The sequence below is a fragment of the Acinetobacter sp. SwsAc2 genome (assembly GCF_013391465.1).
Classification (GTDB): Bacteria; Pseudomonadota; Gammaproteobacteria; order Pseudomonadales; family Moraxellaceae; genus Acinetobacter; species Acinetobacter johnsonii.
Genome location: NZ_JACBEZ010000015.1, coordinates 1 through 57,671 on the forward strand (window position 1 = coordinate 1; position 57,671 = coordinate 57,671).

Sequence of the window (57,671 nt, forward strand, 5' to 3'; positions counted from 1 at the left end):
TTGACTCAAGCATTAATGCAGTACGATCTTCAAAGTTAAGATGATGGTATGACAATTTTATATACTCCATAAACCCTTTAAATTAATTAGGTGGTTTATGTCGCACTTCAAGTTTTACTCTGCCCAGTATTCTACATAACCCGTAATTCTCGAAGCTGTTGCTTATCAGGATAATATAGGCCACTCCCCCATAGATACATAGCCTACTGCCAATAGCTTATACATAGTAGCAATTGATCTGCTAACGACAGACAGTTTAGATCATCACCTTATGCAGGATAAATGCAAGTTAAGTACATCAATTATTATTTGAAAAAAGACCCAGTTATTCACGTCAGATGTTTGAATTGAGATCCAGCCAACTTAGGTATATCACTCTATGTCATGAAGTTAAATACACAGAAAAGATTAAAAAAGATAAATGCAAAATTATAAAAAATAAGAGTTTTTATTATAAGTTATACGCGTTATTTATTGATTATCTCTGCACATTTCAACAGTTGTATTGGTCACGAATTAAATGAAGCTGCAACTTTCCAGATTTGGTATAGCTCAAATACATTAAGTTATACATAAAAATTAAAAACTGAGTGTGTATATTTTCTTTGAATCATCCTATTTTATAATATGTTTTAACCTCAATTCTTTTGGCTTTAATTCACATAAAAAACGAATATGATTTAAACCCTACTTTTAAATAGTTTAACGTCAAACTACCCAAGGCTTGATCATAAAAAGCACCATTAGCTCCCCTATGCGCTTGTTTTGGTGCAACTCTAAAAACACTTAGAATCACTCAATTAATCCAAAGATTTACTCTTAACCAATTGATTTATAAAAATTATAATCAAAGATAAATCAAATTGATTAGATTGGCATAGATTCTGCATTTTTGTATTCCATCATGTATACAAGTTGGAATGCAAAAAATGAGTCAGAACAAATGCATTGGCTGGACACTTCAAGAATGGCAAACCGCTTATCTCAACCAAGATATTCATCTTGAAGATTTAATCGACTATGTAGCGCAATTACCACAACCTGATCATGCATGGATTTCAATTGCTACGACAGAAATACTTTCCCAACAAATTGAAGCCTTAAAACAAAAAGCAGATCAAGCCACAGACCTCAGCAAAGAATTGCCTTTATATGGTATTCCATTTGCAGTGAAAGATAACATCGACGTTACTGGTTTTGTTACCACGGCCGCATGCAAAGCCCTGACAACTGTTGCTACACAAGATGCTGAAACCATTCGCCTGCTTAAAAATGCAGGGGCCATTGTTGTAGGAAAAACCAATTTAGACCAATTTGCAACTGGTCTCGTAGGGACACGCTCTCCCTTTGGTGCAGTCAGTAACACGTTTAATGCTGACTATGTCAGTGGTGGCTCTAGCTCTGGTTCAGCCAGTGTTGTTGCTCGTGGCTTGGTGCCCTTTGCACTCGGAACAGATACTGCAGGCTCTGGCCGTGTTCCTGCTGCATTTAACAATATTATTGGACTAAAACCGACTAAAGGTCGTTTTTCAAATCGTGGTCTACTCCCAGCCTGTAAAAGTTTGGACTGTATTTCGATTTTTGCTTTAACGGTAACAGACGCCGACACCATTGCCCAAATGGTAGAACACTACGATGCGTTAGATAGCTATTCACGCCAGCATCCAAAGACTGCACCTGTGAAACTCTCGGCTAAACCGTATTTTGCTATTCCTCAAAAACTGGAATTCTTTGGAGATGACCAAGCTAAGTATGCCTTTCAACTGGCTGTAGAACAATTAAAAGTTCTAGGTGCTGAAATTACTGAAATTGATTTTTCAGCATTTGAACTGTTAGCAGCCCAACTCTATCAAGGCTCATGGGTGGCAGAACGTACGGCGGCAGTTGCCAAGTTGTTGGCACAGCAACCCGATGTTTTCGATCCGACAGTGCGCACAATCATTCAAAAAGGTCATGATTTTAGTGCAGTTGATGCCTATAACGCAGAGTACTTAAAGCAAGACTTAAGCCGAAAAATTCAAGATATTTTATCCCAATTTGATGCATTGATTGTTCCTACCTCCCCAACCATTCATACCCTTGTAGAAATGGAGCAGTCACCGATCAGTCTGAACTCTGAGTTTGGGACTTATACCAATTTTACCAACCTCGCCGATTTAAGTGCCCTCGCTCTGCCCGCGGGTTTCCGCACCGACGGTTTACCTTTCGGTATCAGCCTAATTGCACCTGCATGGTATGACCAAGCCCTGATTGAATTTGGAAAAATTTGGCAGATGCATTTGAACCTAAAGCTGGGTGCCTTAGACCGATATGCATCTATTCCAAAGCTACAGAACACAGTCTCTCCACATCATATCCGTGTTGCGGTGGTTGGCGCACACCTGACAGGAATGCCGCTGAACTTCCAATTGCTCACCCGTGATGCTGTGCTTGTGGAAACCACGCATACCGCTGAACACTATGCCCTATTTGCCCTAAATGGCACGATCCCACCTAAACCCGGTCTAGCCCGAGTCAATGAACACGGTCAGCAGATCATTGTTGAACTGTGGGATGTACCGACCGCTCGCTTTGGAGAATTTGTCGCAGAGATTCCGACACCACTGGGCATGGGCAATGTCGAACTGGCAGACGGTCGATGGGTGAAAGGTTTCATTTGCGAACCTTATGGCTTAAACGATGCCGAAAACATCAGTCACTTTGGTGGTTGGCGCGCCTATATCCAGCACCGTAACAATTCAAAAGTAGAACAAGCTTAGTCAAATTTAGGAATTTTAAAATGTTTAAAACTGTATTGATTGCAAACCGTGGCGAAATTGCCGTACGTGCAATTCGCACTTTAAAAAAACTGGGGATGACTAGTGTAGCGGTATATTCAGACAGTGACCGTTACGCACAACATGTCAAAGACGCGGACATTGCCATTGCTTTAGACGGCTTAAAACCATCTGACACTTATTTAAGCATTGAAAAATTGATTCAAGCTGCACAAAAAACGGGGGCTGAAGCTATTTTCCCAGGCTATGGCTTTTTATCAGAAAGTGCTGAATTTGCAGAGGCTTGTGAGAAAAATAATATTGCTTTTATGGGGCCAACCGCGACACAAATTTTAGAGTTTGGTTTAAAACACCGTGCACGTGAACTGGCGGCGGCTGCACAGGTTCCTATGACACCGGGTACAGGCTTACTTGAAAGCTTAGATGAGGCAATTTCAGCAGCTACAGAGATTGGTTACCCCATCATGCTGAAAAGCACCGCAGGCGGTGGTGGTATAGGTCTTACCCGCTGTGATAATGAACAAGCCTTAGTTGAAGCTTATGAAAGCGTCAAACGTTTAGGCGCACAATTTTTTAAAGATTCGGGCGTATTTTTAGAACGTTTTATTGACCGTGCGCGTCATGTCGAAGTTCAGATTTTTGGTGATGGCCAAGGTCAAGTGGTTGCATTGGGCGAACGCGACTGTTCATTGCAACGTCGTAACCAAAAAGTGGTGGAAGAAACCCCAGCGGCTCATCTGCCCGAAGCCACACGTCAAAAACTACACCAAGCAGCAGTTGAACTCGGCAAATCGGTCAATTATCGCAGCGCAGGTACGGTCGAATTTATTTATGATGCTGCACGTGATGAATTTTACTTCCTTGAGGTTAATACGCGCCTACAAGTGGAACATCCTGTCACTGAGATGGTGACGGGTTTAGACCTGATTGAATGCATGCTTAAAGTCGCTGCGGGCGATACACTGGATTGGACTGCACTTAGCAACATCCAACCGCAAGGTGCGGCAATTGAAGTGCGTATTTATGCAGAAGATCCAGTTAAAAACTTCCAACCCAGCCCAGGTGTACTGACCGAAGTTGTATTTCCAGACAATTGTCGTGTTGATACATGGGTTTCAACAGGAACAGAAATTTCGCAATATTTTGACCCAATGATTGCCAAAATCATCGTACATGCGGACACCCGTGAACAAGCCATTGAGCAACTAAAAAGTGTGCTCTCTCAAACTCGTTTAAATGGCATCAGCACCAATTTAGACTATGCACATAGCGTGATCTCTGATGAACGCTTTGCACAAATGCAAATCTGGACACGCTTGCTAGATGACTTTGACTACGTACCGAATGTGATTGAAGTACTCCAAGCTGGCACGCAAAGCTCAATTCAGGACTTTCCGGGACGTGTTGGCTATTGGGATATCGGTGTACCACCATCGGGTCCTATGGATGACTATGCTTTTCAATTGGCCAATCAAATTGTAGGGAATGATGCTAGCGCTGCAGGTTTCGAGTTCACCCTGCAAGGCCCAAGCCTCAAGTTCCACCAAGACAGTATGATTGCACTGACAGGTGCGCCATGCCCTGCGCAACTGGATGATAAGCCCGTGACCTTTTGGCAGCCGATTCACATTCGCGCAGGTCAAGTACTCCGCTTAGGACAAGTCGAATCTGGTTGCCGTAGCTATTTAGCCGTTCGTCATGGACTCGATGTCCCCCTATATTTGGGCAGTCGTTCGACTTTTGCTTTAGGTAACTTTGGCGGGCATGCAGGACGCGTGCTTCGTGCAGGTGACATGATCAAACTCGTCAACACAACCCATCCAAATAGCGATACACCTTTAGCCACGCAAGAACCACAGGCTCTATCTCCTGCACTCATTCCAAGCTATGGCAAAGAGTGGAAAATTGGGGTGCTGTATGGACCACATGGCGCACCTGACTTTTTTAAACCCGAATATATTGAAGAGTTTTTTGCCTCCGAATGGACCGTACACTTCAACTCCAATCGTTTAGGCATCCGACTGTCAGGGCCAACACCAAGTTGGGCACGTGAAAATGGAGGTGAAGCAGGACTCCACCCATCCAATGTCCATGACTGTGAATATGCCATTGGTGCAATTAACTTCACAGGTGACTTCCCTGTCATTTTAGCCAAAGATGGGCCAAGTCTGGGGGGCTTCGTTTGCCCTGTAACTATTGCCAAAGCTGAACTTTGGAAAGTGGGTCAACTTAAAGCCGATGATAAAATCAGCTTTTATCCTTTAACCGTTGAACAAGCCAATACCTTAGAACAACAACAAATTGAACGGATCGAAAATTTTGCTCATGCAGCCCTTAATTCTGAGCCACCAAGCAGTGACATTCCACCATCCGCAATTCTTGCCAGCTTAGAGGCAACTGATGTGTCTCCACGCACGGTATACCGCCAAGCGGGTGACAGCTATATTCTACTGGAGTACGGTGACAACGTTTTAGACTTGGCGCTACGCTTACGCGTTCATCAGCTCATGCAACTCATTCGCGCAGCCAATATTAAAGGCATATTGGAGCTGTCTCCCGGTGTACGTTCGCTGCAAATCAAATACGATGGACTCACGCTTCCACAGCATCAATTGATCGAATTTCTACTCAAGCTTGAACAGCAAATGGGAGATTTAAGCCAAATCAAGATTCCGTCACGGATCATTCATCTCCCAATGGCATTTGAAGACAGTGCAACTTTAGGTGCTGTTGAACGCTATCAAGAAAGTGTCTGTGCCAAAGCACCTTGGCTACCGAACAATGTCGATTTTATTCAACGTATCAATGGTTTAAACAGCCGAGAGCAAGTCAAAGAAATTATTTTCAATGCCCATTACCTCATTTTAGGCCTTGGTGATGTTTATCTCACTGCGCCCTGTGCAGTACCGATTGACCCACGCCACCGCCTATTAAGCTCGAAATACAACCCTGCACGTACTTTTACCGCTGAAGGTACTGTAGGCATTGGCGGCATGTATATGTGTATCTACGGTATGGACTCTCCGGGAGGTTACCAACTGGTCGGACGCACCCTACCCATCTGGAATAAGTTTAAAAAGAACAAACAGTTTGGCGACAAACAATGGTTTCTAAAATTCTTTGATCAAATCAAATACTTCCCCGTATCTGAGTCAGAGTTAGAGCAATGGCGTGCCGACTTTGAAAATGGTCAAGCACAAATTCAAATTGAAGACACTGAATTTGACTATGCAGCGTATTTACAACTGCTTGAAGATGAAAAAGACAGCATTGCCGAGTTTAAAGCACAGCAACAACACGCTTTTAGTGCTGAAGTGGGCTTATGGAAAGAAAGCGTTGATCATCAAGAACATCTGGTTGCAGAAGCACCTGATGAGACCGACTACAGTGCCTATGCAGCGCTACATGCTTCGATGACCGGTAATATTTGGAAAATATTAGTGGAACAAGGTCAGATTGTGAAAAAAGGGGAAACCATTGCTATTATTGAAGCCATGAAAATGGAATTACCGGTGTACGCTGCGGATGATGGTACTGTCAAAGCCATTATTTGTCGGGCTGGACAAACCGTTCATAGCGGAGAGCCTTTGGTTTATATGGAATAACGCATGCCGAATATGACACGTGCAGGTTCAAGTTCAGACAATTTGTCTGAACTTGTTTACCAGCAAATAAAAAACGATATTTTTGATTTCAAATTGATGCCTGGTGAACGTTTTACCGAATCCGAAATCGCCTTGAGCTATCAGGTCAGCCGCACGCCTGCACGGCAAGCACTATATCGACTGCAACAAGAAGGCTATGTAGAGGTAGCATTTCGTAGTGGCTGGACTGTCCGTCCGTTGAACTTGCAATACTACGATGAGCTGTATGAGCTACGCATCATGATTGAGCAGTATGCAATTCGAAAGTTATGCAGCAGTGCATCTCAGCCCTCGAAGGAAATGAAACACCTACACAAAATTTGGATGGTTGCACCTGAGCAGTATCTGTCAAGTTTAAAAGCCATGGCGAAAATTGATGAAGATTTTCACTGCGCATTGGTTCGCGCCATTGGCAATCAAGAAATGATCAAAATTCACCAAGAAGTCAGTGAAAAAATTCGCATTATTCGTCGCCTCGATTTTTCAAAAACAGATCGGATTGAAGCCACCTATGCGGAGCATCAAGCCATTTTGAATTATATAGCACAGCAACAGACGGAGCTTGCCGTTGAAAAGATCAGCGCTCACATTCAACAAAGTCGAGATGAGGTAAAAAAAATTACCTTAGGTATGCTCAGTCAGCATGCTGTTGTGAAAGCAAGTCGCTAAGCACTCGATCAACATTCCACTCTCAAATAAAAAAGGCGCTTCATGCGCCTTTTTTAGCCTTTTAATTTAAGCAGGAATACGCAGGACCTGGCCTGGGAAAATATCATCTGCATCTTTCAATAGCGGACGGTTGGCCTCAAAAATTTTATTGTACTGGTTGGCATCACCATAAAATGCTTTGGAAATTTTTGATAGATTATCGCCCGATTTAACTGTGTAGAACTTACTTTCAGGTTCAGGGCTAGCCACAGTGAGTTGATCATCGACTTGTGCCACATGGTCAATATTACCGACGGCTAAAACAATCTTTTCTTTATCGGCTTGAGTCTGAACTTGCCCTTTCACTGTCGCCAAATCCGTGGTGGAGTTATAGCTAACTGAAAGTCCCGTCACAGGTAAGCCCAATGCTTTGATATGACCCAATAACTTGTTGGCAATTTCTTGAGCAGATGGCTCTGCTGGTGTGCTTGGTGCAGCTTGAGGCTCGGCTGCTGCTGTATTTTTCTTACCAATGCCTTTAACAAAATCAAAAAGACCCATGTTTATGCTCCATCTTGTTATATCAGTGTTGTTATATTGAATGCTCAAAAATGAGACACCCTTTTTTATACCCAAAAAAGACAACAGATTTGGTAGCGAATAGTCCTCTTAAGGTAAAGCTTTGTAAGTTACCCCAGTAAATAGCAGATTTTAAAGATGAGTTAGGCGCTTTGCGTTTTTGAAAGGCATAAAAAAGCCACCCAAGTGGGTGGCTTTTCCATTCAGCAAAGCTGAAACAATATGTATTAACCTAGTTTCTTAGAAACGTAGTCAATCGCAGATTGTACAGTTGTGATTTCGTTAGAATCTTCATCTGGGATTGTGATGTCAAAGTCGTTTTCGAAAGACATAACAAGCTCAACAAGGTCTAAAGAGTCAGCACCTAAGTCATCCATGAAAGATGCTTCGTTTTTGATTTCTTCAGCCTTAAGACCAAGTTGTTCTGCAACTGCTTGCTTGATGCGTTGTTCGATATCGCTCACAGGAATTCTCCTCATTGCTTGTGGCGTTTTTAATGCCGTTAGTTTAATTGAATCTTTAAAATTTTGAAAGTTTATCCATCAGCCAATTAGCTCATGTATAGACCACCATTTACATGCATTACCGTACCAGTAATGTAATTTGCTTTGTCTGATGCCAAGAAGCTCACCGCATTTGCAATATCTTGTGGATCACCTAAACGGTTCAAGGCCACTTGATCGCTCATTTTTTTACGGATATCTTCGCTTAATTGCTCAGTCATTTCTGTTGCAATAAAACCAGGCGCCACTGAGTTTACAGTGATTTGACGGCTACCCATTTCTTTTGCAAGGCTACGGCTAAATGCTTCAATACCAGCTTTCGCTGCTGAATAGTTGGCCTGACCTGGGTTAGCAAAATGTGCAACCACAGAACTAATATTAATAATTCGCCCAAAACGCGCTTTGGTCATACCTTTTAAAACGCGTTTCGACAAACGGTAAACTGCTTTTAAATGGATATTTAAAATGTCATCCCAGTCATCTTCTGACATACGTAGTAACAAATTATCTTTGGTAATCCCAGCATTGTTCACCAAAACCAACACAGGGCCATAGTTTTGTTCAATGTCAGTGACAAGCGCATCAATGGCAGCACCATCACGAACATCAAGCACTTTACCTGCACCGTGTTCACCGAAGCTTACAGCAAGTTTTTCTGCACCTGGCTCAGATGTCGCAGTACCCACAACAAAATAACCGTCTTGAATAAGTTGCTGAGCGATGGCAGCACCAATCCCTCGACTTGCACCTGTCACGAGTGCAATTTTGCGTTCCTGTGTCATGCAATTTTTCCTTCAGCCACTAAAATGGCATTTAGTGCATCTTCCAAGCGTGATTTACTATCGAGTGGAAATGCTTTTTCAATATTAGGTAGACGTTTTGCCAAGTTTGCCAAAACATTGCCTGGACCACACTCTGCAACATATTGGATCCCTTGATCCTGAATAAACTGCATTGTTTTGGTCCACTGTACAGACTCATATAACTGAGCTGTAAGTGCTTGGCGGACTTGTGCTACATCTGTAGCAATTTCCGCGCCCACATTTTGTATTACAGGTATGCTAGGCAGCTCAATGGCAGTTTGTTCCAAAGCTTGCGCGAACTGTTCTGCAGCAGGCTTCATCAATGAACAATGCGATGGAACAGAAACTGGTAATGCAATCGCTTTGCCGCTGTTTTCTTTGGCTAAAGCCATGACTGCTTCAACTGCTGCTTTTTCACCAGCAATCACCACTTGACCCTGAGCATTGTAGTTAGCCGCTTCAACTGAACCTTCAGCTTGACTCGAAACTTGTTGGCATAAAGCAACAACTTGCGCATCATCTAAACCTAAGATTGCTGCCATTGCACCCTTACCTTGAGGTACAGCACTTTGCATTAACTTGCCACGCAAGTTTACCAGCTTGACTGCATCGCCTAAGCTTAGACTTCCTGCTGCAACCAACGCACTGTATTCACCAAGTGAGTGTCCCGCCAAATACTTTGGTGCAACACCACCAAGTTCTAACCATACACGCCACAAAGCAATGCTGGCAGTTAACAATACCGGTTGGGTAAATTCAGTTTGGTCTAAACCTTCACCAGATTGTGCAATGTGCCACAAATCGAATCCAACCGCTTTAGAGGCTTCTGCAAATGTTGCTTCAACACTGGCAAATTGTTCTGCCAATTCAGCCAACATGCCAACCTTTTGTGAACCCTGACCGGGAAATACAAAAGCTGTTTTTGTTGCCTGAGCGACTTGATCAAGTTGTTTCGCAGACATAAAAAAGTCCTTTCTTGTCTTTGCTCTCGTTTATGGAGCGAAAATTTAACACTTAATTTAGGTCGATGTAATTGCCAAATACAACAAAAACAGCAGCGATAAAAATTCGACAACAAAAAAAGGGAGCTTTACGCTCCCCTTTTTTCGACTAAGCTTTAAGCTTAATGCTTCGACAATTATTCAGCAGATGCTTTAGCGAATAATTGACGACCACGGTAGATACCATCTTTAGATACGTGGTGACGACGGTGAGTCTCGCCAGTAGCTTGGTCTACAGTTAATGCATTCTCGGTTAAAGCGTCATGTGAACGGCGCATGTCACGGCGAGAGCGACTTTTACGGTTTTGCTGAACGGCCATGATGGCTCCTTACAAATCGAAAAATATGGATCAGAACAAATTCAGTTGTCTTATACGGAAGAGTATAACACAAAAATTAGTTAAGTTTACCCTTCAAACTTGCCAAAACATCAAACGGATTATCCCGCTTTTCTTCAACAAGTTCTTCAACGGCAGGTTGGTGCTTATGTTCACAAGCGTCATGCTTAGCAGACAAAGGCATCAACAATAACAATTCATCTTCTATCAGAGACAGTAAATCAGCCGTCGCAGGCGCATCATAGCTACCTTTCGTCGTTGCTTCACTTTCACCTAAGACGATGAAATCAGCATCCTCATCCAAGCGCTCTATCAGTGACTCATCATCCACTAGAGCTAGATGAAAATCTGAAACGAGTTCAATGTTTACCGTGCCTAAACAGCGCTGGCATTCCATTGGAACGTTCGTTTCAACGTGACCATCTAGCCATACAATACGATGATACGCATCCATTGATAGCTTACAGTCTATGTTAATCAATTGATCATCAATTGATCCAACAGCTTCACGGGCTATACGAGCAAAGCGAGACAATGGCAGTGTTCCTGACCATGTAAAGCCTTGTTCGGCCCATTTAAACGGCTCAATCTGTGCCGGAAAGGTATTTGCTGACATAATTAAGGCGGCAATTCTACAAATTCATCAGTACTCTGTCAAAGATTAAGATACAATTTTGTACTTATTTAGACAGACCATTTGGGTAACTTAAGTCATGCATCTGTTGCAGCCGCAAACAGAAGTGAGTATTTCATCACTTGTGAGCACAATTTCAACTGTCGATTCTGACATTTCAAACCGCCAAGTGCAACTCTCGACGTGGGAGAATTTGTGTACAGAAGCAGAACAAGTTGATTGGCTCATCTTACACTTTAATCGTTGGTTTTCCCACCTGAATGTCAACTTGGTTAAAGGTGACTTTGAACCTGAATATTTTCCCGCGATTGACAGCACCCCTGCACGCATCCAATTTGCCCATGGTTTTTTTAATAGTGCCTTACATGAAATCAGCCATTGGAGCATTGCAGGAGATAAACGCCGTCTACTCCCAGACTTAGGCTACTGGTATGCACCCGATGGTCGTACGGCTGAGCAACAAGCTTTATTTGAACAGGTTGAAATTAAACCACAAGCCATTGAATGGTTATTTGCCACAGCTTTTGGTCGGAAGTTCCGTGTTTCCTTAGACAATCTGACTGGTGAAGGTGGTGACGGCAACCGCTTCAAAGACCATGTTTTCGCTCAAGTTCAGGCTTATTTTTCAGGCCAAGCTCAATTACCACGTGATGCAAAACACTTCATTGACTGTATTTGCCTATGTACTCGTGCTGGCAAAACATTACAGAGCGATGAATTTCAAAGAGAAATGCTCGACTAAATTTAGCACGATTCACATTTTGGCCATTGAACAGCACCGAGATAAAGCGCGATAATGTTGAAAAAACCATCAGGAGATAAAAACGATGCTTCATTTAAGAGTCCATCCTGATAACCCTCAAGCACGCTCAATCAGCCAAGCAGTAGAACGGATTCGCGCAGGCGATGTGGTGGTGTACCCGACCGATGCCGCTTATGCCATTGGCTGCCAGATTGGGAATAAAAATGCCATGGAGCGGATTGCTCAAATTCGCGGCCTTGGGGCCAAACATCAATATGCCATCATTTGCGCGGATCTGTCCGATATTGCCACTTATGCCAAAGTCGACAATGCTATGTATCGTTTACTGAAAAACAATACACCAGCCGTGACCACGTTCATTTTGCCTGCAACCAGTGAAGTGCCTAAACGCTTGATGCATCCGAAGAAAAAAACCATTGGTTTACGTATTCCAAGTAACCCAGTGTGCCAAATGTTACTCAAAGAGTTGGGTGAACCACTACTAACCAGTACCTTAATCCTGCCGAATCAGGAAGAACCACTGGATGATCCCTATGATATAGAAATGCAACTATCAAAACGAATTGATGTGTTTATCGACAGCGGGCTGGGTACCTTGAGCACCACCAGTATTGTCGACTTATCAGGTGATCACCCTGAAGTGATTCGCCGTGGGCTTGGCGATGTCAGCGCATTTGAGTGATGCGCTGCATTTATTCGCTAGGGAAACTGAATCTCACATTCTCAAGAGATCAACATGACCCTGTTTATGGTTTTGCTCAATCTCAACCAATTTCCCGAGCAACATAATTTATATGTGCAGCGTCCTTGGACGCTTGAGTCCGAGACTTTGGTGCAACGCCATAGCTCAATCAACTGCATTATGTGGGAAAAGAATCTGTACAACTATTTCCTACCGATCTCGACCATCCAACAATATTTCAAATACCTCGAACCCAAAAATCTCTGCCTACAAGACAGCTGTCAGCGCATCATTGAATTTGCGCTACAAGCACCTGAGTAAATCTTTTCTTTGGCGTCAACTGACATTAACTTGAGCTTCAGCTACTCTCTTCACTCTTTCAAACCATTTATAAAATTAAAGCGTTGTCCATCACTAATCTAATCTCAATAAATCTGTATCACCCATCTAACTATCTGCAGCAAATCGATTATTTTGCAAACCACAGGACTAGGCCCTAAGTGTGCCAAGTTGTCTCAAACCCACCCCATTTCTGCAAATTTAGCTACGACATCAGTGGATAAAAAGCATCACACAAATAAATACTCTATATTTATTTACAGCTTTTTTTGTTATTTGGTCGGTGAAATCATGTATTCACACCGCAATTTGTTTTACACTAAGCCCTATTAAAATTATGTATTTTTTAAATCACCTCTACTTTTTCTCCTAAGTACTGATTCGAAAAAACATAATCATGCCTTTGAAAATTCGCGTGGCCAATAACTGTAATGAATCAATCCGTCCATAATGCCATGGAAGATCTCCCACAAATCCGTGTTATGGATGAGTGGCATGACTCCATCCCTGAGGATTTATATATTCCTCCCGCTGCATTTGAAATTCTTTTAGAGCATTTTGAAGGACCACTCGACTTTCTGATTTACCTGATTCAAAAAAATGGCTTTGACTTATTACAGTTAGATATTGCCCCGATTGCAGCGCAATACCTGTCTTATATGGATGCCATGAAGTCGCTTAACATTGAGCTGACAGCAGACTATATGGTGATGGCCGCGCTCTTGGCTGATTTAAAGTCACGTTTGCTATTGCCAAAAGCACCCAATGCAATCCAAATTGAAAAAGACCCAAAACAAGAGCTGATTGACCGTTTAGAAACTTACCTACGAATTAAACAAGCGGCTGAACGCTTGGGGCAAATGCCTATATTAGAGCGAGACACCTTCTCAACCAATGTCAGCTTAGGCCAAACTCTAGATAATAATGACGGTCATGATGTGCAACAGCTACGTGATGCACTGTTCTGTGTATTTAACCGACCTGAGCCGATTACCCATCAAATTGCACAAGAACCAGTTTTACTTGAAGAGCGCATGGCTTTTATTGAAAGCAAAGTCGCTTCAGGTGAAGTTTTAGTTTTTGAATCTTTACTGCGTCCCATCCAAGGTCGTATGGGCATGGTCGTGACGTTTATGGCCATTTTAGAGCTAACCCGTCAGCAACGTATTCAAATTGTGAGTTCAGGTGTTGAAGCACCGCTTTCGATACAAGGAGTCAAAAAATAATGTTAGAACAAACCGCTCCTGTAACAAATGAAGATAACTTGCATGAAGTGTTGATGCAGTTAGAAGCGATTATTTTTGCCAGTGATGCGCCTGTTTCACTTGCACGATTGAAAGAATCGTTCCAAAATCAATATAGCAAACAAGATTTACGCCAGTTTTTACAACAACTTGCCATGTTACAACATGGTCGTTCGATTGAACTGATTGAAACTGCTCAAGGTTTTCGTTTTCAAGTTCGAGCAAAATACCGTCAAATCGTTGCACAAACGTGGCCAGAGCGACCAACTCGTCTCTCGCCATCGCTACTCGAAATGTTGGCCGTGGTTGCCTATCATCAACCCGTCACTCGAGCAGATATAGAACAAATTCGAGGAGTCTCAAATAACAGTCAACTGTTACGCACGTTATTTGATTGGAACTGGATTAAAGAATCTGGTTTTCGTGAACTCCCAGGAAGACCTGCGTTGTTAGTTACGACGCCCCAATTTTTAAATGCATTTGGCCTAAATTCTTTAGGTCAGTTGCCTCCCCTGCAGGATGCCAAGGAAGCTTTTATGGCGCTCGATGCGAATGCACCGAAGTCGTAAATAGGTGAACTGTTGATGATAATTTCTAAGGTTATGCTGTCATGAGTGAAAAGTTGCAAAAGGTACTCGCACGAGTTGGTTTGGGTTCTCGCCGTTATATGGAAGAAGTCATTGCCGCTGGTCGTGTGAGTGTCAACGGCCAAGTTGCCCAAGTAGGCGAACGTATTGAACCAGGTGATGAGCTTCGCATCGATGGTCGTAAAGTATCGTTCCAAATTGAAGATGAAATTCGTCGTCGTGTTCTGATTTACTATAAACCAGAGGGCGAAATTTGTTCACGCAATGACCCTGAGTCACGTCCAACGGTATTTGATCAATTACCTGCAATCGCGAATGATCGCTGGGTGATGGTGGGTCGTCTGGATATTAACTCAACAGGTCTACTATTGTTCACAAATGATGGCGAACTCGCGAATCGCTTGATGCACCCATCAAATGAAGTTGAACGTGAGTATGCTGTACGTGTTATGGGTGAAGTGACGCCTCAAATTAAGAACAACATGCTCAAAGGTGTGGTGTTAGATGATGGCCCAGCGAAATTTGAGTCATTCTCTGAAATTGGCGGTGAAGGGATTAACCGTTGGTATCAAGTGGTGGTAAAAGAAGGTCGTAACCGCGAAGTACGTCGTATTTTTGAATCGCAAGGTTTAAAAGTCAGCCGTCTACTCCGCACACGTTATGGCACGGTTATTTTACCACGCGAACTACGTACCGGTCGTTGGATGGAGTTGGACAAAAACGACATCGACAACTTAACCAAAGCGGTTGAGCTAAAGCCGCGCCAAGGCACTGGTTTATACGGCATGGCAAAACGTCGTACTGAACGTATGCAAGAAAAACCAATGGCTGCGCGTCGTGGTGGTTTCTTACGCCAACAGCGCCGTGACAATGAAGATGAAGGCCAACAACAAGCGAAGCCAGCTTTCAATCGTGAACGCCGTGAAAATCCAAATGGACATAGCCAACGTCGTCAGGACAATGCACAAACTGGTTATGGTCAACGTGAACCACGCCAAAACTCAGGCTATGCACAACGTGACAGCCGTCCAGAGAACTTTGGCAACAAAGGCACTTATGGTCAACGCGACACGCGTGATGAAAATGCGCCACGTAAACCTTTTGGAAATAAAGGCTTTAAAAAGTTTTAATTTTTAAAGTCAAAATTTGAGCCACTTTCGAGTGGCTCTTTTTATATGTGTTTACGCTGCAATAATCACTTTCTATTCTGTAACACGAACAAGCTGCAAGCTCCTCATAAAAAACGCCCAACCTATTGAGCGTTTTTATTCTCCCGCCAACAGCCACCACCCATTCATGACACACTTTGTGGAATAGCACTGAGTAAGCGTTTGGTATATTCGTGCTGCGGTGACTGGTACAAATCATCTGAATTGGCTATTTCCACCAAATCACCATGGTTCATCACCATGATTTGATCTGAAATATATTTCACCACTGATAAATCATGTGAAATAAAGATATAACTCAGTCCAAATTCATCCTGTAAATCTTGTAGCAAATTCAGTACTTGGGCTTGTACCGAAACATCCAATGCTGATACCGACTCATCACAAATCAAAACCTCAGGTTTTAAAGTTAGACAGCGGGCAATAGCAATACGTTGACGCTGTCCGCCTGAAAACTCATGTGGATAACGATAAAAAGCCTGTGCAGGTAAGCTCACGCGTTCCAACAAGTCCAAAGCCATCTGTTTGCGTTCAGTATCATCCGCCCCGATACGATGCACTTGCATCGGCTCCATTAAAATCTGCCCTACAGTAAAACGAGGATTGAGTGATGCATAGGGATTTTGGAAAATGATTTGAATCTTGCGTTGATACCGAGCAAACTCTTTTTCTGACATGGCCAAAATATCTTGACCTTCAAACAGCGCTTTTCCTCCTGTCGCCTCCTGTAAACGCATCAGCAATAATCCAATGGTGGTTTTCCCCGAACCAGACTCACCCACCAAGCCCAAAGTCTTGCCTTTTGCCAGTTGGAAACTCACGCCTTTGACCGCTTGAAACTCCTCTTTGCCGAATAATCCTTTACGACTATAAAATGACTTTTTAAGGTCACGTACATCTAAAATGATCTCTTCTTGGCCAGTTAAGCCGCGAGATCTTTGTTGAAGTGACTCGACATCGACAGTATGCGTTTCAATATAGTCATCGCCCTTTTGTTGCATAAAGTCACTGATCATGGGCAAACGCATGGGACGTTTAGATAGTTGCGGACGGCAATGCAACAACGCTTTGGTATAGACATCTTGAGGGCGTTCAAGCACATCTTTAACCCTGCCTTGTTCACGAATTTGACCCTGCCGCATTACGATAACCTGATCGGCAATTTCCCCGACCAAAGCCAAATCATGGGTAATAAACAGCATCGACATTTGATGCTTCTTCCGCAACGACTCCAGCAAATTTAAAATTTGCTTTTGAATGGTGACATCCAGCGCTGTCGTCGGTTCATCGGCAATCAATAGTTTGGGTTTACACGCAATTGCCATGGCAATCATAACACGCTGCTGCTGCCCACCCGACAATTGCCCCGGATATGCATCAATCTTGGTTTCAGGAGATGGAATCCCAACTTCTATCAAGAGTTCCAAAGCACGTACACGCGCCTGCTTACGGCTCATGCCCAAATGTAACTGCAAAATTTCTGCAATTTGTGAACCTACCGTAAACACAGGATTCAGTGATGACATCGGCTCTTGAAAAATCATGGCAATATCTTTGCCGCACTTTTTCCGCATTTCACGGCGCGGTAAGTCGAGTAGGTTTTTCCCCTCAAACAGAATTTTACTGTCCAAAGCAATTTGACTACTTTCAGGAGGCAATAGTCCCATGGTCGCTAGCGATGTGACCGACTTCCCACTGCCTGACTCCCCAACCAAGGCCACAGTTGTATTCACTGGAATACTAAAACTGATGCCTTTGACTGTTTCAATGTACTGCTTTTCTTCATTTTTAAAGCTGACACGCAAGTTTTCCACCTGAAGTAAGGCTGGCGCTGTCATATGATTGAGTTCAGACATTCTCATGCTCCTATTTCAGTTTCGGGTCTAATGCATCTCGCAGTGCATCGGTAAACATTGAAAATGCAGTGACCAGAACAGCCATCGCCACAGATGCAGCCGCTAACTGCCACCACTTGCCTAAAATCAATTCACTTTGCGCCTCATTCAACATGCTGCCCCATGACACCACACCGACAGGGACACCAAAACCTAGGAAGCTCAAAATCACTTCTGACTTAATAAAGGCCACCACTAAAATTGACATTTGAACCAGTGCAATATGACTGACATTGGGAAATATATGCACAAAGATACGTCGGCTATGACTCACTCCAATCGCTTTTGCCGCCAGCACATATTCCCGCGAAGTATGCTTCATATATTCGGCACGAATTAAACGATATACTCCCGTCCACCCCGTTAAACCCAAAATCAAAACAATGGATAAGACGCCTTTTTGTTGTAGTACTGCAGCAATCGCTAAAACCAAGAGCAGATAAGGAATCGAAGTAAAAATGTTATAAAACCAGTTCAAGACATCATCGATCCAGCCACCAAAGTAGCCCGAAATTGCACCTAGAACGGTACCAATCACGACAGCAAGAAAAGCTGCGACTAAGCCCACAATAATTGATGTTTCTGCGCCTTTAATGGTTTTCAGTAAAACACTTTGTCCCCATTTGTCGGCACCTAAAATCAGGCTTTGCTTGAGTTCCGCTTGCTGATCTAGTAAATGACCATCCAGCGCTTGGTCAATCGCTTTCATGTCTTCAGCTAAAGGATCAACAACCCCATAGTAATCAATAGCACCACCTACACCCTGTTCAGCAGCAATTTCTGCGTTGAGCTCACGAATCACATCTTTTAAAGGATCGACAGGGTTTTCAGGCACAGCCGCTTCGACTTTTTGTGTTTCACTTTGCGTAGCAGGTATCGCTGCTGCACCGATAAACGTAGGCGGTGCATAACTCACCGCGACTTCTTTATTCCAGTCTTTTGCAATCAATCCTGTGGATGACAAAATTAACAGCACCAAATAAAACAGTACGATTAGGAGGGAAAACATGGCGATTCGATCGCGCTTTAAACGGCGCATGGCGAGTTGCCATAGCCCTGTAGATGCTGTTGTAGGTTCAGCAGTATCTGGTTTTCTTTTAGTGAGAACACTGAGCATAATTCACCTACTTCAACTGTACACGTGGATCGACCCATTTATAAATCAAATCGGCAATCAAGTTGAAAAACATCGTTGCGAGAGCAACGTACACAGTAATGGCTTTAATCACAGGAAAATCACTACGCTCTACCGCAATAATCACTTCACGACCAATGCCCGGAATACCAAAGAAACGCTCAATCAAAAATGCACCAATCAGCAAAGCAGGCAAACTTGCCATCACGTCTGTAATAATTGGAATCGAGGCATTGCGTAGCACATGCACACCTAAAATGCGCCGTTCGCCAATTCCTTTGGCACGTGCAGTACGAACATAGTCTTGATTGACTTCATCCAAAACAAAACTACGATACAACCGTAAAGTCGGGGCAATACTGACCACCAACATGATCAGAATAGGTAATAAAGCATACTTAAACAGGTTTTCGCTAAAGCTATCACTCCAGCCTTGGACTGGAAACCAGCTCAGCTGATAGGCAAAGACATACTGAAAAACAATGATATACACCAAGATACTGATCGACATGCCAATCGTACACAGCATCATCACCATACGATCCGTTAAACTGCCGCGTACCGCTGCTACCGCCAAAGCCAACACAATAGAAATGATGGTTTGTAAGATCGTCAGTGGAATGAGCAAAGTCAGTGAAGGCCCGAGTCGTGTCGTGATGATTTGCGATACTGACTCTCCTGTACTCCAACTTAACCCATAATCAAAAGTCAAAATCTGCTTAATGAAAATCCACAGTTGCACATAATAGGGCTGATCGACCCCAAGCTGCTGTCGGATATTTTCAATCTGTTCAGGGTTCGACATTTTCCCTGCCAAAATATAGGCAGGGTCGCCACCGACCCAGTTAAACAAGAAGAAAATCAGCAACACCACCCCAAGCATGGTCGGGATCATTTGCCAAATTCGACGAATAATATATGCCAGCATAAAAATGCCCCTTATTTCACCCGTTGACCGGTAATTTCATCGAAAAAGGCTTTGTTATCAGGTTCACGACCCAAAAAGTCTTTGACCAATGCTTTGGCAGGTTTTTGACCACCTTGGGACAAAATGGTTTGACGATAGTGCTGTCCCACTTCAGGGTTATTTAAGTTATCACCAAAGGCTGAAAGCATGTCCAACGCCATCACTTCTGACCACATATAACCGTAATACCCGACTTGATAACCGCCCATGATGTGACCAAACTGCCCCGGAAACTCGGTGGTTGGAACATAACCCAAAGCCGTTTCCCCTTCCATTTTTTCCCAAACCTTTAAGGGCTGAACCTCTCGTGCATCACTGCCATGTAGCGCCATGTCATACTGCGCATACAACGTCTGACGAGCATAATGCAAACCACGCCCATAACTATGCACGGCATTGAGTTTGGCAATCAGCGCATCATCCACACGTGGGCAGTCAGGTTTGCAGTAGTCCGCCACCTTTGACAAAGTCTCTTTGCGTCGTGCCCATTCCTCATACATTTGTGACGGGGCTTCGACAAAGTCTCGTTCAACTGAAGTTCCTGACTGAGATGAAAAACGTGTGTTAGATAAAATGCCATGCAACGCATGACCAAACTCATGTACAAAAGTTTCTAACTCATCGCTATTTAAACCATTGCGGTTAAAGTTAGTGACCAGTGCTGAAATTGGTTTGCGCCCTGTTAGGCTACTTCCGCCATAAACACCCCACACAGCAGCATGTCCATATTTGCCTTTACGTGGAAATTTATCCATATATAAACCACCGAGCAGTTGCCCTGTTTTGGCATCGGTCACATCGTAATATTCCACTTCATCTTGCCAAACCTCGACTTTGGCAGGCTTAAACTTGATGCCATACAGGTTTTCAGAAATGGCAAATAGCCAGTCTTGAGAGGCTTGCGTTGGAAAATACTGACGTAGCTGTTCTTGGTCGACCTGATACTTGGCTTTGCGTAATTTTTCACTCCAATATGCTTCGCTCCAACGCTCAATACTAGCTTGCTCAACAGGAATATTTAAACTTCGCGCTTTAAACTCACGTAGAGTTTGGACTTCCTTTTTCTCTAGGGGTGCTACGGTAGCATGTACCTCTGCCAAGAATTTATTCACGGTTTCAGGGGTTTTCGCCATACGACTTTTCAGTACCCACTCGGCATAACTGGACTTACCAAACAGTTTGGCTAACTCATAACGTAAGTCCATGGCTTGCTTCAGCAGCGCCAGATTTTTCTCACCGCCACGTCGGGTAAATGCAATTTGATAACGCTTACGTGCATCATCGTTATCTGCCAACTCCATAAAAGGACGATAATCGGGATACTCAAAACCGAGTAAATAATTGCCTTTGTCATTTTTCTTTAAGCCGTCGATATAACTTTGTGGCAGGCCTTTTAGCTCATCAAGGCTAAATTCGAGTTTTTCAGGATTATCACGTACATTACGCGCATACTCTTGTTCAATTTTTGCCAGTTCATCAAAAATCGCTTTTAAGCGTGCTTGTTTATCCGCTGAAAGCTGTATCCCAGTTTTTTCAAAGCCCTCCAAAATATCTTCACGGAACTTGGCTTCAATCGGATCAGCAATTTTAATTTTCTTAATTTGTTGATATAGCTTTGGATTCTGATACACATCGGTTTGGAATTGGCTAATTTTAATTTCACAGTCTTCAGCCGCTTTACGCAGTGCTTCATCAGGGTCAACATTGCTATACAGACCAATCGGGCCGTAAAAATCTTCAAATGATGCAAAAATACGATCCCATTCAGCCAATATAGGCGCTGCCGCCGTTTCGTTTTTAAGGGGCTTATTTTCAAACGTTTTAAGTTGCTTTTTCACATCCGCAATTTTGGCATTACACATTGTAGGGATGTCTTTGGCTTGAAAGCTGGGTAATGTTTGGCGCGGTGCTGTTTCCGCCAAAGCCATCTGACTCATCCCTAGGCCCAACATGCACAATGCAGTGAATTTAAAATGTTGCTTTTTCATCATGACTCCAGTTTTGTTTAATTTCTATTTCTTCAAATCAATATCGATATACATCCACTCTGCGGGCAGTATGGGATGCTTTTTAAAACCAATCACACGCGGTTGTGCCAAGATATTACGGTAACGCGCACCAATCACCTGCACAGGCATATACACCTCTAGCAGACGCGACATTTTGGCGTAGATTGCATCGCGCTCTGGGCTCGGTATCATCTTTTGGGCTTGTTCATATAGGTGGTCATATTCAGGAATTTTGACGCAGCCATTGTTGGTGATCTTGATGTTCTTGCCATAAAACAGCTGCATAAAGTTATCTGCATCTGGGTAGTCTGCAATCCATGCTGATGCTTTAAACATGGTTTTACATTGTTTTTCTAATTTCAAAGCCTCAGCAAAAGGCATCGACTTGGTGGTCATTCTGATTTGGATACTGTCTAAAGTTTTCTTCCAAAACTCGGCCTGTTGTTGACTGCGTAAATTATTACCCGAAAGCGTCATCTCAATCACCAAAGGTTTCCCATTCGGCTGAGTACGCCAACCATCCGCAGCTACTTTATAGTGATAACGATCTAACAATAAATTTGCCGCTTTGACTGAGTAAGGAATACTGCTTCGATAATTGGGATCGTAGCCCACCACACCACTTGGAATCGGTGCTTGCAGTTTTTGCGAATCGCCTTTTTGTAAAATATTGATGTAGTTATCGGCTGAAAATGCCATCGCCATGGCACGGCGCAGGGCAATTTTATCTTTACTTAAGCCGCCGACTATTGGGTTTTGCATATTCCAATAATGATAGTCAATCGAAGGATCGGTGATCCGTGACAGCTGTACGCCTTTCTTGACCAATTCCGGTTTTAGTTTTCCATTTTGCAAGGCTTGAACCGTCAACTCACCATCTAAGGCAAACAAATCCACTTCATCTTTAATAAAAGACAACCAGCGTGATTGCCCCTCTTCCATTACCTGAATATCAATCTCGCCAATTTGCGGCATCTTTTTGCCTTGCATGGCTTTGACGATCTTTTGGTCCTCAGGCGTACTGGCTTTAAAGTTCCAAACAAAACTTCGGAAATCAGGATTGGCCTTTAAAATAATCCGCGAACCCGGCGTCCAACGACTGAGCATATATGGCCCCGTTCCTATTGGATGCCCCATCACAAAACCCGCTTTGTCACGATATTTTTCGATAACTTCCCGTGCAACCGCGCCTGCAGGCTGATGCGCAAGCAACATTGGAAAGTTCTGATCTGGGCTGGTCAGGCGAATAACCAAGGTATAACGGTCTGGTGTTTGCAAGCCCGCGACAGATTGGTCGTAATTGAATTTTCCCGTTTTCTTCGCCTGTTTCAGCAAAGCCTCCATCCCTAAGATTCGCCCATCAAATAACCAACTGTTGGGTGAATGCAAACTCGGATCCAGTAAACGCTTAAAGGTATACACATAATCAGCCGAAGTCAGCTCACGCTTTTTACCTTTAAACACTGGGTCTGCAGCAAAATAAATCCCCTTTTGCAAACGAATGGTATAGGTCAATCCATCCGGGCTCACCTCGGGTAAAGCCGCAGCTGTTCGTGGTACCAATTTCGCAGGTGAGGCCAAATAATCATAGGTAAACAACGTTTCAAAAATCGATCCATTAACATGGGCCGAGTACAAGTCATGCACGCCCGCAGGGTCAAAGCCTGTTTCAGCCACAGGAAAAACATAACGTAAAACTTTTTTCGGGTCGGCAGGGCTTTGTGCAAAACTGGAAACTGAACTACTCAGCAGAATGCTGCCTGCCAAAATCCCCAAACCCCATCGTTTCAATTTCTGATTTAGATCTCTCATTATTTTCTACATCTCAATTATTTTTTTATGGGCTGAATATCCAAATACTGCCAATTGGTGTTCATCATCGGATGTGCTTTAAAACCCTGAACTTGTGGATGTAACAACCAATTTCGAATACGACTGTTATGAATAATCCATGGATTATCGGCCTCAATTTGACGACTGAGTTTTTCATAAAATGGCAAACGCTGAGGAGGTGGTAAGGCCATAGCCTGCGTATAAAGTGCATCATAGGCTTTGGACTGGTAGCAACTGAGATTGCCCTGAGCCGAATTGGGCCCATACAGCAGTTGGGCAAAGTTTTCCCCTTCAGGATAGTCCGCAATCCAAGCCCCGCCCCAGATCATGTATTTACATTGCATCGCTGCTTTTAAATTGTCAGCAAAGTTACTCACCACAAAGTCAGCACGCAGACCAATCGCATCTAAATTTTTCTTCCACAGTTCAGATTGAATCACCGAACTGGAACTGTTTTCAGTCATAAACTTGAGCGTTAAAGGCTGACCATTCGGTAGTCGACGGTAACCATCTGCTCCCTTCTTATAACCGAAACGATCCAGTAATTTATTCGCCAAGAGTGGGTTATAGGCCACGCTACTCCGATAATTCGGATTAAAGCCTTGTACCCCCTCAGGCACCAACATCTCCGACTTCACCGCCTGCCCTTTATACAGTTGTTTAATGGCTTCTGCTTGGTTATAAGCCAGACTAATCGCACGTCTTAATGCAACTTTTTCAAGCCCAAAACCACCCACTGTAGGGTCTTGCATATTAAACATGGTATAGGTGATTTCAGCGTCTTTATTGGGAAAATGTTGAATGCCTTGCTTGACCAGTTCAGGTTTGAGTTGCTTACCATTTAAAGCCTGTGGTACCGCATTGGAAGTCAGTTTGTCAAAATCGAGTTGTCCCGATTTGAACGCGAGCCAGCGAGACTGTTCTTCTTCAATAATACTGACGCTGACTTTGCCGATTTGCGGCATTTTTTTGCCTTGCATCTCCTTGACCAGACGATTGTCCCAACTCGAACCTGTAGATTTAAAGTTCCATGTAAAACCACGATATTTCGGGTTGGCCACCAGTTCAATACGACTCCGCGGTACATATTTACTCAGTTGATAAGGCCCTGTCCCCACTGGATGCTGCGCAATTCGATCCCCATAAAACTCCACCACTTCCCGCGCTGTTCCACTAAATGTGGCATAGGCTAAGATATAGGGAAAGTTATAGTCAGGACGGGTCAATGTGATTTGTAGTGTGTATTTATCGAGGGCTTTTAAACCCGAAATCGCGGCATCATAATTAAACTGGCCTGTTTTCTTGGCTTGAGCAACAGCAGCATCGCCACCGACAATTTTGCCTTCAATAAATGAATAGGTCGGTGAGCGGTTTTTCGGGTCCATAATCCGCATCATGGAATAAATATAATCCTGCGCCACCAACTCTCGCGGCTTGCCTTTGAAGGCCGCATCATCGCTAAAATAAATATTGGGCTGAATTTTAAAGATATAGACTTTGCCCTCTTGTTCTATTTTTGGCATCGCCACTGCTGTATTTGGAACCAATTGAGCGGGGCGCGCCAAATAATCGTATTTTAAAAGTGGTTCAAAAATGGCTTGGGCAATACTACCACTATAAAAATTATAGGTTTTAACCGTATCAAAACCATCATCAGGCGCTTCATAAGCAATATTTAATACTTTGTTTGGATCTGCAGGCGACTTTGCATAGGCAGAAAAGCCAAAACCCATCGCAAGGGATAAAGCAGCAAGCTTCAGTTTTTTTGAATTCAAGTTCATACCTATACACATCTTTTTTTTAAGCAAGGTGATCTCATGCCATCCATGTTCAATGTCAGTGTTTTATTTTTCAGACAACACTGACAAAAACTTAAAACATAAACCCATGTTTTATAAATTAAATTTTAATTATCAAAATTTAAAAAACGGTCATAGGCAAATCTTCACCTCAGCAATAAAGCGAATATCATGCCACGCCTATTTTTTTATCATTCTAATTTAACATTTTGTAAGAAAAATATATGGATATTAATTAGTTATAAATGAGAGGCTCAACTCACATCGGAACATTTTGCCAATTAGTAGCTATTTTTAAACATTCAATTTAAATAAACTATTGCACAGATTTAATACACCAATGATTCAAATTCGAACATCACAAGAAATACAAAAAACCAAATAAAACATCACAAGCATTTATTTATTAAAGATAAATATTAAAATTTCAGTATAATTACAAATAAGATTTTGTATTAAAAATTCAAAAAATAACGACTCATTTTTGATCACTTATTATATGAATAATCTTTTTATGATTATTTTTTAATCGATTTATAAGTAATTTTTTGCCATTTTAATTTTTTAAATTCTAGAAAAATGAAAAAAAGTTACATAAATCCATACAAATAATAAAATAAAACAATATTTTCCAATAACTTAATTCACAGTCTTTTGTCTATCCCTGAAAGTTGGCATTTGCCTTGCACTCCATCAGCACAGCAATACCGCTAAATATAGAAAAAGAAGGGTTGAATTTACGATGCAAAAAAACAAACTTGTTCGATCTATGGGGACCCCAACCATCAGCAAATCACTACTTAAACTAAGTACCCTGACTTTAAGTATGATGTGTTTGTCTTTAGCTCATGCAGAAGAAACCGAAAGCTCAGTCTCAGCAGAACCAACTAAAAAAGTTGCTAAAGTGACTGTCACTGGCTCCTCTATCAAAGGAGTTGCAGCTCAAAGTTCTTCACCCATTACCGTCATTAAAGTTGAAGAGCTTGCGCAACAAGGCGTCACAACTGCCGAAGAAGCTTTAACCAAAATCAGTGCCAACCAAGCGGGTTACACAACCGCGCAAAACGTGGGGGCAAGTAATACCTCTGGTTCAACAGCTAACTTGCGTGGCCTAGGTCCAGACAAAACCTTAGTATTATTAAACGGCCGCCGTTTGGCTTATAGCCCTTTTAGTACCTCTGAAACCAACCTCAATACAATTCCTCTAGCAATGGTTGAACGAATTGAAGTCCTTCGAGATGGTGCATCCGCGGTATATGGCGCAGATGCCATTGCTGGGGTGATCAACTTCATCACAAAAAAACAATATGAAGGTTTCGGTATCAGCAGCGGTGTACTCAAACCCGAAGAAAAAGGGGGGGAAGAATACGATGTCTCTATCTTTGGTGGCTATGGCGACTTAGACGAACAAGGTTTTAACGTATATGGCGCAATCAGCTACCAAAAGTCTAAAGAAATTATGGCCAAAGACCGTAAAGTTAGCCGTCGTGGTGGGCTTTTACCTGAATTAGGGATCGATGCTGGCTCTGCGAATGGTTTTCCTGCTAACTTCTATGACCCAACCAGTGGTGTATTAGCCAATCCTTACGGTAATGCCAACTGTAATAACACTCCTAATGTCGTTGCGGAAGATGGTCTGTGTTTTTTAAACACTCAAGCCTTGATTGGTATTCAACCAGAAACAGAAGACTTATCGGCACTAGGGCGTGCAACGTTCAAACTCAGTGACCAATTCAACGCGATTGCTGAATATGTATATGCAAAAAATGAAGTCACTACCTCAATCGCACCCGATGTCTATAGCCGATCTGTGACACTTCCCAAAGGAAGCCAATACTATCCAGGTGAAAGTATCACTCCTGCTGTTCCCGGTTTAAGTGGTGATCCTTTACAACTCTACCTACGCTCACAAGCAGGTAACCGTGTTTCTAAGACAACCAATGAATCACATCGTATTTTTGCAGGGATTGAAGGTGAAGCATATGGCTGGAACATCGACAGCGGCGTGACCTATGCAAAAGGTAAAGCAAAGGACAGTTTCGTTAGTGGCTATTTAAATCGTAGTCAACTACAAGAAGGACTAGATAACGGTACCATTAACCCCTTTGGTCCTTCAGCGGATTCAAGTGTTTGGAGTTCATTAGAAGTCAGCGGTACGACCAATGATGCGACCTTAGACTCCACCACCTTTGACTTTACGATCAGCCGTCCAATTTTCACACTTCCTGCGGGTGATGTGGGCTTTGCCTTCGGTGGTAGCTTTACCACACAAGACTGGGAAGCAAAGGTAAACTCAGATCTTGTTCGACTTGTCCCAGGTAGTGGCATTGACCCTGACAAACCTATCAGTAAGGGTGACCGCGACATTACAGCCGTTTTCTCAGAGCTACAAATTCCGATTACCTCAACTTTAGAAGCGCAACTTGCAGCACGTTATGATGACTACAGTGACTTTGGCGACACCTTCAACCCGAAAGTGGGTTTACGCTGGGAACCTTTAAAGCAATTAATGTTCCGAAGTACTTACAGTACAGGTTTCCGTGCACCAAGCTTATATGAAATTAATGCACCGCAAAGCCAAACTTACACGGGGGCAAAATACGATGACCCTGTGCTCTGTCCAGGTGGCGTAGCAACTTCACCGCAATATCAAACAGAATGTAATACCCAGTTTAAGCGTATGCAAGGTGGTAACTCTGAGCTTCAGCCCGAAGAATCAACCACATTTACAGCAGGCTTTGTTTTTGAGCCCCTTAAGAACCTAGTCTTAGCAGTCGATTACTACAATATCGAAATTGAGAATCTTATTGGCTTAACGGGTGAAACCTCCATTTTCGAAGATCCAACCAAATATGCAGATCGCTTTGTGCGAGATGCAGATGGTCGTATCCAATACATCAATACCACTTTAATGAATACAGGTGGCATCAAAACAGAAGGGATCGACATTAGCTTAGACTACCTGACTCCTATGACATCAACAGGTCGGTTTGGCTTTGGAATTAATGGAACCTATGTCATCAAAAATGACTACCAAGAAGAAAAAGATGGAGACTGGGAGGGCTTAGTGGGCGTTTATGATGACCCTGCAGTACTGCGCTGGAAACATACCGCAAACATCAACTGGAGCTATGAAGACTGGAAATTGGTCTTTGAACAGCAATTTTTCCGAGGCTATCACGACCAAAATGCAACAGGTGAAGAAGGCTTTGATAATCACAAAGTCCCCGACTATACCCTCTACAACATTGCAGGCACCTATAAAGGTTTCAAAAACTTAACCCTAACGGGTGGCATCAAAAACCTATTTGATGAAGAACCTGCTGCATCGAATGTTCTCGATAACTTCCAATACGGCTATGACCCACGTTACAGCGACCCAACAGGACGTACTTTCTATGTAAGAGGTACATATACGTTCTAAGCGGATCTGAGCCACAGATTGAAGTATTCAATCTGTGGTGATGTTTATACATGCTCAACTTTAACCAGATATATATGGATTTTCCCAAGTGCAATCCAATGCTTTTAAAAAGTAGATTTGGCTTAAATTTTAGGAGTAACTATGGGCACTACATTTGAAGATTTAGAAAAAAACTCCGCCAAAAAACTCACAGGTATTGGCGTTGTGATTTTCTTACATGTTCTTGTTGGCTTGGTGCTAATGGCAGGTTTGGCAAAAGATATTGTTAAACCCTCAACCGAACCTGTGGAATTGGTCATTCTGCAAGATATCAAGCCACCTGAGCCTGAACCACCTAAAGAAGTTCCACCAGAGCCACCGAAAATGGTGGAAAAAGTAGCGCAGCAGCCTGACCCCAAACCTGTAGAAAAAGTAGTCCCAGTGCAAAAAACAGTTGCTACACCCGTCACTAAACCGACGATAAGCACGCCGACGCCAGTTGCATCATCGCCTTCTCCAAGCCCATCTCCAATTCCGTCACCGACTGCCGCTACTCCATCACCTGCACCCAAACCCACAGGTGTTACACGTGGAGTATCGGAAGGTGAAGCTGGATGCAAAGCACCAAGCTATCCACGCGAAGCAGAGATGAGTGGCATTTCTGGCACCGTACTGATTTCGGTCTTTGTCGATACCAATGGTAAGGCGCAAGAAGTCAAAGTGAAACGCTCAACAGGTGACCGTACTTTAGACCGAGCAGCAACGAAAGCGTATAGCTTGTGCACATTTAAACCTGCAATGAAAGATGGCGTAGCTCAAAGCGCTTGGTTCGACATCCCATACGAATTTGTTCTCGAATAATTGAAAAAGATCAGCCGACATTAGGAGTTACACAATGCAAAATTTAAAAAACTTTACCGCAGCAAGCCTACTTGGAATGAGCACATTACTTCCTCTACAAGCTGTTTTCGCAGAGGAAACCGCTGCGCCCACTACAACAATGACTACACCAGTCACTGCGACTGAGAAAGCAGCAACACCTGTTCCCCCACCCTTAGCTGAGAAAGCACCTTCTGCTTCAGAAAAAGTACATAACCCTTATGGCTTAGAAGCAATGTGGAAAGAAGGTGATCTGGTGTCTAAAGTGACGCTGTTTATTTTGGTGATTATGTCGATTGGGACATGGTACATCATCATCACCAAGTGCTTACAGCAAGGCAAAATTCGCAAACAAGGCCAAAATGCCGATAAAAACTTTTGGGAAGCAACCTCTCTCGATACTGCAACTGAAGGTTTAGATGATGCCAGTGTGTATCGCTTTATCGCTGAAAAAGGTATTAAGTCGACAAAAAACCATGGTGGAACATTATTAGAGCGTATTGACTTTAATACTTGGGTCACTATCTCGATTCAACGTGCTATCGACAAAATTCACAGTCATTTAAGTGGTGGGCTGGCTTTTCTAGCAACTGTAGGTTCAACCGCACCTTTCGTGGGTTTATTCGGTACCGTTTGGGGCATTTACCATGCTTTAACCGCGATTGGGGTATCGGGTCAAGCATCTATTGATAAGGTCGCAGGCCCTGTGGGTGAAGCCTTAATTATGACTGCAATTGGTTTAGCCGTGGCTGTTCCAGCAGTGCTTGGTTACAACTGGTTAACTCGTCGGAATAAAGCCGTGATGGAAGAAGTTCGTACCTTCGGTTCAGACCTGCATGCGGTGTTGTTAAGTGGTGAAATCAGCACCAACAATCCTGTTAACCGTGACATGAAATAAGAACATGAGGAATCAGCCATGGGAATGACGGTAAATTCAAATGACAGCGATGATGATGTAATCGGAACCATTAATACCACCCCACTGGTTGATATTATGTTGGTTTTACTGATTATTTTCCTCATTACAGTGCCTGTTGCGATTCATACCGTGCCAGTCAATTTGCCTGAAGAAAGGAATGTGCCTTATGAAACCAAACCTGAAAATATTCAACTTGCAGTCAATAAAAATGGCGATATTTTTTGGAATGAAAGTTACATTGCCGATAAAGCAACATTACTCTCTCGGTTACAGACAGAGGCACAAAAGAGACCTCAGCCCGATGTCCACATTCGTGGTGACCAACTTACGCCATACGATGCGATTGACCAAGTCATTACAACCACGCAGCAAGCGGGGATTGGCAAAATTGCCTTTGTCACCACACCGCCCTCTTCACCTTAATCAAAGAAGGATTCAGCTATGGGTATGAATGTTGGTTCCAATCAAGATGATGAAGATGTCATGCTCGATGTCAACATGACGCCTTTGATTGATGTCATGTTGGTATTGCTGATTATGTTCATTATCACGATTCCATTGCCAAACAACGCCATTAATATCAACCTCCCGAATGGCACACCACCACCAGTTCAGGAAAAACCACCTGAAATCGTGGAACTACGCTTAGATGCTCAAGGCAAAATGTTTTGGAATGAACAAGCTGTGGAGTCCAAACAAGCGCTCGAAGCCTTGTTTCAAACCGTTGCTCAAAAAGCAGATCAAGACCAAATTAAACTCAAAGCTGACCGCGCAACGGAATATAAATACATTGCGATGGTCATGGCCGCAGCCCAACGCCTTGATGTGAAAAAAATTGGAGTCGTGAGTAATCAATAAATAAAACCGTCAAAAAAACCGCTGACAACTTTTGCTGTTAGCGGTTTTTTTCTTTTTTAATGACTCTACGAATTACTTCAATACGGGGATGTCGATCCACAATGCTTGCGGAAAATGTGTCGCCAAATAAGCTTTTAAATAGGTCGCAGTATCTTTAGAAATGAGTTCATCTTGAGATTCATCATTTAGGTTATAGGCTAAAGCGTAAAGCTCTAAACCACGACTTTTCAGTGCTTCTAAACTTAAAATAGTATGGTTAATACTGCCCAAACGCCCCGAACTCACCAAAATTACAGGCAGTTGCTTGGTTGCAATATAGTCAATGCTAAGCAAATCTGTGGTTAAAGGCACCATCAAACCACCCGCACCTTCTAACAACACCACCTCATATTTTTCAGCCAGCTGCTGAGTAGCACGCTCGATTTTTGCAAAATCAATCTCACGACCATCAATTTTAGTCGCTAAATGTGGCGATGCAGGATAACTAAAAATTTCAGGCATGGTCAGCTTACTGTCATCTTCTGGAAACCAGCCCATACCCATAATTTTACGATGCTGTTCAATGTCTTCAGAAACATCAACATTGCCCGTTTGCACTAGCTTTTGGGTAATGGTTTTTTGGCCTTGTTCATTCCAAAGCTTGGCTAAGTAGCCCGTGGTATAGGTTTTCCCAATGCCTGTATCGATTCCACTGATAAAGTAAACTGATCCAGTCATGGCATTCTCCGTGCAATACAATAAATAGGGTGATAACTCAGGCGATAATGAATCTGTCCTGATGTATCGAGTTGTGAAAATTGTCGATAATCTTGATAAAAGCGTTCAAGCGAGTGCTTGGTCCAACGAAAGCTCGATGCAGTTGCCGTGACACCTGTGGCTTTTAAATGTTGCAGTACCTGTTTCGGTGTCGCAAAGTCTAAGTACTCAATTTGTTCAGACAAATGCAGAACTTCAAAGCCTTGGTTTTGCAATTTTTCCCGTAGTTGATCGAGGTTGACATAATCTAAACCTTGCCCCGTTAAAGTCTTAATCTCTTGTAAGTTCCGCTCGCCAAAGGTGGAAAAACAAAATAGACCTTGTGGAAGCAGACTGTCATTCGCTTTCTGAAAAACAGCATCAAGATTCGTCATCCACTGCAGTGCAGAGGTCGATACAATCAGTTCTAAATGAGCTGGAAAAACAAGCTGTTCAATATCGCCCAATAACCAGTCTATATTTGAATAACCCTGAAAGTGCTGCTGCACCTCAGCATATAAGTCATTCAGTAAATAGTGCTGAATTTGGAAATCGTTCAGCAGAAGATGGCTTAAATTGCCTGAACCACAACCAATTTCAAACACCCGCTCAAATTGCGTTTTAGCAGCATGACGTTGGATTAAATTAAAAAGCCGGCGTGCAATTTGTTTTTGCACAACCGCATGTTCACTGTAGCTTTGCCCTGCCTGAGCAAAGCGCAATGCGACTTGTGCTTTATCAATCTCTAAATTCTTCACGACTCACTCACAACAACTGAATCAACTGATCTAAATCAGTATGGCGAACTTGAGCGGTCAAGGAAATACGTAGTCTAGAACTATGCTGCGGCACAGTCGGTGGTCGTACAGGCATAATATAAAAACCTGCTTGTTGCAAAGCTTTCGCCTTCTCTACCGTTTTGCTCGAATCACCGATGATCACAGGGACAATTTGAGACGTTGATGGACAATCAAAACCTTTGGCCTGAACTGCTTGCTGTAAGGTCTGACTGATACTATGCAAATGCTGTCGTGCAGTCTTTAACCGCAAGACTTGTTGCAAGATAAAGTTGCTCCACGCCATGCATATCGGCGGTTGTGCCGTACTAAAAATCAATGGGCGCATAGTATTGATGAGATAGTCTCGAATCACAGGGTGACAAATCAGATAGCCACCGATTGAAGCCATAGCCTTACCCAAAGCACCAACCAAAAAGTCAATGTCATCAATCACTTGATATTGCTCGGCACAGCCCAAACCTTGCTCACCACGCACACCAATACCATGTGCTTCATCGACATAGAGCATGACTTTTTCAAACTGTTTTTTGATGCGAACCAATTCAGCCAAATCAGTTTCGTCACCATCCATACTAAAAATGGACTCCGTCACCACAATGATTCGCTCAAAAGTATCATCGGTATGATACTTCTGTAAAAGTTGAGTCAAATGTGCCAAGTCATTATGGCGATAACGTACCAGCTTCGCAGTCGATAAACGAATACCATCAATCATGCTGGCATGAATTAATTTATCAGCCAGAATTAGGGTTTTACTGTCCGCTAGCGCAGGTAAAATACCAATATTCATGTGATAGCCGCTGTTGAATACCAAAGCAGCACGACCATGAAAAGCCCGACTTAGGCTTGCTTCAAACTGTTCATATTCCGGAAAATTACCCGTCAATAAACGTGAAGAGGCTGAACTCATCCAGCGCTGTGTATTCGGTGTTTCATCGAAAAACTGTTCACGTAATTCGATATTTGCAGCCAATCCTAGATAGTCATTCGATGCCAAATTCAACATCTCATGATCATGGATTCGAATCATCCGCCCTTGCTGCACATTAGACGTAAACTGGCGCAAATTGCCTTGCTGTTTAAGTACATCCAGTTGTGCTGCAAAATGTTCTACATGCTTCATACAACAGGCTCCTGCATCTGCACCACCACTTCAACCAATTGCTCAAGTAAGGTCTTGAGTTCCTGTGAGGTAATCACATAAGGAGGCATCACATAAACCAGTTTTCCAAAGGGTCGCACCCAAATACCACGGCGGACAAACTCCTGTTGCAAGGTTTTCATATCCACATTAAACGTCAGCTCAACCACACCGATGGCACCCAATACACGAACTTCATGAACATATTCAAGTGACTGCAACGGGGTCAAAGCGGTATGAAGTTGTGTTTCAATGCGTTGAATATTGCTTTGCCAATCTTGTGAGATCAGGAGTTCTGTACTTTTCGCCGCCACCGCACACGCCAAGGGGTTGGCCATAAACGTTGGGCCGTGCATAAACACACCCGCTTCGCCTCGACTGATGATTTCAGCAATATGCTTTGTGGTTAAGGTTGCAGACAAGGTCATATAGCCGCCTGTTAAACCTTTACCCATACACATAATGTCTGGTTCGACCTGTGCATGCTCCCAAGCAAAAAGTTTCCCCGTACGCCCAAAACCCGTCGCAATTTCATCAAAAATCAGTAAAACGCTGTATTTTTCACAGAGCAATTTGGCCTGCCGTAAATACTCAGGATGATAAAAACGCATCCCTCCTGCACCCTGAACAATCGGCTCAATAATCAGCGCGGCGATACTTTCATGCTGTGTTGCTAAGGTGTTTTCAAGTTCACGGATATCATCCTGATTCCATGCTGCATCAAAGGCAACTTGCGGTGCAGGAACAAAAATACGATTGGGTAAACTTGAACCAAAAATTTGATGCATCCCTGTGACAGGATCACAGACCGACATCGCATTCCATGTATCACCGTGGTAGCCCGAACGCGGGGTGACAAAATTAGTTTTGTCTTGTTTCCCAAGCGAAGTCCAATACTGAACTGCCATTTTTAACGCCACTTCAACCGCAACAGAACCCGAGTCTGCATAGAAAATTTTATCTAAACTTGGTGGGGTGATTTGCAACAGTAATTTGCCCAGTTGAATGGCAGGATCATGGCTAAAACCACCAAACATAATATGCGACATGTTTTGCAGCTGATCTGTCACGGCCTGATTCAGTTCAGGGTGGTTATAGCCGTGTATGGTGCACCACCACGAAGACATCCCATCAATCAGCTGACGACCATCATCTAACTCAATGGTTGAACCAAAGGCTTTTTTAACTTTAAACGTGGGGAGCGGATTGGTCATCGAGGTATAAGGATGCCAAATATGTTCCCGATCAAATGCTAAGTCATCCAACTCACCATCCAATTTGGCATTGATCTCAGTCATCCTTAACTCCATATCGACTACAGTTACAGCAAAATTTCAATTTGACTGATCTTAAACCTGCGCGCATCAAAAAGAAATTGCGATATTCGCCACTCAGCGAATTGTTTAATCCATTTTTTGTAAATATTGGCAGATTTTGTCAGTTACTTCATCGGCATGAAAAACTGGAAGTCCATGTGAACCACTTAAAAGCACCGCATCTAAAAAATTTGCACCCAAAGCTTTTAAATTATCCAAGACTTTGTAGCTAACTAAAAAATCTTGTTTAGCCAGCAGGTGGAGTTGATGCCCCGTATAATTGTGTAAGATCTCAACCGTATTTAAATGCTCTAAACAATTGAGTCCCTGTTTTAACAGATCTAAAGACTGAGGCTGAATCAAACTTTGCAACTGCAAAAAATCTTGCTTGGTGGTTGCCGTCCCTTGGCATACCATAAATCCAAATTTCTTTAAGGTTGCAATCGCATCTGCTTCGAAGGATTGTTTAAAGCTTTTAAATGTCGCTGGACTCATCGCGGTTGGCCAGTTTTCATGCGCCACAAAGCACGGATTTGAAGCCAGAGTAATTAATACTTTTTGCTGTTGATACTGCTGTTCAACAGCATCGATCAATAAAGTCGCCAGTTGCCCCCCCAAAGACCAACCGATAATGATATCAAAATCTTTGGCTTGTTCAGCATGTTGCTGCAACGCCTGTGTATCCAATCCATTAAAAATATTGATCAGCTCAACCGAATGGCCTTTATGCTGCAAAGCATGAGACAAAGGTTGCAGTAACTTGGTCCCACCACCCCAGCCCGTGATGAGTAAAATACGTTGATTCAATGCAGACTCTAAAACTGTAAATTTCAAACAGTATAAAACCTCAGACTCCGTTGCAAAGCAAGCCCTTTGAATGAACAGTAAATTTAAATAAATAATTCAGATTTAGACACCAGAATCTCAGCACTTTAGTGCCTTAAAATTTGCTAAGATCAATGAAATACATTTCTGGACAGCCTACACAATGAAAATAATGCAAATGGCAACGATTAGCTTAATTTCGCTAGGTAGTTTCTGTGCCATCAGTAGCGCCACTTATGCAGCACCAGCTTTTTCAAGCGCTTCATCAGACCAAAAACAATGGGTAGGCAAGCCCGCACCGAGTTTTAAGTTACAAGATCAAAATGCCAAATGGCATGAGCTCAAACAATATCAAGGCAAATGGGTGGTGTTATATTTTTATCCGAAGGATGACTCGCCGGGCTGCACCCAAGAAGCCAATCAGTTTAAAGCACTCTACCCACAATTTAGCAAAAATAATGCGGTGGTCTTAGGCGTGAGTTTGGACGATGTACAGTCGCATCAAAAATTTTCTAAAAAGTTGGGACTGAATTTCCCTATTTTGGCTGATAACAATCATCAACTGGCAAATCAACTCGGCATCGTGCGGAACTTGGGCATCGCGAAAATTGCGAAACGTGAAACCTTTCTGATTGACCCACAAGGTACGGTGGTCTATCACTACAGCAGTGTGAATACCCAAACCCATGCAGGACAAGTATTAGCAGATATTCAAAAGTTCTCTAAAAAATAACCCATACAAAAAAGCCTTCGGACATTGATTCGAAGGCTTTTTGATTACTCAGTATGTAAATACACATGCCACCTTTACATAAAACTGGTAGCTGGCATCTCTTACATTTGAGACTGAATGTAGTTTTGCAGACCAATCAATTCAATTAAACGTAATTGTTTTTCTAACCAATAAGTATGGTCTTCTTCGGTATCTGACATTTGCTGACGTAACATATCACGGGTAATGTAATCACCCTTTTCTTCACACAATTTTACGCCTTGCGCTAATTTTTCACGTACATGATATTCAAGCTTTAAATCGGCTTTTAAGCATGAAACCACATCTTCACCAATTTCAACGTCATCACGTTGCATATTTGGTGTGCCTTCCAAAAACAAAACACGGCGAATAATCGCATCTGCATGTTGTGCTTCTTCTTGCATTTCATGATCAATACGTTCAAAGATTTTGCTCAAACCCCAATCTTCATACATACGTGAATGAATGAGATATTGATCGCGTGCAGCCAATTCTCCACCGATCAACATATTTAAGTAGTCTACGACTTCAGGATTGCCACGCATTTTCAAAATCTCCATTCTCTAATGCAACTATTATGGACACATTTAATTCACTTTGCAAAAGATAAATTATGTAAGTTTATGATTTTTATAAAATTAAAATGAGAAACATACGCATTTGCAGTATGAGTCATCAAAATAATAGTTATAAAAGAAGCCTTTGCAAAACTTTATCCTTTTTGCAAAGGCTTTTTAGGCTTGAACCGCCCTGTGCTTCATTTTGTAACCATTAAAAATGCTTCTTATTTCAACCTTGGAACGGTGCACAATCTTTCATTTTTTCTGAGCAACGGACCAAAGAGACCCCACTTCTGCGGACTGGACTCGGGCCTGAGCTTGGCGATAAAAACAGAAAAATAACCCAGCAAAAATAATAGCAAAGACGTCAACCCACCATAAAGAGGAAGAAGATGACCATAATCCAATCTCAGGTAAGAGCAATGCGATAGCAGAAGTCAAAGGCATGAGCAGTAAAACAATCACAATCGACAGCAATAACGTTGGTAATGCCCGTGCTCCACCCAGTACGAAGCTCAGCATTAAGCTGAAAATAAAAATCGCATAATAGATATACATAAACCATGCGTTGATGCTGTGTAGTTCAGGACTGAGTACATAGGCCCAGCGCCCGATCAACATACTCATAACAATGCCAAAGACCGCTCCCAAACATGCGCCTATGGTTAAGTTTGCGATGAATTGCACATCCTTACGCTGTGCAGGTGGTGCTAAATTTGGATTTTTTTGTCGCTTTACACGCGATTCAATCCATAGAATATTGCCTGAGTAAAATAAAAATGCTCCGCCCAGCCCCAAGGCCAAATACAACCACCGGGTAAAATCTCCGCCATAGTTACCAAAGTGCAAACTGAACATCGATCGAATCAATTGATCTAGACCAGAACTTTGGGTATTTAAATTGTCTGTACTATAGGGTGCAGGCTGGTAAGGATTGAAAAACATCACGTCGAAGTTATCTCCACGTAACATCTGATCTGGACTATATAAACTGACGCGTGCCGATGCCTTGGCGGGTTGGTCTAGATTGTTAAAGCTTACAGACGAGACCTCATAGCCCTGTGCTTGTTGCTGTACCTGTAAGAGTATTTTTTCAACATCCAGTTGAGGAACTGGATCTACAATCTGCACCGCAGCGGGACGTTCAAACAGTGGTTTACCTTTGGTGACCAACTGCCCCAAGCCATCATAAAAGAGATCATGAAATGCAAAAACAATTACCGTCACACTAATCAAAATATGAAACGGTAAACTGGTAATGCCAATCACATTATGCGCATCGAGCCAAAAGCGTTTTTTGTTCTTACCTTGCCGTATCGCAAAATAGTCTTTGACCAACGTCGGCAAGAGGATGATCAAACCTGTCATTAGCGCTAAAAAGTATAAGACGGATACCACACCCATCACATAAACACCGAGTGTATGGTGCCCAAGCATCCCTGGAATGCCTGCCGTTTCGTGCAGTTGTTCAATCAACCAACCCAGTTTAGATAAGTTTTCTTGTTCAACCTGTAAAGTGCCATCTGGTTTCAGTGTCGCCAACATCGCGCTTTGATCGGTATCAAAGGCATGATCATCATGTGCTTGACTTTGCGCAGGTTGCCACTGAATCGGGGCATAATGAAACTCTTTGGAGTTTAAATTGATCTGGAAACTTTTTTGCGCTTCAGGATACTGCTGCTGTACCTGTGACACCAAATCGTTGTACTGATGGAGTTCAACCGTATTTAGACTTTGTTGCGGCGGCGTTGCCCACTTACTCAAATCATGCTGAAACATACTCAGCCCACCTGCAAAAAAGCAAATGAACAAGAGAATGCCTGCACAAATCCCCACCCATGTATGTAACTCTTTGGCCAGTCGGAGAATATCTGTACGTACCTTCATGCCCTATTCTCCTCTGAGCCAAAATATGAGTGTGTAAGCCACAACATTGAAAAACAGATAAATCACAATGGACTGCCATCCGCGTGGAATAAAATAGGCCACGAAAAAGAGTGGTAGCCAAATCCAAGGAATCGACCACATACCTAACTGTGGAGCAAGACTACGATACTCAGATTGCAGTCCCCACATTGTGATTAATGCAGCTAAAGCGAAAGCTAGGCTGAGTCCAAGAACTGCTCCTGCAAAGCTTTTCGTCCACCAGTCAGGTTGTATCTTTTGATCACGTAGTAACCTCATGCGTCAAAGCCCCATGTAATAAAGGAAGAAATGGTAGTGCTGACCACAACACCAATGGCATCAGTAACCACATCAACACCGCCACCAGTTTTGGTAATACCGCCAGTAAAAGAGTCAATGCCAAAACAAAACCAATCCACCCGACCCAACGATACTTTTTCGCCACAGTCTGTTTAAGAACCGTTTGGTTAGGATGGGTCAAATACAGCAGCACACAACCACCACAGCACAGGAGTAAACCGAGAAATTTCATCATTGCGTTCAACTTAAATGAGGCAGCATTCAGACATAAAAAAGCCCACTGCATCGCAATGGGCTGTTCAGTAAAATTAGAAATCGAAAGTGACGCCAAGTTTATAGGTACGTGCACCACCAACCGTTGCATAGTAAGAATTGAACACACCTTCCCAATATTTTTTATTTGTCACGTTATCTACATTGGCTAAGAAAGTCGTGTTTACACCACCCAGTTTTGTTTTATAGCGCGCACCAACATCGAGAATAGTATAGTCAGGAAGTTTATAGGTATTCAAACTATCTAAATATTGTTCACTAACATAGTTAGCCCGAGCATTAACATTTAAACCATCTATCACAGGTACGGCATAATCCAAGCCTAATGAGGCAGTAAAGTCGGGCACACCATAAATCGTATTGCCTGAAATATCAGTGGTGCTTGTAGAACCTTTTGTATATTCAGCATCAATATAAGCCATGCTTCCCAGTAGACTTAAGTCCTCAGTCACATTCCCTGAGAAGGACCATTCAATACCACGTGATCGACTTTCCCCACCATCTTCAGTGATCTGTGTATTACCATTAACCGCTGTCGCCAAAGCTGTTGTGATCAGAGTCGGTTTTTCAATTTGATAAAGTGCCAAGCTATTTAACCAAGAACCAGCTTGATACTTTGTCCCCACTTCATATTGCTTCGTTTCGTAAGGCTTAAATAGTTTTCCTTCATTCACATCCGCGGTAGAAGTTACTGAGTCTGCTTTTGATAAACCTTCAACATAACTTGCATAAAAAGATAAATTTTCTCCAAACGGTTTGATTACGATGCCTAAACTTGGTGAAAGCTTATTTTCATCGTATTTCACATCTGTAGTGAGACTTTCCAACTGCATATCTTGATAACGAGCACCCAAAATCAACTGAAATTTGTCATCCAACATTGAAATTTGATCCGTCAAGGTATAACTCATGAATTTATCATCTTCATAAGGTACAACTGTTGGATAGGTCGTTGGCATTGTCCCGTTCGAGTTAGGATTATAAAGATTCGTTGTAAATGATGAACTGGTCGCACGAGAGTGTTGATCGTATTCGCGATGCACATAATCTGCACGTAACCCAAGGGTATGTTTAATGGCGCCTGTATTGAATTTAGTTTCAATACCCGTATTACCACTTAGGTTATTTTCTTTAGATGCGACTCGATAGTACTGCGAAGTTGCATCACCTGCACTGTTCTGCAAGATCATACGCGTACCAAAAATATGACCCGAATAACCTTTTTCAACATAACCTACACCTGCAAAAACTTTGGTATCAGGGGTGAATTTATATTCTCCATTTAAGCCCGCATAACGGCTATAGGTTTCCCCATGAATTTGATCAAAGTAATTACTATCCCCCTTTGGTGCAGCAACTACGCCTGTTTTTTGCATAGAGACCATTGCAGGTGAACCATTATCACGGTTTTCACGAATGGCATAAGCATCAAAGTTTAGTTTTAATTTATCGGTCGTATAGTCCGCTGCAATCGAACCCAGTGCTAAACGGTCATCCATACCTTCAATAAGATGCTCACCGTCTCCATATGTGCCGTTTACACGAACTCCAAATTGGTTTTGGTCACCAAAACGACGAGAAACATCTACATTGGTTTTATAATAACTCTCATCTTCTAATGACGTCGAAATACGTGTTAGATCTTGATCGGCACGTTTAGAATTCGCAATCACTACTCCGCCAACGCTTCCTGCTGGTGCCATACCTGCAACCAAAGCATTCGGTCCTTTCAATACTGTTACCGATTCTAGTAAATCTGTTGGTATACGTCCCATAGGAGCTACAGCGTATAACCCGTTGTAAGCCATATCGTCATAGCCGACACTAAAACCACGAATTTGGAAGTTTTCGTTTAAATGACCTTGATTGGTCGTCGCACGAATACTGGCATCATTTTCTAAAACTTCCCCCACTGTAGATGCTTGTTGATCACGAATCAGTTGCTCTGTATAAGTAGAAACCGTAAATGGCGTATCAATCGTTGACTTATTCCCTAAAGCACCCAAGTCAGCTGCCTTCGCCAATTTACCATCGGCATAGCCTTGTTGTGATTGCGCTTCTGATTTTAAGGCAGGTAAAACTGAAACCTCCTCTGCAAAAGCAAGCTGTAAACAGCCTCCACCCATCATCAAAAGCCCAACAGAGCTTGCAAGAATTTTCTTAGAGAAGGATTTCATTTTAAACAACGCTTATTTTTAATGAGAATCATTATTATATGTAAAATAATTATCATTATTTATTGTATTTTATCATTTGACTTATCTATATGATCTAAAATACAAATTTAAGATTACTGCTAAAAAATACGTTTTACTCGCTCAATTTCAATACAGTTTGGTGCAGTATTATAAAATGACGCATAAGTCAGACACCTGTTCACCCCATAGGCAAAGACTTTCATGGCATTCACGTTTACACTAAGCCAATACTTAAAACAACAATGGGTAATCTATGACAAACTTAGCAACACAAGCACCGGTACTGGTTACAGGTGCATCGGGTTATATTGCCAGTTGGGTGATTCAAAAATTATTAACCCAAGGGTATACCGTTCATGCCACTGTACGTGACTTGAACAAAACCCAAAGCTTCGCGCATTTATCTAAAATTGCAGACAGCAGTGCTGGAACACTGAAACTCTTTAAAGCCAATTTGCTCGAGCCCAATTCCTTTAAAGAAGCGATGCAAGGCTGTGAAATTGTCTTTCATATGGCCTCTCCTTTCGTCGTTACTAACTATAAGGATGCGGTGAAAGACATCATTGAACCTGCTGTTTTGGGTACAGAAAATGTCTTAAACACCGTAAATGAAACCGAGTCCGTTAAACGCGTCATTGTCACTTCGAGTATTGCGTCGACCTATGGCGATGCCATTGATATTTTAAAAACAGACCATAATTCTTTCGATGAAAGTCACTGGAACACCAGCAGTTCTGAGACCCATCAGCCGTATCCATATTCTAAAGTGATGGCTGAGCGTAAAGCTTGGGAAATGGCTGAGGCACAAGATCGTTGGCAGTTGGTATGCATTAACCCTGCGTTGGTCTTTGGTCGTTCATTGACACCAAATACACAGTCAGGCTCAATTGAGGTCTTACAACAGTTTACCAATGGTTTGACTTTAGCGGGTGTCCCACCTATGTGGAATGGTGTGGTCGATGTTCAAGATGTTGCTGAAGCGCACTTACAAGCAGCATTCAACCCAGAAGCAACAGGTCGTTACATTGTAAGTGGTGGAACTTTAAGTCTGCTTGAAATCGGTCAATTGCTTAAAGCACATTTTGGTTGGAAGTTTCCATTTCCACGAAATGAACTTCCCAAAGCAGCTTTTAAGGTGATTGGCCCATTCATTGGTTTTAGCCGCGAGTTTGTTGAATTGAATATGGGTTATCCGATTTATTTTGATGCGAACAAGAGCCAAAAAGAATTGGGTTTAGAGTATCGAGATGTCAAAGAAAGCTTGGTTGAGCACTTTCAACAATTGCTCGATGACGGTGTCATTAAGCAATATATTCCTTAAAAATAAATAAAAAGCATAGTACTAGTCAATTTCATAACTGACGAGCATTATGCTTTTTCTAAATTTATGAAGGTATGGGATACACGAAATGTCATCAGCAACTGTTCGAGACAACACTACATTAGAAAAAAATTGTTTCTGCGACAATTTTATTCATTGATGGCAATGAACGAGTTTTGCTGATGACTAATGCCTTTGGTTACTTTGGGCTAATCCAAAGTAACATACGAACTTCAAGCATTTGATGCGAATACGTAAGACTCCGCTGTGAACCCCTCATCATTAAAAGTCGTTTTAGTCGTGCTTTAACTGAACGCAATTATCTGAACAGTATCTTTTTGATCCAAATCAAAAATCTAAGCCTCTAACTGGCCATAATCTTTCATCAGTTGAATAAACTCAGCTTCATTAATCACAGCAATCCCAAGCTTCTCTGCTTTATCCAGCTTTGAACCTGCTTTTTCACCTGCAACAACACACTTGGTCTTACTCGACACACTACCACTGACACGTGCGCCCAGTGCTTGTAGGAGCTGTGTTGCTTCATCACGCCCCATCGTACTGAGTGTACCCGTCACGACCCAACTTTCTCCATTTAGAGGCTGGCGACTTGGTGCCACAGGCGCGTCCCAGTGAATACCTGCCGCCAATAATCGGTCTAAAACTTCAAGATTATGCGGCGCTTGGAAAAAGTCGACAATCCACTCCGCCGTGATATCCCCTACATCTGGGGTTTTCTTTAAAGCTTCAATGTCTGCGACACGTAGCGCATCTAAAGTTTGGAAAGTATTGGCCAACATACGTGCTGTGGTTTCACCCACCCCACGAATCCCCAGTGCATAAATAAATGCAGCCAAAGTGGTTTTCTTGCTATTTTCAATCGAATCAATCAAGTTCTGAACGGACTTCTCACCCATTTTTTCAATGGTTAATAGCTTTTCTCGGTGCTCGTGTAGGTGATAAATATCAGCCACATCTTTAAGCAGATCAAGATGTAACAGTGATTCGACCCAACGATCTCCCAAACCTTCAATATCAAGAGCTTTACGTGACACGAAGTGGCGAATTGCCTCAATACGCTGTGCGGCACAATACAAACCACCTGAGCAACGTGCTAAAGCTTCACCTTCGGGCATCACCACTGGCGATTCACACACGGGACATTGGCTCGGGAGTTCAACTTCAATGGCATCGACAGGACGGAACTCAGGCCATACTTTTTCCACTTTGGGAATCACATCACCACTACGGTAAACACTGACAGTATCGCCAATTCGCACATCTAGGCGGTGGATTTCTCCAATATTATGCAAGGTCACATTTGAAACGGTCACGCCGCCGACAGCGACAGGATTCAACCGCGCTACAGGGGTCAATGTACCTGTACGTCCCACTTGCCAGTCAATATTTTCAACCGTGGTGAGCGCAGCCACCGCAGGGAATTTATAAGCCGTTGCCCAACGCGGTTCTCGGCTTAAAAAGCCGAGCTGTTGCTGTTGTTTGAGGCTGTTGACCTTAATCACCATGCCGTCAATTTCCACACTCAATTGTGGTCGTTCCGCATTGATTTGCTCATAAACAGCTTGGACTTCTTGAATACTATCGCAGACAAAATGACGCTCACCAACTGCAAAACCAAACTGTTGCAACCACTCTAGACTTTCCGACATGGTGCTTTGACCATGATTTGGTTCACACTGCGCAATACCATAAGCATAAAATGCAAGTGGACGCGAAGCCGCAATATTCGGGTCTAACTGACGTAGACTGCCAGCCGCGGCATTACGTGGGTTGGCAAAAGTCTTCTCACCTTTGGCTTCATTTTCTGCATTGAGCTTTTCAAATCCTGCTTTAGGCATCAAAACTTCGCCACGAACTTCCAGTAGCGTAGGTACTTCGCCCTGATTTGTGGTCAACACCTTCGGCAAGTTACGAATGGTTTTGACGTTTTGGGTAATGTCTTCCCCTGTCTCACCATCACCACGCGTCACTCCACGAACCAGCACACCCTGTTCATACCACAGTGAAATCGCAAGACCATCAAACTTCAGTTCGACATCATATTGAATCGTTTGATTCGGCAAACGTTCTTCTGCACGGCGTGCAAAGGCAAAAAGTTCTTCTTGATTAAACACATTGCCTAAAGACAGCATCGGTACCACATGGGTCACGCTCGTAAACTTCGCCAAAGGTTTAGCACCGACTTTATTGATCGGGCTATCTGGCTGAATACACTCAGGGTATTGTTCTTCTAAAGCTTTCAACTGATGAAAAAGCTGATCATATTCACTGTCTAAAATAGTCGGCTGATCCATCACATAATAAGCATGATTATGCTGTGCCAAAATTTGGATCAGTTGACGCATTTGCGCAACGACAGTCGAAGTTTGAGTCATAATTTCACCATAAAAAAGGGCGGTCTTTGTTCCGCCCTAAAAATTGTATTTCTACTGTCTATTATAGAAATCGTTACCACTGCTTTCAATCAGATTAAGCGTCGATTGCTTGTCCAGCACGGTAATCAATCGCCAAATGGCGCCAATGCTCTCGCAGTTGTGGCGTGAACTCTTGGTTGTTTTGGTCATAAACCGTTCCATCGATTTCACGAGCAATCAAACGTGAAATACTGTCCATGGTGTCGAAGGCATTTTGCACGTCACGGTGTGGTAAGGCCAAGAAAAATGCCAAGCCTTTAATTGGATCGGTCGACAGATTTTCCAAGTCAAAACCATCCATGCCTGTATCAGTAATTTGCAACACAGAGAACAGCAATTTGGTTCCATCTTCGTTATAACGATGGAAACAAGACATTTCGCCAAAACGTAAACCATACTTCATTAAAACTTTTAAGGTTTTCTCACCAGACAACGCGCGACGTTCAGGATAAACATTCAGGGCAATAAACGACTCTGCTGTGGCTAAGGCACTTTCATCATCGACAATTTTTTGCTCATACAAATGTGCATCTAAAATGCTGCTTTCATCGTCAAACTCTGAAATTTCGGCTTTTTCGACATTGGCATTTAAACTAAATTCAGCTTTATCCGCTTTTGCTTGGTCATCGACAAGCGAGGAGCTTGCGCTTTCAGTCGTTAATTCCGTTGCATCTGCTACTGCATTTTCAGGAGCGACTGAGTCTACTGCTTTATTTTCTACCTCAGCTGATGCATCCAAACTTGGTTCAGTACTGCTGCTTTCGAGCACACTGTCTGCATCCAAAGCTTTCGGTTCGGCTTTTTCAGGCAGTGTCTCTTCTACAGAGCTTTCGTTTAAAGTCGGCTCTTTACGTTCAGCCTCTTCAACTGATGCCGTTTGCAGTTGGTCACGTACGTGACGCGGGATAATCGGTTTTTGACTGTCAGCATCGATATGCAATGCGGACTCAAGTGAAGGCGCTGCATCTGCCGGCTTTCGAAAAATCATTCGAACCCCAAACAGCATAATGATCACTGCTATGACGATACCAATAATTGTTGTGTATTCCATCTTATTAGGCCTCCGCGACTAAACCGTATTCTTTTGCCTGTTCTAAATTTACAGTCACTAACTTTGATGTTCCCGGTTCAGGCATCGTAACACCTAACAAGTCGGTCGCCATCGTCATTGCGAGTTTATTATGGGTAATGTAAATGAATTGCACCTGTTCAGAAAGCTCTTTTACAAGATTACAAAATCTTCCCACGTTCGCATCATCCAAAGGCGCATCAACTTCATCCAAAACACAAAATGGCGATGGATTGAGACGGAAAATTGCAAACACCAAGGCCAATGCGGTCAGGGCTTTTTCTCCCCCTGAAAGTAGCGCCAAAGAGCTATTGCGTTTGCCTGGCGGACGGGCCATGAGTTTAACCCCAGACTGCCAGTCATCTTCTAAAGTCAGACTCGCTTCACCGCCATTGAAAACTTTCGGGAACAGATCTTGTAGTTCGGTGTTGACCCGATCAAAAGTGCTCATGAACAATTTACGGGTTTCTTGGTCAATACTTTTCATTGCAGCACGCAACTGCTCAACGGTATTTTCCAAATCTTGAATTTGATGGCTCAACTCTTCAAAACGTTTAGACACGTCTTCATATTCTTCTGAAGCCGCCAAATTCACTGCACCCAATTTCTCAAACTGCTGCTGCGCTTTTTCCAAAATCTGTTGATGGCTGCTGATCTCAATGTTCAAACCCTCAATAGCTTCAACATTCATCTCTTTCAGCTGTTCAGAATAATGTTGTAAGTCTGACTTTGCAGCTTGCCACGCTAACCGTTTTTCTTCTAACTGAGTTCTCAGCTTTTCATCTTGTTGCTGATGCTGATGACGTTGTTCGGTTAAACTCTGCTGACGCTCTTGTACCGCATTCAGCTCAACTTGCCATTCAGACCATGTTTTTTGTAGCTTTTCAGTGATCTGTGCTTGTTCACTAAACTGGCTTTCTAAGGCGGGTAACTCAAGTTGTACAGGGTCAATAAACTTTTTGGCCTGCTCCATTTGTGACAATATTTGCTGATACTGTGCTTTTAAGAAAGTACTGTCTTTTTCTAACAGTTCAATCTGCTGTGTAGTTTGTACCGCCTGACGACGTACCATTTCAAGCGCTTGCCAAACCTGCTGTGCCTGCTGCTGGCTGTCATCCAGTTGCTCAGTCAAAGACTCCACTTGGAACTGCATGGTTTTGTAGTTAGGCAAGTTTTGTTCTAGCTTAATAGTCAATGCATGCAGATCAATCTCCAAATCATCTTTTTGCATGGCATCTTCTTCGAGTTGACTGTCTAACTGTGCCAGTTGATTGGCCAATTGTTGTTTTTGCACTTCAAAGGCTTGGTTGGTACTTTGTACTTTGGCGATATTCAAGTCAATCTGCTGGGTTGCCTGAACTTCTTTTTTCAATAGCTGTTGATCCGCTTTTAACTGCTCATCTACTGCTTGAACTTGAGTACGAAGTTCTGTGGTTTTCGTTTCAAGCTGAGTCAGAAGTCCTGTTTTTTCAGCAAGACTCTGTTCAATTTCATCTAAACGAATTCGATGACTGAGCGCCCCCTGTCCAGCTTGGCTCGCTTCGTCATAATCCAGACCAATCACCCAGTCCACGCCAACATGATAACCGTCTAAACTTAGAAGAGACTGACCATCTTTCAATTGCTTTTGCAAAGCGAGGGCTTGTTTTAAGTTGGTGGTCACTCCCACCTGTTGCCACAAAGAGGATTGTGGCGATTCAATCCAACTGGCTAGGCTATCGCAACCTGCAATTTCGATCAGCTCAACATGCGGCTGAGGCGTTAACTGACGTGCAACGGCATCGGTGAATGCATCGCTGTTGTCCAAACAATGCGCTGAAAGCCATTTGGCTAAGAATTTTTCGACCAGCGCGGCATGGGTTTTAGCCGCATCTTTAAGCTGCAGCACATGCATCAACTGTGGATGATCACTATTTTTTAAGGCACTGACTTTGACCAGAAGCTGTTTGAGGTGCTTCTGTTCGGCACTCAAAACCTGTATATCTGCTTTATGTTCATTCAGCTCAGTTTGAGCAGCTTGGTGTTGGATACGCAAATCATCCAGCTGCAACTGTACCTCAATGATACTTTGCTCACGTTGTAACTGCTGTGCCTCGGCGTTTTGCTTGGCATGTAACAGTTGATCAATCGCATCCAACTGGCTTTGGTTTTGAATTTGCGCCGCTTGCTGCTCTAAAATCTGCTTTTGCTGTTCAAAGCGTAAAATATTTTTGGCCAACTGTTCACTTTGCGCCAACATTTGCGTTTTTTGTTGCTGCTGTTTTTCAACCAAACTTTTGACTTGTTCAAACTGTTGAAGCAGCTGTTGCTGCTGTGCTTTTAAATCCGTTAAACCTTGGCTTTGCTGTTGGTTTTGACTTTCTTGCTGTTGTAACTGTTCGGTATGAAGCTCATTTTGTTCGTGCAAACTTTCCAGTTGCAGCTCGATCAGTTGCATACGTTCTTTAGTTTGCGCCTTCTGCTGTTCAAGCTGTGCCAAAGTGGTGGTGTTTTGCTGGAACAGTGTCTGCTTTTGTTCCAAAGTCATTTTCAGCTCAGCCAGCTTTTTCTCGGCCTGTTGCCACTCACTCTGTAGTGGCGTGGACTGCTGAATCAGGCGTTGAAATAGCTCACTGGTTGACGTCAAATCATGCTCTAAAGTGGTTAACTCTGAACGCACCAGTTTGAACTGCTCACCCAAATCATTCATGTGCAGCGTATATTCTTGCTGTAAACGGCTGCTTTGTTCACACTGAAAAGATAAAACTTCGACTTTAATGGTGCGAATTTGGCTTTCCAGTGTTTTGTATTGAATCGCGGTTTCAGCCTGACGTTTTAAAGTTTTTAGCTGTGATCTTAACTCGGAGGCAATATCTTCTAAACGCGATAAATTTTGCGTGGTGTGATCCAAATGCAATAAAGTTTCGCGGCGACGTGCTTGATAACGAGAAACCCCTGCGGCTTCCTCAATAAAAACTCGCATTTCTTCAGGTTTTGCATCGACCAAACGGTTGATCATGCCCTGTTCAATAATCGAATAAGAACGTGGCCCTAAACCTGTGCCCAAAAATATATCGGTAATATCCCGACGACGGCATTTGGTGCCATTTAAAAAGTATTCAGACTTGCCATCTCGGTTGACCTGACGTTTAACCGCCAGTTCGGTATAGGCATTATAGCTACCACCCAACTTGCCATAAGTGTTGTCAAAACGCAGTTCTACACTCGCGACACTCACGGGTTTGCGCTTTGCCGTACCGGTAAAAATGACATCCTGCATACTACCACCACGCAGTTGACGAGCACTGGATTCGCCCATGACCCAACGAATAGCATCGATCACATTGGATTTACCACAACCGTTCGGCCCAACCACTGCTGTGCGGTTATCTTTAAAGTGTAACGTGGTGCTGTCGGCAAAAGATTTGAAGCCGGAAAGTTTTAAACTGCTTAAACGCATAATGTCCTGACTAACGTCGTGAGCGTCTCGCCCACGCAAGTTCAATTTGTTTCATTCGGGTCAGAGATTCCAACACCAAGTTACGTAAGTGTCGACAAAAATCTTCCATAAATAAAGTAGCTTGTTGTGATTTTCTGATTAAAACCGCATCAGTCACCAGTTTAAATAAATCATAAGATTCTTGTAACTCTCTACGCGAAGTATTTAAGGTTAAAAAATAGCTCCGACGTATCGAGGGTAACAGTTCTTGGTAAAACTTCATCAAATAAGCATTGCCCACCATTTCATGCTGGCGCGCCAATCCTTCAAAAATCAAATCATAAAATTTTTCGATACTACCCTGTTTCAGTTGATTCCCCAACTCATCCAATAACAGCTGTAAACGTTCCGCTTCATAGCTACGCCATGTTTCCGCTATGCGTTGCACAATTTGCCCCAACAGTAGACTGCTGGTGTCAAACAAGGCGCGCACTTGCTGAGCGGACATTTCAGAAACGATGGCGCCGCGGCGCGGGTAGATTTCAATCAGATGTGTACGTTCAAGCAGTAACAAGGCCTCACGCACCGAGCCGCGACTCACATCCAGTTCAGCGGCAATACGTAATTCTTGTATGCGCTCACCTTCGACCAACTCACCGCGAATGATTTGTTCACTGATGTGCTTGGCAATTTGTTCGGACAAACTCTCTGTATCATGTGCTTGCATACTGTTCCTAACTTGTTTTTATAAGATGCAATCCATGGTCTTTAGTGACCTATTTTTAGGTTTTACCCGATCTTAAACGCTAAACACTATGTCATTGTCTAACAATTTTACCGTCTATAATGCCAATCAACAGCAACGCACACAACATTGTCAAAGAAATTAAGAACTAAAACCTTGATAAATAAAATATAAACCAACTACCACCAACAAACCAGCAAAACACTTTTTCAACATCGCAGGCGATAAAAGATGCGCCACTTTTGCCCCAAACTTGGCAGTGATAAAACTCATGACCGCAATCCCGAAAAATGCATAGACATGAATATAACCAATGGTATTCGGTACATTCACTTCAGCCCGATGCCCGAACCACATAAAACCTAAAGCTCCAGCCACTGCAATTGGTAAGCCACAAGCCGCAGACGTCGCCACCGCTTTTTGCATAACCACACCATGACGGTTTAAGTACGGCACCGTCAAACTTCCCCCACCAATGCCAAAGATCGCAGAAGCCACACCAATGCCTGCACCGACAAATAACTGTTTGCCTGTAGAGGGTAACTGACGCGAAGGATCGACCTCAACATGTGCGCCACTAAACATTTTGTACGCCACCCATACCGCAAAAAAACCGATCAGCAGTTGTAAGCCATGTCCCGACATATAGTCTGCAATGCCCGCACCTAAAAAAGCACCCATGACTAAACCTGGAGCCAAATTGCGAAACACAGACCATAACACTGCCCCGCGTTTATGATGCGCACTCACTGAACTCATTGACGTGACAATAATCGTAGCCAGTGATGTGCCAACCGCCATATGCATAATGACACTCGGGTCATAGTTCAGATGAGTAAACACCACATATAAAATCGGGATGATAATGAGTCCACCACCGACCCCAAATAGCCCCGCAGCAAAACCAGCGATTGCACCAATCAGTAAATATATGATTAACTCCATGATCATTTTTCACTTTTCTCAGATTCATATGGATTTAGAGACACGCCAATTACAACAGCTTCTCGCTGAAGCACAGCAACTTCCTGAAGTTTTATTGCTTAAGCCAGTTACCACATCCACCAATGACGATGTGCGTGAAATTGCGCAAAAAGGGATTCAGAGCGTTTTGGTCTGCAGTACACGACAAACTCAAGGTCGTGGACAGCGTCAACGACAATGGGTTTCTCCTGAAGGAAACATCTATTTAAGCACATTGCTACAGACCAAAACACCTATAAATGGGCGCTTGGCTTTAGAAATTGCGTTAAATATCTTGCAAATGCCGAGTTTGCAAGGCCTTGCTCTGCAAGTGAAATGGCCGAATGACCTTTATAGTGCTCAAGGTAAATGGGGCGGGATTTTAGTTGAACCACTGTCAAGCCACCAAGCGATTATTGGGGTGGGCATCAACATCAACCAAGTCGAAGATACCCAGCTTGATCAAGCCACCAGCTCACTTGAACAGCTGGGTTTAGCCCAAGCAGAGCGAATTCGCTTAATGGCGGAACTATATCTGGCAATTCAACAAGCAGGCCTATGGTTCACCCATAACAGTGCAAATCTGGCTTCTCGTTTCAATCATTACGCAGCCTTTATGCAGCAACCCGTTGAATTTGAACATATGAAGGGTCTGTCTCAAGGCCTATTCTTAGGCATTCAAGATGATGGTGCGGTACAAATTCAGACCGCCAATGGTGTTGAAAATTTTTATCAAGGCCGTTTACGCCCAGTGACCCCTGTTTAAATGATTGAGCATCATCATGAAAAATTTATGGTTAGATATTGGTAATACCCGCCTAAAATATTGGATTACGCAGGAAGATCAAATTTTAGAGCAAGGGGCTGAGTTACATTTACAGTCCCCTGCCGATTTGCTTTTAGGTCTAATTCAGCATTTTAAAAACTTAAACATCCAACAGATTGGTGTTTCTTCGGTTCAGGACAAAAAAAATAATGACCGAATCCGTAGACTTTTAAAAAGTTTAAATGTGCCGATCACCTTTGCTCAAGTGCAGGCCAACTATGCAGGCCTGCAGTGTGGTTACGAACAGCCTGAACAACTCGGAATTGACCGTTGGCTGCAAGTGTTGGCCGTCGCACGTAATCCAGAGCAGAACTATTGTGTGATTAGCTGTGGTACGGCGCTGACCATCGACTTGGCAGATGGTTTACAGCATTTGGGCGGCTATATTTTACCAAATCTCTACTTACAAAGAGACTCGCTGATCCAAAACACCAAAGGCATTAAAATTCCAGATGCGGCTTTTGATGAACTTGGGCCCGGTCGTAATACCATCGACGCAGTGCATCATGGGATTTTGCTCGGTTTGGTCAGTACCATTGAAAAAGTCTTGCAACAGTCTCCACGCCAACTGATTTTAACTGGCGGTGATGCGCCTGTATTTGCACGCTATTTGGCAGAGTATGCACCACGTATTGAAAATGATTTATTACTTAAAGGGCTACAATATTATATTCAGCATCAACCCTGAGCCACCGCCTGTTGTTGTAAAAGGGGTTTTAAGGTATTGAGCAGTAGCTCAAATTCAGCATAGCCATTTTCCCGCATAAAATTTCCTGCACGTTTCACTTCCAATACCTCTGCACTCAAAAAGTGTCCAAAGGTAAGCGCCAAAGGCGGTGGAACATAAGGGTCATTATTGGAAAACATCACCACACGTGAAGCGATGTGAGAGTGGAGTATACCGCTGTCCAGCTTCGCTTGCGCAATAAAACCACTTAACTCAGGTAAGCTTTTTAAAGCCGCTTTAAAGCCCGCAATACAGAAGATCGCTTTGATTCGACGTTCACGCAGTTTACTACTGAGATAATGTAAAGTCGCCAGACACCCCAAATTATGCGCAATAATGATGGTATTTTCATCCAAAGTGGTCATTTGCAGGGCCAAAGCCTGTTGCCATTCTTCGAAATGTGGTGCATCACTATGCGGAAGCACTAAGCGTTTTACTTCAGCATGCAGATCCATCTGACTGAGTTTTTGACTTAGCCACGGAAACCAATGGTCATTGGGCGATGCTTGATAGCCATGCACAATATAGATATGTTGTTTTGATCCATTCATTTTCAACTTCTTATTATAATGTTTGAAAAGAATAAATTTTACGCAACTTTCAAGCCATAAACAGTGCGTTTTTGTTATTAAGCGACGGTATTGAAAACGCACACAATAATTTCCATGACTTACAAAACAACAAAAAAAAGGCGCTCAACGCGCCTTTTTCTGAAATGGTAAGAAGCAGATTACTTCTTATCGTTCCCACCAAATAATGGTCCCATTCCGCCGCCACCACCAAACTGTTTTTGCATACCGCTTAATGATTTCATCATTTTTGCCATACCCGATGGATTGGCAAATTTCTTCATCATTTTCGCCATTTGCGCATGTTGTTTAATCAATTTATTGACTTCAACAACATCCATACCACAGCCTGCTGCAATGCGCTTTTTACGGCTTGGGTTCATCAGGTCCGGATTACGACGCTCTTTGATGGTCATCGATTGGATAATCGCTTCCATCTTTTTCACTTGCTTTTCAGGGTTCGCTTGCGCCAACGCATCTTGAATCCCTGCATTGCTCATGCCAGGCAACTTATCCAAGAAGCCCATCATGCCTCCCATTTTATTCATTTGCTCAAACTGCATTAGCATATCTTCAAAGTTGAAGCTGCCGCCTTTTTGCAGTTTTTTCGCCATTTTTTCGGCTTTTTCTTTGTCGACTTTACGTTCAAGCTCTTCGACCAAAGAAAGTACGTCACCCATACCCAAGATACGCTGTGCAACACGTTCAGGATGGAATGGCTCTAAGGCATCGAGCTTTTCACCCATGCCTAAGAATTTGATTGGCTTACCTGTGATTGCACGTACTGAAAGCGCCGCACCACCGCGCGCATCACCATCAGTTTTGGTCAGAATCACACCTGTTAATGGCAGTGCATCATTGAAGGCTTTGGCTGTATTTGCCGCATCCTGACCGGTCATTGCATCGACCACGAACAAAGTTTCAGTTGGCTTAATCGCCGCGTGAAGTTCTTTGATCTCGTCCATCATTTCATCGTCTACGTGTAGACGACCTGCTGTATCGACAATCAAGACATCCGCAAACTGAATTTTGGCTTGTTCAATTGCACGCGTTGCAATGGTAATCGGTTTTTCATCAGCACTCGATTCAAAGAAAATCGCGCCTACTTCACCTGCAACGGTTTGTAGCTGTTTAATTGCTGCTGGACGGTAAACATCGGCAGATACCATCGCTACTTTTTTCTTTTGGCGTTCTTGTAAGAAGCGAGCAAGTTTTGCAGCCGTTGTTGTTTTACCTGCACCTTGTAAGCCTGCAAGTAGAACCACAACAGGAGGTTTTGCTGCAAGATCAAGGCTTTCATTTGCCTCGCCCATCATTTTTGTTAATTCGTCATGCACGATTTTAACAAATGCTTGGCCCGGCGATAATTGAGTCATGACTTCTTGACCCAACGCCTCTTCCTTAACTTTCGCGATAAATTCACGAGTTACAGGAAGTGCAACATCGGCTTCAAGAAGTGCCATACGTACTTCACGTAGGGTATCTTTAATATTGTCTTCGGTTAGCTGCCCAGAGCCAGTAACATTTCTTAAACTCTGCGTGAGTCGTTCCGTTAAGGTATCAAACATTGCAAAATCCGCTTAAAATTGCTAGTTGCAAAAAAATCTTTCTTAAAATAGAAAATTTATGCATAGAATGCTATAGGATACTGTAGTTCGCACCGAATTTATATAAATGAATATTCATCATCCTGAAAAAGGTTTGACATGATTAGCCTGCCCTTGGTTTACACCATCTTAGCATTAGTCGCTTATACCACCTCTTTTTGGTATTTGTTTCTCAAATTAATGGCTAAACGTGATCCAAACCATTGGTTTATTGGCATTATTTTAGGCCTAGGCTTATTGCTACATGCCACTGTTTTGTACCATGACATGCTCACACCGATGGGAGTGAATTATGACGTTTTTGTCTTAATGTCATTTACATCGGGGCTCATGCTATTACTTAGTCTACTCTATAGCACTTATCGTCCAATTCTAGCTTTGAACCTGATTGGCATTCCTGTGGCCGCGACAGGACTCATTTTAGGTTTTGCCTTTAGTCAGTCCACTCAATTTATTGAACAGCGCTCATTGGGTTTAGATATTCATATTATTTTATCGCTGTCGGCCTATGCAGTGCTACTCATGGCGACCATACAAGCCGTGATTTTATGGTTCCAAGATCGAGAGTTAAAGAACAAACAAAAAAAACGCTTTTGGGTCAACTTACTGCCCTCTTTTCAAGCGATGGAATCTTTACTGTTTGACTTGATTAAAACGGGTTTTCTTTTACTGACTGTAGCATTGGTGTTTGGTTTCTTTACCATCGATAACTTTTTTGCCCAACATCTGGCACATAAAACCGCTTTTAGTATTATTTCTTGGTTTGTGTATGGGGCTTTGCTCATCGGACATTACCGTTTTGGTTGGCGCGGTCAAAAAGCGATTCGTTTTACCTTAATTGGATTCTTCTTGTTGGCTGTCGGTTTTATCGGATCTAAGTTTGTATTGGAAATGATTTTAGGTCGATAAAGTATTTTATGTTAACTTTAGGAAAATTAAACTTATAATGAAATTTTTCTTTGTAGTATTTGCATTCACTTTAATCACATGGGTTTGCAGCGATTTTTTTCATAAAAAACAATTAGATTCTGCAATAAACTCAACAAATAAAATTAAAAATTGTGGCTACTTGTTGGGCATTAAGTCAACAAAAGCTAGATTTAGTCAGGAGTATTTTGTAATACAGAATAATCAAAAGGAAATAGATAAATTTAATTTTGATCCTGAATTTGATGTGCATCAGAACATAAAATACTCTGGAGAAATAAAGCAAGGGGAAAAAATTTGTTATGAATATACTTACATTCACACTTATATGGATACTATAAAAATTCTAACAAATATGAACAAAATTAATAATTTTCCATAAAGTTTACAGAATAGAGCTTATGTAACATAACACTAAAAACTCCCCCAACCACCCTACAATATTTTAGTTATCTATTGCTTATCACCCCTACTAAAAACGTATAGCACCACTGTAAAACTCATCCACGCACTCACAAAAGCCTCACTTAACCAATCGTGCGGGTTGTACTTACATCTACAGAAAGCTTCGACTAGTGTATATGACAAACTCCCTAACCAATAGCATTGATCGATAAACCTTAAGTACATAAGAAAGACAATGAAATGGATCATTTTTTATCCACCTGTTATACTGGCTAAATATCCCCCCTTCTTCCAATTTAGAGTAACACCAATGAAGTAAGTCTTATTTTCCGTCAAATCTAATTTATGTGTTTTCTGACGTGCAAAATAAACTTATTTACTGCTCTATATCTCTATAAAAATTTATTTTGTATGTCCTGTATAAAGGAGTCTTCAATGATCCAA

General features: G+C 42.7%; 50 protein-coding genes (1 of these 50 running past the window's edge). 21 read left to right on the top strand and 29 right to left on the bottom strand.

Annotation, left to right across the window (positions count from 1 at the left end; genetic code table 11):
- The first annotated feature begins 929 nt into the window (after positions 1–929).
- From atzF to HYI04_RS08365, 3 genes are read left to right on the top strand one after another with little or no spacing between them, the layout of a single operon-like run.
- Entirely contained in the window at positions 930–2,759 is a 1,830-nt protein-coding gene (atzF, locus tag HYI04_RS08355; protein ID WP_010327363.1) for an allophanate hydrolase, read from the top strand.
- A 20-nt stretch (positions 2,760–2,779) separates the two neighbouring features.
- On the top strand, positions 2,780–6,382 hold the full coding sequence (gene uca, locus HYI04_RS08360) for an urea carboxylase (RefSeq protein ID WP_010327364.1): 3,603 nt from the start codon (positions 2,780–2,782) through the stop codon (positions 6,380–6,382).
- 3 nt (positions 6,383–6,385) lie between these two features.
- Positions 6,386–7,090 (top strand): GntR family transcriptional regulator, encoded by a 705-nt coding sequence (locus HYI04_RS08365; RefSeq protein WP_010327365.1) that lies wholly within the window; start codon positions 6,386–6,388, stop codon positions 7,088–7,090.
- 66 nt (positions 7,091–7,156) lie between these two features.
- Here the strand turns inward: HYI04_RS08365 and lysM are convergent, their stop codons facing one another.
- The 6 genes from lysM to HYI04_RS08395 all read right to left on the bottom strand — a co-directional run bounded on the left by lysM (position 7,157) and on the right by HYI04_RS08395 (position 10,909).
- Positions 7,157–7,630, bottom strand: a complete 474-nt coding sequence (lysM, locus tag HYI04_RS08370; protein WP_004982938.1) for a peptidoglycan-binding protein LysM — start codon at positions 7,628–7,630, stop codon at positions 7,157–7,159.
- 245 nt (positions 7,631–7,875) lie between these two features.
- Entirely contained in the window at positions 7,876–8,112 is a 237-nt protein-coding gene (gene acpP, locus HYI04_RS08375; RefSeq protein ID WP_004695351.1) for an acyl carrier protein, read from the bottom strand.
- 86 nt (positions 8,113–8,198) lie between these two features.
- The gene (gene fabG, locus HYI04_RS08380; protein ID WP_010327366.1) at positions 8,199–8,933 is read right to left on the bottom strand and encodes a 3-oxoacyl-ACP reductase FabG; all 735 of its coding nucleotides are present in this window, start codon (positions 8,931–8,933) and stop codon (positions 8,199–8,201) included.
- Complete coding sequence (gene fabD, locus HYI04_RS08385) at positions 8,930–9,916, bottom strand: ACP S-malonyltransferase (RefSeq protein WP_010327367.1); 987 nt, start codon at positions 9,914–9,916, stop codon at positions 8,930–8,932. Before fabD ends, fabG begins: the two co-directional genes overlap by 4 nt.
- Before the next feature lie 176 nt (positions 9,917–10,092).
- Positions 10,093–10,275, bottom strand: a complete 183-nt coding sequence (rpmF, locus tag HYI04_RS08390; protein ID WP_004279227.1) for a 50S ribosomal protein L32 — start codon at positions 10,273–10,275, stop codon at positions 10,093–10,095.
- A 76-nt stretch (positions 10,276–10,351) separates the two neighbouring features.
- Positions 10,352–10,909 carry a DUF177 domain-containing protein gene (locus HYI04_RS08395; RefSeq protein WP_004982945.1) on the bottom strand — a complete coding sequence of 186 codons (558 nt, stop codon included), beginning with the start codon at positions 10,907–10,909 and terminating at the stop codon, positions 10,352–10,354.
- Positions 10,910–11,006: 97 nt separating this feature from the next.
- Between HYI04_RS08395 and HYI04_RS08400 the strand changes: the two genes are divergently transcribed.
- The 6 genes from HYI04_RS08400 to rluB all read left to right on the top strand — a co-directional run bounded on the left by HYI04_RS08400 (position 11,007) and on the right by rluB (position 15,672).
- Positions 11,007–11,669 carry an elongation factor P hydroxylase gene (locus tag HYI04_RS08400; RefSeq protein ID WP_010327368.1) on the top strand — a complete coding sequence of 221 codons (663 nt, stop codon included), beginning with the start codon at positions 11,007–11,009 and terminating at the stop codon, positions 11,667–11,669.
- A gap of 85 nt (positions 11,670–11,754) precedes the next feature.
- Entirely contained in the window at positions 11,755–12,372 is a 618-nt protein-coding gene (locus HYI04_RS08405; RefSeq protein WP_004695345.1) for an L-threonylcarbamoyladenylate synthase, read from the top strand.
- Positions 12,373–12,426: 54 nt separating this feature from the next.
- Complete coding sequence (locus tag HYI04_RS08410; protein ID WP_010327369.1) at positions 12,427–12,693, top strand: hypothetical protein; 267 nt, start codon at positions 12,427–12,429, stop codon at positions 12,691–12,693.
- A gap of 449 nt (positions 12,694–13,142) precedes the next feature.
- Entirely contained in the window at positions 13,143–13,937 is a 795-nt protein-coding gene (locus HYI04_RS08415) for a ScpA family protein (RefSeq protein ID WP_005400316.1), read from the top strand.
- Positions 13,937–14,524, top strand: a complete 588-nt coding sequence (gene scpB / locus HYI04_RS08420) for an SMC-Scp complex subunit ScpB (RefSeq protein ID WP_010327370.1) — start codon at positions 13,937–13,939, stop codon at positions 14,522–14,524. The genes HYI04_RS08415 and scpB overlap by 1 nt, the downstream gene beginning before the upstream one ends.
- 41 nt (positions 14,525–14,565) lie before the next feature.
- Positions 14,566–15,672, top strand: a complete 1,107-nt coding sequence (rluB, locus tag HYI04_RS08425) for a 23S rRNA pseudouridine(2605) synthase RluB (RefSeq protein ID WP_010327371.1) — start codon at positions 14,566–14,568, stop codon at positions 15,670–15,672.
- A 164-nt stretch (positions 15,673–15,836) separates the two neighbouring features.
- Here rluB and HYI04_RS08430 read toward each other — a convergent pair whose 3' ends face one another.
- From HYI04_RS08430 to HYI04_RS08455, 6 genes are read right to left on the bottom strand one after another with little or no spacing between them, the layout of a single operon-like run.
- Positions 15,837–17,567, bottom strand: a complete 1,731-nt coding sequence (locus HYI04_RS08430) for an ABC transporter ATP-binding protein (protein ID WP_010327372.1) — start codon at positions 17,565–17,567, stop codon at positions 15,837–15,839.
- Between the two features lie 10 nt (positions 17,568–17,577).
- A complete protein-coding gene (locus HYI04_RS08435; protein WP_010327373.1) occupies positions 17,578–18,723 on the bottom strand; it encodes an ABC transporter permease in 1,146 nt (381 codons plus the stop codon).
- Between the two features lie 7 nt (positions 18,724–18,730).
- The gene (locus HYI04_RS08440; protein WP_004695335.1) at positions 18,731–19,669 is read right to left on the bottom strand and encodes an ABC transporter permease; all 939 of its coding nucleotides are present in this window, start codon (positions 19,667–19,669) and stop codon (positions 18,731–18,733) included.
- A gap of 11 nt (positions 19,670–19,680) precedes the next feature.
- A complete protein-coding gene (locus tag HYI04_RS08445; protein ID WP_010327374.1) occupies positions 19,681–21,696 on the bottom strand; it encodes a M3 family metallopeptidase in 2,016 nt (671 codons plus the stop codon).
- A 24-nt stretch (positions 21,697–21,720) separates the two neighbouring features.
- A complete protein-coding gene (locus HYI04_RS08450) occupies positions 21,721–23,529 on the bottom strand; it encodes an ABC transporter substrate-binding protein (RefSeq protein WP_010327375.1) in 1,809 nt (602 codons plus the stop codon).
- A 17-nt stretch (positions 23,530–23,546) separates the two neighbouring features.
- Positions 23,547–25,337, bottom strand: coding sequence for an ABC transporter substrate-binding protein (locus HYI04_RS08455; protein WP_165382158.1), 1,791 nt, complete (start codon positions 25,335–25,337; stop codon positions 23,547–23,549).
- Positions 25,338–26,091: 754 nt separating this feature from the next.
- Between HYI04_RS08455 and HYI04_RS08460 the strand changes: the two genes are divergently transcribed.
- The 5 genes from HYI04_RS08460 (at position 26,092) to HYI04_RS08480 (ending at position 31,408) form a co-directional block, all read left to right on the top strand.
- On the top strand, positions 26,092–28,773 hold the full coding sequence (locus HYI04_RS08460) for a TonB-dependent receptor (protein WP_010327377.1): 2,682 nt from the start codon (positions 26,092–26,094) through the stop codon (positions 28,771–28,773).
- Between the two features lie 141 nt (positions 28,774–28,914).
- Positions 28,915–29,613: an energy transducer TonB gene (locus tag HYI04_RS08465; RefSeq protein WP_010327378.1), complete on the top strand. Its 699-nt coding sequence runs from the start codon at positions 28,915–28,917 to the stop codon at positions 29,611–29,613.
- A 34-nt stretch (positions 29,614–29,647) separates the two neighbouring features.
- Positions 29,648–30,529, top strand: a complete 882-nt coding sequence (locus HYI04_RS08470; RefSeq protein ID WP_010327379.1) for a MotA/TolQ/ExbB proton channel family protein — start codon at positions 29,648–29,650, stop codon at positions 30,527–30,529.
- Between the two features lie 18 nt (positions 30,530–30,547).
- Complete coding sequence (locus HYI04_RS08475) at positions 30,548–30,973, top strand: biopolymer transporter ExbD (RefSeq protein ID WP_010327380.1); 426 nt, start codon at positions 30,548–30,550, stop codon at positions 30,971–30,973.
- Between the two features lie 18 nt (positions 30,974–30,991).
- On the top strand, positions 30,992–31,408 hold the full coding sequence (locus HYI04_RS08480) for a biopolymer transporter ExbD (RefSeq protein WP_004695313.1): 417 nt from the start codon (positions 30,992–30,994) through the stop codon (positions 31,406–31,408).
- Positions 31,409–31,480: 72 nt separating this feature from the next.
- On the opposite strand, the gene bioD is transcribed toward HYI04_RS08480, so the two are convergent.
- From bioD to HYI04_RS08505, 5 genes are all read right to left on the bottom strand, one after another.
- Complete coding sequence (gene bioD / locus HYI04_RS08485; protein ID WP_010327386.1) at positions 31,481–32,125, bottom strand: dethiobiotin synthase; 645 nt, start codon at positions 32,123–32,125, stop codon at positions 31,481–31,483.
- Positions 32,122–32,901, bottom strand: coding sequence for a malonyl-ACP O-methyltransferase BioC (bioC, locus tag HYI04_RS08490; protein WP_010327387.1), 780 nt, complete (start codon positions 32,899–32,901; stop codon positions 32,122–32,124). Before bioC ends, bioD begins: the two co-directional genes overlap by 4 nt.
- Before the next feature lie 7 nt (positions 32,902–32,908).
- Positions 32,909–34,066 (bottom strand): 8-amino-7-oxononanoate synthase, encoded by a 1,158-nt coding sequence (locus tag HYI04_RS08495; protein WP_010327388.1) that lies wholly within the window; start codon positions 34,064–34,066, stop codon positions 32,909–32,911.
- Complete coding sequence (gene bioA, locus HYI04_RS08500; protein WP_010327389.1) at positions 34,063–35,382, bottom strand: adenosylmethionine--8-amino-7-oxononanoate transaminase; 1,320 nt, start codon at positions 35,380–35,382, stop codon at positions 34,063–34,065. The genes HYI04_RS08495 and bioA overlap by 4 nt, the downstream gene beginning before the upstream one ends.
- A 105-nt stretch (positions 35,383–35,487) precedes the next feature.
- Positions 35,488–36,234 (bottom strand): hydrolase, encoded by a 747-nt coding sequence (locus tag HYI04_RS08505; protein ID WP_010327390.1) that lies wholly within the window; start codon positions 36,232–36,234, stop codon positions 35,488–35,490.
- Positions 36,235–36,388: 154 nt separating this feature from the next.
- Here HYI04_RS08505 and HYI04_RS08510 point away from each other — a divergent pair, with 154 nt between their 5' ends.
- Complete coding sequence (locus HYI04_RS08510; protein ID WP_029575099.1) at positions 36,389–36,958, top strand: peroxiredoxin; 570 nt, start codon at positions 36,389–36,391, stop codon at positions 36,956–36,958.
- Positions 36,959–37,059: 101 nt separating this feature from the next.
- Here HYI04_RS08510 and bfr read toward each other — a convergent pair whose 3' ends face one another.
- The 5 genes from bfr to HYI04_RS08535 form a co-directional block, all read right to left on the bottom strand.
- Positions 37,060–37,524, bottom strand: a complete 465-nt coding sequence (gene bfr / locus HYI04_RS08515) for a bacterioferritin (RefSeq protein WP_004695301.1) — start codon at positions 37,522–37,524, stop codon at positions 37,060–37,062.
- A 270-nt stretch (positions 37,525–37,794) separates the two neighbouring features.
- Positions 37,795–39,426 carry a PepSY domain-containing protein gene (locus HYI04_RS08520; protein ID WP_010327392.1) on the bottom strand — a complete coding sequence of 544 codons (1,632 nt, stop codon included), beginning with the start codon at positions 39,424–39,426 and terminating at the stop codon, positions 37,795–37,797.
- Positions 39,427–39,429: 3 nt separating this feature from the next.
- Positions 39,430–39,723, bottom strand: coding sequence for a hypothetical protein (locus HYI04_RS08525; protein WP_058870177.1), 294 nt, complete (start codon positions 39,721–39,723; stop codon positions 39,430–39,432).
- On the bottom strand, positions 39,707–39,979 hold the full coding sequence (locus HYI04_RS08530) for a hypothetical protein (RefSeq protein WP_155115400.1): 273 nt from the start codon (positions 39,977–39,979) through the stop codon (positions 39,707–39,709). The genes HYI04_RS08525 and HYI04_RS08530 overlap by 17 nt, the downstream gene beginning before the upstream one ends.
- Before the next feature lie 73 nt (positions 39,980–40,052).
- Positions 40,053–42,194, bottom strand: a complete 2,142-nt coding sequence (locus HYI04_RS08535) for a TonB-dependent siderophore receptor (RefSeq protein WP_010327395.1) — start codon at positions 42,192–42,194, stop codon at positions 40,053–40,055.
- Positions 42,195–42,468: 274 nt separating this feature from the next.
- Between HYI04_RS08535 and HYI04_RS08540 the strand changes: the two genes are divergently transcribed.
- Positions 42,469–43,536 (top strand): aldehyde reductase, encoded by a 1,068-nt coding sequence (locus HYI04_RS08540; protein ID WP_010327396.1) that lies wholly within the window; start codon positions 42,469–42,471, stop codon positions 43,534–43,536.
- A 356-nt stretch (positions 43,537–43,892) separates the two neighbouring features.
- Here the strand turns inward: HYI04_RS08540 and ligA are convergent, their stop codons facing one another.
- The 5 genes from ligA to HYI04_RS08565 all read right to left on the bottom strand — a co-directional run bounded on the left by ligA (position 43,893) and on the right by HYI04_RS08565 (position 52,148).
- Positions 43,893–45,932 (bottom strand): NAD-dependent DNA ligase LigA, encoded by a 2,040-nt coding sequence (gene ligA / locus HYI04_RS08545; RefSeq protein WP_010327397.1) that lies wholly within the window; start codon positions 45,930–45,932, stop codon positions 43,893–43,895.
- A 94-nt stretch (positions 45,933–46,026) separates the two neighbouring features.
- Complete coding sequence (locus HYI04_RS08550; protein WP_010327398.1) at positions 46,027–47,022, bottom strand: cell division protein ZipA C-terminal FtsZ-binding domain-containing protein; 996 nt, start codon at positions 47,020–47,022, stop codon at positions 46,027–46,029.
- A 4-nt stretch (positions 47,023–47,026) separates the two neighbouring features.
- Entirely contained in the window at positions 47,027–50,479 is a 3,453-nt protein-coding gene (gene smc / locus HYI04_RS08555) for a chromosome segregation protein SMC (RefSeq protein WP_010327399.1), read from the bottom strand.
- 10 nt (positions 50,480–50,489) lie between these two features.
- Positions 50,490–51,185 carry a GntR family transcriptional regulator gene (locus HYI04_RS08560; protein WP_004983028.1) on the bottom strand — a complete coding sequence of 232 codons (696 nt, stop codon included), beginning with the start codon at positions 51,183–51,185 and terminating at the stop codon, positions 50,490–50,492.
- 159 nt (positions 51,186–51,344) lie between these two features.
- A complete protein-coding gene (locus tag HYI04_RS08565; protein WP_010327400.1) occupies positions 51,345–52,148 on the bottom strand; it encodes a sulfite exporter TauE/SafE family protein in 804 nt (267 codons plus the stop codon).
- Positions 52,149–52,176: 28 nt separating this feature from the next.
- Between HYI04_RS08565 and HYI04_RS08570 the strand changes: the two genes are divergently transcribed.
- Both HYI04_RS08570 and HYI04_RS08575 read left to right on the top strand, forming a co-directional pair.
- On the top strand, positions 52,177–52,932 hold the full coding sequence (locus tag HYI04_RS08570) for a biotin--[acetyl-CoA-carboxylase] ligase (protein WP_178896070.1): 756 nt from the start codon (positions 52,177–52,179) through the stop codon (positions 52,930–52,932).
- Between the two features lie 16 nt (positions 52,933–52,948).
- Positions 52,949–53,680 (top strand): type III pantothenate kinase, encoded by a 732-nt coding sequence (locus HYI04_RS08575; RefSeq protein WP_010327402.1) that lies wholly within the window; start codon positions 52,949–52,951, stop codon positions 53,678–53,680.
- On the opposite strand, the gene HYI04_RS08580 is transcribed toward HYI04_RS08575, so the two are convergent.
- Both HYI04_RS08580 and ffh read right to left on the bottom strand, forming a co-directional pair.
- On the bottom strand, positions 53,671–54,270 hold the full coding sequence (locus HYI04_RS08580) for an alpha/beta hydrolase (protein ID WP_010327403.1): 600 nt from the start codon (positions 54,268–54,270) through the stop codon (positions 53,671–53,673). The two genes, HYI04_RS08575 and HYI04_RS08580, sit on opposite strands and share 10 nt — an antisense overlap.
- A gap of 179 nt (positions 54,271–54,449) precedes the next feature.
- Positions 54,450–55,856, bottom strand: a complete 1,407-nt coding sequence (gene ffh, locus HYI04_RS08585; RefSeq protein ID WP_010327404.1) for a signal recognition particle protein — start codon at positions 55,854–55,856, stop codon at positions 54,450–54,452.
- A gap of 138 nt (positions 55,857–55,994) precedes the next feature.
- Between ffh and HYI04_RS08590 the strand changes: the two genes are divergently transcribed.
- From HYI04_RS08590 to HYI04_RS08600, 3 genes are all read left to right on the top strand, one after another.
- Complete coding sequence (locus HYI04_RS08590) at positions 55,995–56,804, top strand: inner membrane protein YpjD (protein WP_010327405.1); 810 nt, start codon at positions 55,995–55,997, stop codon at positions 56,802–56,804.
- A 37-nt stretch (positions 56,805–56,841) separates the two neighbouring features.
- The gene (locus HYI04_RS08595) at positions 56,842–57,204 is read left to right on the top strand and encodes a hypothetical protein (protein ID WP_010327406.1); all 363 of its coding nucleotides are present in this window, start codon (positions 56,842–56,844) and stop codon (positions 57,202–57,204) included.
- Between the two features lie 458 nt (positions 57,205–57,662).
- Positions 57,663–57,671 carry the start of an ATP-binding cassette domain-containing protein gene (locus tag HYI04_RS08600; RefSeq protein ID WP_010327407.1) on the top strand. The gene runs 1,578 nt beyond the window's last position, so the window shows 9 of its 1,587 coding nt (coding positions 1–9); it begins with the start codon at positions 57,663–57,665; the stop codon falls past the right edge of the window.

Bases quoted from the DNA above. Each gene is read 5' to 3' on its own strand.
- atzF (WP_010327363.1), top strand. From the start codon at position 930: ATGAGTCAGAACAAATGCATTGGCTGGACACTTCAAGAATGGCAAACC.
- uca (WP_010327364.1), top strand. From the start codon at position 2,780: ATGTTTAAAACTGTATTGATTGCAAACCGTGGCGAAATTGCCGTACGT.
- HYI04_RS08365 (WP_010327365.1), top strand. From the start codon at position 6,386: ATGCCGAATATGACACGTGCAGGTTCAAGTTCAGACAATTTGTCTGAA.
- lysM (WP_004982938.1), bottom strand. From the start codon at position 7,630: ATGGGTCTTTTTGATTTTGTTAAAGGCATTGGTAAGAAAAATACAGCA.
- fabG (WP_010327366.1), bottom strand. From the start codon at position 8,933: ATGACACAGGAACGCAAAATTGCACTCGTGACAGGTGCAAGTCGAGGG.
- fabD (WP_010327367.1), bottom strand. From the start codon at position 9,916: ATGTCTGCGAAACAACTTGATCAAGTCGCTCAGGCAACAAAAACAGCT.
- rpmF (WP_004279227.1), bottom strand. From the start codon at position 10,275: ATGGCCGTTCAGCAAAACCGTAAAAGTCGCTCTCGCCGTGACATGCGC.
- HYI04_RS08395 (WP_004982945.1), bottom strand. From the start codon at position 10,909: ATGTCAGCAAATACCTTTCCGGCACAGATTGAGCCGTTTAAATGGGCC.
- HYI04_RS08400 (WP_010327368.1), top strand. From the start codon at position 11,007: ATGCATCTGTTGCAGCCGCAAACAGAAGTGAGTATTTCATCACTTGTG.
- HYI04_RS08405 (WP_004695345.1), top strand. From the start codon at position 11,755: ATGCTTCATTTAAGAGTCCATCCTGATAACCCTCAAGCACGCTCAATC.
- HYI04_RS08410 (WP_010327369.1), top strand. From the start codon at position 12,427: ATGACCCTGTTTATGGTTTTGCTCAATCTCAACCAATTTCCCGAGCAA.
- HYI04_RS08415 (WP_005400316.1), top strand. From the start codon at position 13,143: ATGAATCAATCCGTCCATAATGCCATGGAAGATCTCCCACAAATCCGT.
- scpB (WP_010327370.1), top strand. From the start codon at position 13,937: ATGTTAGAACAAACCGCTCCTGTAACAAATGAAGATAACTTGCATGAA.
- rluB (WP_010327371.1), top strand. From the start codon at position 14,566: ATGAGTGAAAAGTTGCAAAAGGTACTCGCACGAGTTGGTTTGGGTTCT.
- HYI04_RS08430 (WP_010327372.1), bottom strand. From the start codon at position 17,567: ATGTCTGAACTCAATCATATGACAGCGCCAGCCTTACTTCAGGTGGAA.
- HYI04_RS08435 (WP_010327373.1), bottom strand. From the start codon at position 18,723: ATGCTCAGTGTTCTCACTAAAAGAAAACCAGATACTGCTGAACCTACA.
- HYI04_RS08440 (WP_004695335.1), bottom strand. From the start codon at position 19,669: ATGCTGGCATATATTATTCGTCGAATTTGGCAAATGATCCCGACCATG.
- HYI04_RS08445 (WP_010327374.1), bottom strand. From the start codon at position 21,696: ATGAAAAAGCAACATTTTAAATTCACTGCATTGTGCATGTTGGGCCTA.
- HYI04_RS08450 (WP_010327375.1), bottom strand. From the start codon at position 23,529: ATGAGAGATCTAAATCAGAAATTGAAACGATGGGGTTTGGGGATTTTG.
- HYI04_RS08460 (WP_010327377.1), top strand. From the start codon at position 26,092: ATGCAAAAAAACAAACTTGTTCGATCTATGGGGACCCCAACCATCAGC.
- HYI04_RS08465 (WP_010327378.1), top strand. From the start codon at position 28,915: ATGGGCACTACATTTGAAGATTTAGAAAAAAACTCCGCCAAAAAACTC.
- HYI04_RS08470 (WP_010327379.1), top strand. From the start codon at position 29,648: ATGCAAAATTTAAAAAACTTTACCGCAGCAAGCCTACTTGGAATGAGC.
- HYI04_RS08475 (WP_010327380.1), top strand. From the start codon at position 30,548: ATGGGAATGACGGTAAATTCAAATGACAGCGATGATGATGTAATCGGA.
- HYI04_RS08480 (WP_004695313.1), top strand. From the start codon at position 30,992: ATGGGTATGAATGTTGGTTCCAATCAAGATGATGAAGATGTCATGCTC.
- bioD (WP_010327386.1), bottom strand. From the start codon at position 32,125: ATGACTGGATCAGTTTACTTTATCAGTGGAATCGATACAGGCATTGGG.
- HYI04_RS08495 (WP_010327388.1), bottom strand. From the start codon at position 34,066: ATGAAGCATGTAGAACATTTTGCAGCACAACTGGATGTACTTAAACAG.
- bioA (WP_010327389.1), bottom strand. From the start codon at position 35,382: ATGACTGAGATCAATGCCAAATTGGATGGTGAGTTGGATGACTTAGCA.
- HYI04_RS08510 (WP_029575099.1), top strand. From the start codon at position 36,389: ATGAAAATAATGCAAATGGCAACGATTAGCTTAATTTCGCTAGGTAGT.
- bfr (WP_004695301.1), bottom strand. From the start codon at position 37,524: ATGCGTGGCAATCCTGAAGTCGTAGACTACTTAAATATGTTGATCGGT.
- HYI04_RS08520 (WP_010327392.1), bottom strand. From the start codon at position 39,426: ATGAAGGTACGTACAGATATTCTCCGACTGGCCAAAGAGTTACATACA.
- HYI04_RS08525 (WP_058870177.1), bottom strand. From the start codon at position 39,723: ATGAGGTTACTACGTGATCAAAAGATACAACCTGACTGGTGGACGAAA.
- HYI04_RS08530 (WP_155115400.1), bottom strand. From the start codon at position 39,979: ATGATGAAATTTCTCGGTTTACTCCTGTGCTGTGGTGGTTGTGTGCTG.
- HYI04_RS08535 (WP_010327395.1), bottom strand. From the start codon at position 42,194: ATGAAATCCTTCTCTAAGAAAATTCTTGCAAGCTCTGTTGGGCTTTTG.
- HYI04_RS08540 (WP_010327396.1), top strand. From the start codon at position 42,469: ATGACAAACTTAGCAACACAAGCACCGGTACTGGTTACAGGTGCATCG.
- ligA (WP_010327397.1), bottom strand. From the start codon at position 45,932: ATGACTCAAACTTCGACTGTCGTTGCGCAAATGCGTCAACTGATCCAA.
- HYI04_RS08550 (WP_010327398.1), bottom strand. From the start codon at position 47,022: ATGGAATACACAACAATTATTGGTATCGTCATAGCAGTGATCATTATG.
- smc (WP_010327399.1), bottom strand. From the start codon at position 50,479: ATGCGTTTAAGCAGTTTAAAACTTTCCGGCTTCAAATCTTTTGCCGAC.
- HYI04_RS08560 (WP_004983028.1), bottom strand. From the start codon at position 51,185: ATGCAAGCACATGATACAGAGAGTTTGTCCGAACAAATTGCCAAGCAC.
- HYI04_RS08565 (WP_010327400.1), bottom strand. From the start codon at position 52,148: ATGGAGTTAATCATATATTTACTGATTGGTGCAATCGCTGGTTTTGCT.
- HYI04_RS08570 (WP_178896070.1), top strand. From the start codon at position 52,177: ATGGATTTAGAGACACGCCAATTACAACAGCTTCTCGCTGAAGCACAG.
- HYI04_RS08575 (WP_010327402.1), top strand. From the start codon at position 52,949: ATGAAAAATTTATGGTTAGATATTGGTAATACCCGCCTAAAATATTGG.
- HYI04_RS08580 (WP_010327403.1), bottom strand. From the start codon at position 54,270: ATGAATGGATCAAAACAACATATCTATATTGTGCATGGCTATCAAGCA.
- ffh (WP_010327404.1), bottom strand. From the start codon at position 55,856: ATGTTTGATACCTTAACGGAACGACTCACGCAGAGTTTAAGAAATGTT.
- HYI04_RS08590 (WP_010327405.1), top strand. From the start codon at position 55,995: ATGATTAGCCTGCCCTTGGTTTACACCATCTTAGCATTAGTCGCTTAT.
- HYI04_RS08595 (WP_010327406.1), top strand. From the start codon at position 56,842: ATGAAATTTTTCTTTGTAGTATTTGCATTCACTTTAATCACATGGGTT.